General features: G+C 65.3%; 54 protein-coding genes and 1 riboswitch (2 of these 55 only partly in view). Of the genes, 24 read left to right on the forward strand and 30 right to left on the reverse strand.

The window, feature by feature from the left end; all coding sequences use genetic code 11:
• The 5 genes in view from bluB to cbiE are tightly spaced (each overlapping or abutting the next) and all read right to left on the reverse strand, a layout consistent with a single transcriptional unit that may run on beyond the window.
• Positions 1-422: the 5' portion of a 5,6-dimethylbenzimidazole synthase gene (gene bluB, locus AC3WMA_RS22190; protein ID WP_492287499.1), read on the reverse strand. It extends 190 nt beyond the left edge of the window; the window shows 422 of its 612 coding nt (coding positions 1-422); the start codon lies at positions 420-422; the stop codon falls past the left edge of the window.
• On the reverse strand, positions 419-1,744 hold the full coding sequence (locus tag AC3WMA_RS22195) for a cobyrinic acid a,c-diamide synthase CobB (protein WP_492287500.1): 1,326 nt from the start codon (positions 1,742-1,744) through the stop codon (positions 419-421). Before AC3WMA_RS22195 ends, bluB begins: the two co-directional genes overlap by 4 nt.
• On the reverse strand, positions 1,741-2,505 hold the full coding sequence (gene cobM / locus AC3WMA_RS22200; RefSeq protein WP_492287501.1) for a precorrin-4 C(11)-methyltransferase: 765 nt from the start codon (positions 2,503-2,505) through the stop codon (positions 1,741-1,743). Before cobM ends, AC3WMA_RS22195 begins: the two co-directional genes overlap by 4 nt.
• Complete coding sequence (locus tag AC3WMA_RS22205; RefSeq protein ID WP_492287502.1) at positions 2,502-2,894, reverse strand: cobalamin biosynthesis protein; 393 nt, start codon at positions 2,892-2,894, stop codon at positions 2,502-2,504. Before AC3WMA_RS22205 ends, cobM begins: the two co-directional genes overlap by 4 nt.
• Positions 2,891-4,141 carry a precorrin-6y C5,15-methyltransferase (decarboxylating) subunit CbiE gene (cbiE, locus tag AC3WMA_RS22210; RefSeq protein ID WP_492287503.1) on the reverse strand — a complete coding sequence of 417 codons (1,251 nt, stop codon included), beginning with the start codon at positions 4,139-4,141 and terminating at the stop codon, positions 2,891-2,893. Before cbiE ends, AC3WMA_RS22205 begins: the two co-directional genes overlap by 4 nt.
• Here cbiE and AC3WMA_RS22215 point away from each other — a divergent pair.
• Positions 4,140-4,904 carry a cobalt-precorrin-6A reductase gene (locus tag AC3WMA_RS22215; RefSeq protein WP_492287504.1) on the forward strand — a complete coding sequence of 255 codons (765 nt, stop codon included), beginning with the start codon at positions 4,140-4,142 and terminating at the stop codon, positions 4,902-4,904. The two genes, cbiE and AC3WMA_RS22215, sit on opposite strands and share 2 nt — an antisense overlap.
• Here the strand turns inward: AC3WMA_RS22215 and cobJ are convergent.
• From cobJ to AC3WMA_RS22260, 9 genes are read right to left on the reverse strand one after another with little or no spacing between them, the layout of a single operon-like run.
• Positions 4,847-5,638 (reverse strand): precorrin-3B C(17)-methyltransferase, encoded by a 792-nt coding sequence (cobJ, locus tag AC3WMA_RS22220; RefSeq protein ID WP_492287505.1) that lies wholly within the window; start codon positions 5,636-5,638, stop codon positions 4,847-4,849. The genes AC3WMA_RS22215 and cobJ overlap by 58 nt on opposite strands.
• Positions 5,635-6,375 (reverse strand): precorrin-2 C(20)-methyltransferase, encoded by a 741-nt coding sequence (locus AC3WMA_RS22225; protein WP_492287506.1) that lies wholly within the window; start codon positions 6,373-6,375, stop codon positions 5,635-5,637. Before AC3WMA_RS22225 ends, cobJ begins: the two co-directional genes overlap by 4 nt.
• 3 nt (positions 6,376-6,378) lie before the next feature.
• A complete protein-coding gene (locus AC3WMA_RS22230; protein WP_492287507.1) occupies positions 6,379-7,011 on the reverse strand; it encodes a precorrin-8X methylmutase in 633 nt (210 codons plus the stop codon).
• Positions 7,008-8,399 (reverse strand): ferredoxin-like domain-containing protein, encoded by a 1,392-nt coding sequence (locus AC3WMA_RS22235; protein ID WP_492287508.1) that lies wholly within the window; start codon positions 8,397-8,399, stop codon positions 7,008-7,010. The genes AC3WMA_RS22230 and AC3WMA_RS22235 overlap by 4 nt, the downstream gene beginning before the upstream one ends.
• Complete coding sequence (cobN, locus tag AC3WMA_RS22240) at positions 8,396-11,875, reverse strand: cobaltochelatase subunit CobN (protein WP_492287509.1); 3,480 nt, start codon at positions 11,873-11,875, stop codon at positions 8,396-8,398. Before cobN ends, AC3WMA_RS22235 begins: the two co-directional genes overlap by 4 nt.
• A gap of 9 nt (positions 11,876-11,884) precedes the next feature.
• Positions 11,885-12,940: a cobalamin biosynthesis protein CobW gene (cobW, locus tag AC3WMA_RS22245; protein WP_492287510.1), complete on the reverse strand. Its 1,056-nt coding sequence runs from the start codon at positions 12,938-12,940 to the stop codon at positions 11,885-11,887.
• Between the two features lie 4 nt (positions 12,941-12,944).
• Positions 12,945-13,334 carry a DUF1636 family protein gene (locus AC3WMA_RS22250; RefSeq protein WP_441509437.1) on the reverse strand — a complete coding sequence of 130 codons (390 nt, stop codon included), beginning with the start codon at positions 13,332-13,334 and terminating at the stop codon, positions 12,945-12,947.
• Positions 13,335-13,344: 10 nt separating this feature from the next.
• Positions 13,345-14,085 carry a CbtA family protein gene (locus AC3WMA_RS22255; protein WP_492287511.1) on the reverse strand — a complete coding sequence of 247 codons (741 nt, stop codon included), beginning with the start codon at positions 14,083-14,085 and terminating at the stop codon, positions 13,345-13,347.
• Between the two features lie 12 nt (positions 14,086-14,097).
• Positions 14,098-14,274: a CbtB domain-containing protein gene (locus AC3WMA_RS22260; protein WP_454031384.1), complete on the reverse strand. Its 177-nt coding sequence runs from the start codon at positions 14,272-14,274 to the stop codon at positions 14,098-14,100.
• A 37-nt stretch (positions 14,275-14,311) separates the two neighbouring features.
• Positions 14,312-14,497: riboswitch (cobalamin riboswitch) on the reverse strand.
• A 152-nt stretch (positions 14,498-14,649) separates the two neighbouring features.
• Between AC3WMA_RS22260 and cobU the strand changes: the two genes are divergently transcribed.
• The 5 genes from cobU to AC3WMA_RS22285 all read left to right on the forward strand — a co-directional run bounded on the left by cobU (position 14,650) and on the right by AC3WMA_RS22285 (position 18,776).
• On the forward strand, positions 14,650-15,162 hold the full coding sequence (gene cobU, locus AC3WMA_RS22265; protein WP_492287512.1) for a bifunctional adenosylcobinamide kinase/adenosylcobinamide-phosphate guanylyltransferase: 513 nt from the start codon (positions 14,650-14,652) through the stop codon (positions 15,160-15,162).
• Entirely contained in the window at positions 15,162-15,770 is a 609-nt protein-coding gene (gene cobO / locus AC3WMA_RS22270) for a cob(I)yrinic acid a,c-diamide adenosyltransferase (protein WP_492287513.1), read from the forward strand. Before cobU ends, cobO begins: the two co-directional genes overlap by 1 nt.
• A gap of 97 nt (positions 15,771-15,867) precedes the next feature.
• Complete coding sequence (locus AC3WMA_RS22275) at positions 15,868-16,332, forward strand: MgtC/SapB family protein (RefSeq protein ID WP_492287514.1); 465 nt, start codon at positions 15,868-15,870, stop codon at positions 16,330-16,332.
• Between the two features lie 171 nt (positions 16,333-16,503).
• Entirely contained in the window at positions 16,504-17,124 is a 621-nt protein-coding gene (locus AC3WMA_RS22280; RefSeq protein ID WP_492287515.1) for a TetR/AcrR family transcriptional regulator, read from the forward strand.
• Positions 17,121-18,776 (forward strand): acyl-CoA dehydrogenase family protein, encoded by a 1,656-nt coding sequence (locus AC3WMA_RS22285; protein ID WP_492287516.1) that lies wholly within the window; start codon positions 17,121-17,123, stop codon positions 18,774-18,776. Before AC3WMA_RS22280 ends, AC3WMA_RS22285 begins: the two co-directional genes overlap by 4 nt.
• A gap of 3 nt (positions 18,777-18,779) precedes the next feature.
• Here AC3WMA_RS22285 and cbiB read toward each other — a convergent pair whose 3' ends face one another.
• Positions 18,780-19,757 (reverse strand): adenosylcobinamide-phosphate synthase CbiB, encoded by a 978-nt coding sequence (gene cbiB, locus AC3WMA_RS22290; protein WP_492287517.1) that lies wholly within the window; start codon positions 19,755-19,757, stop codon positions 18,780-18,782.
• On the opposite strand from cbiB, the gene cobD reads away from it, so the two are divergent.
• The 3 genes from cobD (at position 19,756) to AC3WMA_RS22305 (ending at position 23,083) form a co-directional block, all read left to right on the forward strand.
• Positions 19,756-20,787 (forward strand): threonine-phosphate decarboxylase CobD, encoded by a 1,032-nt coding sequence (gene cobD, locus AC3WMA_RS22295; protein ID WP_492287518.1) that lies wholly within the window; start codon positions 19,756-19,758, stop codon positions 20,785-20,787. The genes cbiB and cobD overlap by 2 nt on opposite strands.
• Positions 20,788-20,869: 82 nt before the next feature.
• Positions 20,870-21,841 carry a D-2-hydroxyacid dehydrogenase gene (locus tag AC3WMA_RS22300; RefSeq protein WP_492287519.1) on the forward strand — a complete coding sequence of 324 codons (972 nt, stop codon included), beginning with the start codon at positions 20,870-20,872 and terminating at the stop codon, positions 21,839-21,841.
• Between the two features lie 21 nt (positions 21,842-21,862).
• Positions 21,863-23,083 (forward strand): MFS transporter, encoded by a 1,221-nt coding sequence (locus AC3WMA_RS22305; protein ID WP_492287520.1) that lies wholly within the window; start codon positions 21,863-21,865, stop codon positions 23,081-23,083.
• Positions 23,084-23,086: 3 nt separating this feature from the next.
• On the opposite strand, the gene AC3WMA_RS22310 is transcribed toward AC3WMA_RS22305, so the two are convergent.
• Positions 23,087-23,614: a hypothetical protein gene (locus tag AC3WMA_RS22310; protein ID WP_492287521.1), complete on the reverse strand. Its 528-nt coding sequence runs from the start codon at positions 23,612-23,614 to the stop codon at positions 23,087-23,089.
• Between the two features lie 59 nt (positions 23,615-23,673).
• Entirely contained in the window at positions 23,674-25,338 is a 1,665-nt protein-coding gene (locus tag AC3WMA_RS22315) for a GMC family oxidoreductase (protein WP_492287522.1), read from the reverse strand.
• Between the two features lie 666 nt (positions 25,339-26,004).
• On the opposite strand from AC3WMA_RS22315, the gene AC3WMA_RS22320 reads away from it, so the two are divergent.
• Genes AC3WMA_RS22320 through terL form a run of 4 tightly spaced genes read left to right on the forward strand, consistent with a single transcriptional unit; the run spans position 26,005 to position 29,274 of the window.
• Positions 26,005-27,447, forward strand: coding sequence for a site-specific DNA-methyltransferase (locus AC3WMA_RS22320; protein WP_492287523.1), 1,443 nt, complete (start codon positions 26,005-26,007; stop codon positions 27,445-27,447).
• Positions 27,437-27,847 carry a DUF5681 domain-containing protein gene (locus AC3WMA_RS22325; protein WP_492287524.1) on the forward strand — a complete coding sequence of 137 codons (411 nt, stop codon included), beginning with the start codon at positions 27,437-27,439 and terminating at the stop codon, positions 27,845-27,847. The genes AC3WMA_RS22320 and AC3WMA_RS22325 overlap by 11 nt, the downstream gene beginning before the upstream one ends.
• On the forward strand, positions 27,840-28,082 hold the full coding sequence (locus AC3WMA_RS22330; RefSeq protein WP_492287525.1) for a hypothetical protein: 243 nt from the start codon (positions 27,840-27,842) through the stop codon (positions 28,080-28,082). Before AC3WMA_RS22325 ends, AC3WMA_RS22330 begins: the two co-directional genes overlap by 8 nt.
• The gene (terL, locus tag AC3WMA_RS22335; RefSeq protein WP_492287526.1) at positions 28,015-29,274 is read left to right on the forward strand and encodes a phage terminase large subunit; all 1,260 of its coding nucleotides are present in this window, start codon (positions 28,015-28,017) and stop codon (positions 29,272-29,274) included. The genes AC3WMA_RS22330 and terL overlap by 68 nt, the downstream gene beginning before the upstream one ends.
• A gap of 16 nt (positions 29,275-29,290) precedes the next feature.
• Here the strand turns inward: terL and AC3WMA_RS22340 are convergent, their stop codons facing one another.
• From AC3WMA_RS22340 to AC3WMA_RS22360, 5 genes are all read right to left on the reverse strand, one after another.
• The gene (locus AC3WMA_RS22340) at positions 29,291-29,689 is read right to left on the reverse strand and encodes a hypothetical protein (RefSeq protein WP_492287527.1); all 399 of its coding nucleotides are present in this window, start codon (positions 29,687-29,689) and stop codon (positions 29,291-29,293) included.
• Positions 29,679-30,017 (reverse strand): hypothetical protein, encoded by a 339-nt coding sequence (locus tag AC3WMA_RS22345; protein WP_492287528.1) that lies wholly within the window; start codon positions 30,015-30,017, stop codon positions 29,679-29,681. The genes AC3WMA_RS22340 and AC3WMA_RS22345 overlap by 11 nt, the downstream gene beginning before the upstream one ends.
• Positions 30,018-30,073: 56 nt before the next feature.
• Positions 30,074-30,697, reverse strand: a complete 624-nt coding sequence (locus AC3WMA_RS22350; RefSeq protein ID WP_492287529.1) for a lambda exonuclease family protein — start codon at positions 30,695-30,697, stop codon at positions 30,074-30,076.
• Positions 30,698-30,699: 2 nt separating this feature from the next.
• Positions 30,700-31,440 carry an ERF family protein gene (locus tag AC3WMA_RS22355; protein ID WP_492287530.1) on the reverse strand — a complete coding sequence of 247 codons (741 nt, stop codon included), beginning with the start codon at positions 31,438-31,440 and terminating at the stop codon, positions 30,700-30,702.
• Positions 31,441-31,635: 195 nt separating this feature from the next.
• Positions 31,636-31,947, reverse strand: a complete 312-nt coding sequence (locus AC3WMA_RS22360) for a hypothetical protein (protein ID WP_492287531.1) — start codon at positions 31,945-31,947, stop codon at positions 31,636-31,638.
• A 117-nt stretch (positions 31,948-32,064) separates the two neighbouring features.
• On the opposite strand from AC3WMA_RS22360, the gene AC3WMA_RS22365 reads away from it, so the two are divergent.
• Positions 32,065-32,289, forward strand: coding sequence for a helix-turn-helix domain-containing protein (locus tag AC3WMA_RS22365; protein WP_492287532.1), 225 nt, complete (start codon positions 32,065-32,067; stop codon positions 32,287-32,289).
• A 379-nt stretch (positions 32,290-32,668) separates the two neighbouring features.
• Here AC3WMA_RS22365 and AC3WMA_RS22370 read toward each other — a convergent pair whose 3' ends face one another.
• From AC3WMA_RS22370 to asnB (AC3WMA_RS22405), 8 genes are all read right to left on the reverse strand, one after another.
• A complete protein-coding gene (locus AC3WMA_RS22370; RefSeq protein WP_492287533.1) occupies positions 32,669-33,628 on the reverse strand; it encodes a class I SAM-dependent methyltransferase in 960 nt (319 codons plus the stop codon).
• A gap of 44 nt (positions 33,629-33,672) precedes the next feature.
• The gene (locus tag AC3WMA_RS22375; RefSeq protein ID WP_492287534.1) at positions 33,673-34,953 is read right to left on the reverse strand and encodes a glycosyltransferase family 4 protein; all 1,281 of its coding nucleotides are present in this window, start codon (positions 34,951-34,953) and stop codon (positions 33,673-33,675) included.
• Entirely contained in the window at positions 34,913-36,109 is a 1,197-nt protein-coding gene (locus AC3WMA_RS22380) for a glycosyltransferase family protein (RefSeq protein ID WP_492287535.1), read from the reverse strand. Before AC3WMA_RS22380 ends, AC3WMA_RS22375 begins: the two co-directional genes overlap by 41 nt.
• 33 nt (positions 36,110-36,142) lie before the next feature.
• Positions 36,143-37,678: a glycosyltransferase gene (locus tag AC3WMA_RS22385; RefSeq protein WP_492287536.1), complete on the reverse strand. Its 1,536-nt coding sequence runs from the start codon at positions 37,676-37,678 to the stop codon at positions 36,143-36,145.
• A complete protein-coding gene (gene asnB, locus AC3WMA_RS22390) occupies positions 37,630-39,579 on the reverse strand; it encodes an asparagine synthase (glutamine-hydrolyzing) (RefSeq protein WP_492287537.1) in 1,950 nt (649 codons plus the stop codon). The genes AC3WMA_RS22385 and asnB (AC3WMA_RS22390) overlap by 49 nt, the downstream gene beginning before the upstream one ends.
• Before the next feature lie 141 nt (positions 39,580-39,720).
• A complete protein-coding gene (wecB, locus tag AC3WMA_RS22395) occupies positions 39,721-40,767 on the reverse strand; it encodes a non-hydrolyzing UDP-N-acetylglucosamine 2-epimerase (protein ID WP_492287538.1) in 1,047 nt (348 codons plus the stop codon).
• A 27-nt stretch (positions 40,768-40,794) separates the two neighbouring features.
• Complete coding sequence (locus AC3WMA_RS22400) at positions 40,795-42,201, reverse strand: glycosyltransferase family 4 protein (RefSeq protein ID WP_492287539.1); 1,407 nt, start codon at positions 42,199-42,201, stop codon at positions 40,795-40,797.
• Positions 42,202-42,271: 70 nt separating this feature from the next.
• Positions 42,272-44,149 carry an asparagine synthase (glutamine-hydrolyzing) gene (gene asnB / locus AC3WMA_RS22405; RefSeq protein ID WP_492287540.1) on the reverse strand — a complete coding sequence of 626 codons (1,878 nt, stop codon included), beginning with the start codon at positions 44,147-44,149 and terminating at the stop codon, positions 42,272-42,274.
• On the opposite strand from asnB (AC3WMA_RS22405), the gene AC3WMA_RS22410 reads away from it, so the two are divergent.
• The 10 genes from AC3WMA_RS22410 to AC3WMA_RS22455 form a co-directional block, all read left to right on the forward strand.
• Entirely contained in the window at positions 44,042-45,367 is a 1,326-nt protein-coding gene (locus AC3WMA_RS22410; protein WP_492287541.1) for an NAD-dependent epimerase/dehydratase family protein, read from the forward strand. The genes asnB (AC3WMA_RS22405) and AC3WMA_RS22410 overlap by 108 nt on opposite strands.
• A gap of 28 nt (positions 45,368-45,395) precedes the next feature.
• Entirely contained in the window at positions 45,396-47,222 is a 1,827-nt protein-coding gene (locus tag AC3WMA_RS22415; protein WP_492287542.1) for a glycosyltransferase, read from the forward strand.
• Entirely contained in the window at positions 47,188-48,168 is a 981-nt protein-coding gene (locus AC3WMA_RS22420; protein ID WP_492287641.1) for an NAD-dependent epimerase/dehydratase family protein, read from the forward strand. Before AC3WMA_RS22415 ends, AC3WMA_RS22420 begins: the two co-directional genes overlap by 35 nt.
• A gap of 1 nt (position 48,169) precedes the next feature.
• Entirely contained in the window at positions 48,170-49,030 is an 861-nt protein-coding gene (locus AC3WMA_RS22425; protein WP_492287543.1) for a methyltransferase domain-containing protein, read from the forward strand.
• Entirely contained in the window at positions 49,027-49,806 is a 780-nt protein-coding gene (locus tag AC3WMA_RS22430) for a polysaccharide deacetylase WbmS family protein (RefSeq protein WP_492287544.1), read from the forward strand. Before AC3WMA_RS22425 ends, AC3WMA_RS22430 begins: the two co-directional genes overlap by 4 nt.
• The gene (locus tag AC3WMA_RS22435; RefSeq protein WP_492287545.1) at positions 49,806-50,747 is read left to right on the forward strand and encodes a methionyl-tRNA formyltransferase; all 942 of its coding nucleotides are present in this window, start codon (positions 49,806-49,808) and stop codon (positions 50,745-50,747) included. The genes AC3WMA_RS22430 and AC3WMA_RS22435 overlap by 1 nt, the downstream gene beginning before the upstream one ends.
• 6 nt (positions 50,748-50,753) lie before the next feature.
• Positions 50,754-51,509: a hypothetical protein gene (locus AC3WMA_RS22440; RefSeq protein WP_492287546.1), complete on the forward strand. Its 756-nt coding sequence runs from the start codon at positions 50,754-50,756 to the stop codon at positions 51,507-51,509.
• A gap of 9 nt (positions 51,510-51,518) precedes the next feature.
• Entirely contained in the window at positions 51,519-53,420 is a 1,902-nt protein-coding gene (asnB, locus tag AC3WMA_RS22445) for an asparagine synthase (glutamine-hydrolyzing) (protein ID WP_492287547.1), read from the forward strand.
• Positions 53,421-53,589: 169 nt separating this feature from the next.
• Positions 53,590-54,756, forward strand: a complete 1,167-nt coding sequence (locus AC3WMA_RS22450; RefSeq protein WP_492287548.1) for an ABC transporter ATP-binding protein — start codon at positions 53,590-53,592, stop codon at positions 54,754-54,756.
• On the forward strand, positions 54,753-55,232 hold the 5' portion of the coding sequence (locus AC3WMA_RS22455) for an ABC transporter ATP-binding protein (RefSeq protein WP_492287549.1). 738 nt of this gene lie beyond the right edge of the window; 480 of the gene's 1,218 nt are visible here — the first part of the coding sequence; its start codon is at positions 54,753-54,755; its stop codon lies beyond the right edge, outside the window. The genes AC3WMA_RS22450 and AC3WMA_RS22455 overlap by 4 nt, the downstream gene beginning before the upstream one ends.

Raw genomic sequence — 55,232 nt, forward strand, 5'->3', positions numbered from 1 at the left:
GTGATCGCCGCGACCACCGAGTAGTCCAGCATTTCCGGCATGGTTCGTCGGCCGAGCCCGTGGCCGCGCCCGGTGCCGTGGTCGCAGAACACGGCGAACTGTACGGGCGCTTCCCGCAGACCCTCCAGCTTCAGCCGGGCATAGAGCGCAGCACGCTCGCCCTCGTAGGATGCGAGCGCATCAGCATTGCAGCGGCTGAAGCTCTTCTGCACGGCTGCGCGTTGCGCCGGCTCCGCGACGGGCATCCAGCGCCAGGGCTGCGCATGTCCGACGGAGGGAGAAAGCCTGACTTGCGCCAATAGCGCCTCGATCAGCTCTGCCGGGACCGGGTCACGCTTGAACCGCCGGACATCGCGCCGCCAGCGCAGCAATTCCTCGAACTGCCGGCCAAAACCTTCGTCGAAGACCGGCGGTTGGCTCACGCGGTGTCCGCCATGGCGATGGCGTGGAAGAACGAGCCGGTGACCAGCCCGCGGCGGCTGCCAGCGGGAGCGGGAGCCGAGCCATGCGGATCGGTGACGACGGCGAAGGGCGGGTCCTCGCCCTGTGCGGCGATGCTCGCATAGTGGAATTCGTGGCCGGTCAGAGCCGAGCCCGCTGGCCCGAGCGGGCCGTCCGCCTCCAGGACGGCCCGGCGATAGCCGAGATTCATCTTCCGCTTGGCGAAGGAGGTCTCGACCGAAAGCAGGCCTGCCATCTTATGCGCGACGCCGTCGGCATCGATCAGGCTGCGGCCGAGCACCATGTAGCCACCGCATTCGCCATGCACCGGCCGGGTTTCGGCAAAGCTGCGCAAACCATCCAGGAAAAGACCCGCCGCGGCGATCGTGCCGGCATGCAATTCGGGGTAGCCGCCAGGCAGCCAGCAGCTGTCGCAGCTTTCCGGCGGTGCCTCGTTCTTGAGGGGCGAGAACGGCACCAGTTCCGAGTCCGCCGCGCGCCAGCCCGCTTCGACATGCGGATAGACGAAGGAGAAGGCGGCATCGCGTGCGATGGCGATCCGCCTTCCGGGCGCGGGCAGGGGTGAAATGCCGCTAGCCGCGTCAGGAAGTGACGTGGCGCCGGCCGCAGCCATCACGGCATCGAGATCGATGGCCTTCGAGACCGCTTCCGCCAGCGCATCGAGCCGTGCGTGCAGATCGGCGGTCTCGCCGGCCTGGACAAGCCCGAGATGGCGCTCGGGCAGGATCAGGCTCGCCTCGCGCGGCAGCGCCCCGAGAACGGGCAGGCCGATGCGCTCCATCCCTTGCCGCACCAATCGCTCGTGCCGCGCGCTGGCGACCTTGTTCAGGATAACGCCGGTGACCCGGATACGCGGATCATAGAGCTTGCAGCCGAGCGCGACCGCCGCCACCGATTGCGCCGCGCCGGATACGTCGACGACGAGCACGACGGGCCAACCCGTCAGCGCGGCGATATCGGCGCTGGCGCCGGTATGCCCTTCCAATCCCGGCACGGCATCGAACAACCCCATCGAGCCTTCGGCGATGACGATATCGGCGGCATGAGCCGCTTCGCCCGCGATCCGCCCGAGCAGGCCGTCGGTCATCGCGTAGCTGTCGAGATTGGCGCTCGGCGCGCCGGTCGCGGAGGCATGGAAGGCCGGGTCAATATAGTCCGGCCCGCATTTCAGCCCGCGCACGACGAGGCCACGCTGCACCAGAGCGCGTTGCAGCCCTAGCGTGATCGTGGTCTTGCCGGAACCGGAGCGCGGTGCGGCGATGAGGAGCCCGCGCGCCGTCATTGCCCGCCTCGCGGCCGGAAGCGCCGGTCGTAATCGACCGAATAGAGCGCGCTCTCTCCGAAATCATCGGCCGCCAGTGCGGGCCCGACCAGGATCAGCGCTGTGCGTTCGAGCGCGCTGGCGCGAACTTTCTTAGTGATATCCGCGAGCCTGCCTTGCAGCACGGTCTCATCCGGCCATGTCGCACGGAACACCACCGCGACCGGGCAATCGGCGCCATAGAACGGCGTCAGCTCGGAAACGACCTGCTCGACGACATGGATCGAGAGATGTATCGCGAGCGTCGTGCCGGAAGCGGCGAAGGTCGCGAGCTTCTCCCTCTCCGGCATGGCCGAGGCGCGGCCCGAGGTGCGCGTCAGCACCAGCGATTGCGCGACGCCCGGCAAGGTGAGTTCGCGTTTCAGCACGGCAGCGGCGGCGGCGAAGGCCGGCACGCCCGGCGTCACCGTATAGGGGATCCCTGATCGGTCGAGCCGTCGCATCTGTTCGCCGCAGGCGCTCCAGATCGAGAGATCGCCGGAATGCAATCGCGCCACGTCTTGCCCGTTGCAATGAGCGGCCTCCATCTCGGCGATGATCGCATCGAGATCGAGCGGAGCGGTGTCGACGATGCGCGCGCCCGGCGGGCACCAGTCGAGCATCGCCCTCGGGATCAGCGACCCCGCATAGAGGCAGATGGGCGAAGCCGCGATCAGGTCGCGTCCGCGCAAGGTGATGAGATCGGGCGCGCCGGGGCCGGCGCCGATGAAATGGATGGTCATGCGAGGCTTCTGGCGAGCGCGCAGGTGACGCGCGCGGTTGCGATGCGCGGCTGCACCAGTTCGCCGCCGGGCCCGGCGGCAGCCAGTGCCGCGGCCTCCGCCACCGAGCCGACGCCGTAGAGCGAGGCGATCCGGGTCGAGCGCGTCGCGCAGGCGGCCTCGAAACCTTTCAAGGCTTCGTCGGGAATGGCGACGAGCTCGGCTGCGCGTTCATGGGCGGCAGCGACCATGCCGGCCTCCGCGACGCGGCTTGCGAGCGTGGCGAAGCGCGGCGTCGGCGCACCCGCAAGCCCTGCGCTCGCCAACGCCTGGTCGAGGCAGGCGAGGATGTCGGCGGCCTCCGTGCCGGGCCTGATGCCGATGCCGGCGACGAGGCGGCCCGTGCTCAAGGCTTCTCGACCCGCCACTGCGTCACCGGCATGGCCGGGCGCCAGCCATGCTTGCCGCCGACGGGCGCCAGCCGGTCGATCGAGATGCGGCGTAAGGAACCGCCATGCTCGGCATGGAGCGCGGCGAGCCTGGCCTCGCCCTCGATCGTCACGACATTGGCGACGAGCCGCCCGCCCGGCTTTAGTGCCGCCCAGGCGGCGTCGAACAGCCCCTCTTCGGTCAGGCCGCCGCCGATGAACACTGCATCGGGTGCCTCGCGTCCGACGAAGCCTGCGGGTGCCTCGCCGACAACCTCGACGGAGAGCCCGCCCAGTTCGAGCGTGTTGCGCCTGATCCGCTCGGCCCGTTCCGGCTTGGCCTCGAAGGCGACGGCCCGGTTGCGCAGATGGCGCTGGCACCATTCGACGGCCACCGAGCCGGAGCCCGCCCCGACATCCCAGAGCAATTCGCCGCCGCGCGGGGCGAGTGCCGAGATCGTGATCGCACGGATTTCCGACTTGGTGATCTGCCCGTCATGGGCGAACCACTCTTCGTCGAGTCCCGGCGCCAGCGGCAGGATGCGGGAATCGCGCGTAGAGGCGACCTCGACCGCGATTAGGTTGAGCGGCACGATATCGTCGAGAGCGAAGGCATCGGCGCGGCATTCGCGGATGCGCTCCTGCGGGCCGCCGAGCGATTCCATCACCACGATGCGGCTCGCGCCCATGCCACGCGCGGTCATGAGTTCGGCCACGGCGCGCGGCGTCGTCTCGTCCCAGGACAGGGCGAGGATGCGCGCCTGCGGCTGGAGATGCGGCACGATCCGGTAGAGCGTGCGGCCATGCAGCGAGACCAGCGCGCATTCCTCCTGCGGCCAGCGCATCCGCGTGCAGGCCATCGAGAAGGAGGAGAGCTGCGGGATGATCCGCATTTCCGCAGCCGGAATCGCGCGGCTGATGCTGTTGCCGATGCCGTAGTGGAACGGGTCGCTGGTCGCGAGCACGCAGACCTTGCGGCCGCGCTCCCTGAGGATCTGCGGCAAGGCGTTGCGGAAGGGCTGCGGCCAGGGGCGCAACTCGCCCGGAACGGAGCCGACCAGCGCGATATGCCGCTCGCCGCCGAAGACGATCTCCGCCTCGTTCAGCGCGGCAAGCGCCTCCCGGCAGAGCCCCGTGGCCCCATCTTCGCCGAGCCCGATCAGCACGAGCCAAGGCGCGGACGTCTCATGGCTCGACAGAGCCTCCGATTCACGCAAAACTGGCGACATGACCGTCCTCATCCTCGGCGGAACGACTGAAGCTGCTGCGCTTGACCAGCACCTGGCTGATCAGGCCCCCGATATTCGCGCCATTATCTCGCTTGCCGGCCACACCGTCGATCCCCGTCCGAGCAATCTGCCGGTCCGCACCGGCGGCTTCGGCGGCGTCGAGGGTCTCAGGCGCTATCTGGTCGAGGAAGGCATCGTCGCCGTCGTCGATGCGACCCATCCCTTCGCCGCCATCATGCCCTTCCATGCCGAGCATGCCTGCAAGGCCGAAGGCGTGCCGCTGCTGGCGATCCGCCGCGATTCCTGGAAGCCGCGGGCCGGCGATCGCTGGAAATCCGTGCCCGATATCGAGGCCGCCGCGCAGGCGCTGGGCGACGAGCCGCGGCGCGTCTTCCTGACGGTCGGACGCCTGGAACTGCCCGCTTTCGCGGATGCGCCCCAGCATCGCTATCTCGTGCGCGCCATCGAGCCGATCGGCGACCGCCTGCCGGTGCCGCATGTCGACGTCATCCAGCAGCGCGGCCCCTTCGACGCCGATGACGAGGAGGATCTGATGCGCCGTGAAGGCGTCGAGATCCTCGTCAGCAAGAACTCTGGGGGCCCGGCGACGGTCGGCAAGCTCGTGGCGGCGCGCCGGCTCTCCCTGCCGGTGGTGATGGTGGAACGCCCGCCCAAGCCCGCTGTCGAGACCGTCGACCATATCGATCAGGTCCTGCCCTGGCTGGTGGCGCAGGGCATCTTCGCCACCGAGCGCGGTGTGTAGACGTAAGGCGCCGCGCCCTCGCGCGCGATCAGGCGCGTGCTTGAAGCCCCGATCATCACCAGTGTCGCCATGTCCGCCGTGCTCGCGGCTGTGACGGCCTCCGCGAGCGTCAGGATGCGCAGGTGCTCGTCCGGTCGCCCGACGGCACGAGCGAAGAGCACCGGCGTTTCGGATGCACGCTGCTGCGCCGCCAGCTCCAGCGCCTTGCCGAGCTGCCACGGCCTGGCCTTTGAGATCGGATTGTACAGGCAGATCACCAGATCGGCGGCGAGCACCGCTTCGAGCCGCGCCGTCACCACGTCCCAGGGCTTCAAATTGTCCGAAAGCGAGATCGCGCAGAAATCCCCGCCGAGAGGGGCGCCGGCCCGTGCCGCAGCCGCCAGCATCGCGGTAATGCCGGGCTCGACCGTGATCGGGATGGCCAGCCATGCCGTCGGCCCGGCCTCCAGCGCCTCGAACACCGCCGCCGCCATGGCGAAGACGCCGGGATCGCCGCCCGAGACCACCGCGACCTTGCGGCCTTCTGCTGCCAGTTGCAGGGCATGCGCGGCGCGCTCCACCTCGACGCGGTTGTCGGAAGCGTGCTTGGTCAGTCCCGTCCGCTCGGGCACCCGATCGACATAGGGGCCGTAGCCGACGATATCGGTCGCCGCGTCCAGCGCGTCCTGCGCGGCCGGCGTAATCCAGCCCGCTGTACCCGGCCCAAGCCCGACGATCGTGAGCGAGCCCGTCACAGGCGCCGCCCTTCGCCGGGCACCAGCACCATCGCGAAATAAGGTGCCTCGTCATCGACCTTGTCGGTAAGCCGCGCCACGACCTGCCGCGCCATCGTCGCGCGCTCGACATAGATCGCGCGCCCTTCGAGCCCGGCAGCCACGAGCGCGCGGCGCACCTTCGGCAGGTTGCGGCCGAGCTTCATGATCACGGCGGCATCGGTGTCGGCAAGCCGTCGGGTCAGCTCAGCCTCCGGCAGCGTGCCGGGCAGCACGGTCATGACGTCGTCCCCCCAGGTGATCGGCGCGCCGGCTTCGCCCCAGGCGCCGGTCATGCCGGTGACGCCGGGCACCACCTCGGTCGGGAAGCGCTGCGACAGCCGCCGCCACAGATGCATGAAGGAGCCGTAGAAGAACGGGTCGCCGTCGCAGAGCACGGCGAGCGTCCGCCCGGCCTGCATCTCCGTGGCCAGTCGCTCGGCCGCCTCCTCGTAGAAGGCTGCGATCGGCCCGTCATAGTCGGGCTCGCCGACGCTGGCCTCCACAGTCACTGGGAAGGCGAGCTCGATCTCGCGGGCCGGATCGGGCGCGATGATCGCATCCGCCGTGCTGCGGGCATTGCCGCGCCGGCCACGCTTGCAGAAATGCACCAGCCGGTCGGCCGTGGTGATGATCTCGCGTGCCCTGACCGTCATCAGGTCCGGCGCGCCCGGCCCGAGGCCGACGCCGTAGAGCAGGGTCCTGTTCGTCCCGCTCATCGCTTATTCCTTGTCCTGCGCCAGCGCATTGACAGCCGCAGCCGCCATGGCCGAGCCGCCGCGGCGCCCATGCACCACGACGAAGGGCACGCGCCCATCCTTTGCCAACGCCTCCTTCGATTCCGCCGCGCCAACGAAGCCGACGGGGATGCCGATCACGGCCGCCGGTTGCGGCGCCCCGGCATCGAGCATTTCAAGCAGGCGAAACAGCGAGGTCGGCGCATTGCCGATCACGACGATCGCGCCGGCGAGCCGGGGTTTCCAGAGTTCCATCGCAGCGGCGGAACGGGTCGTGCCCACCTGCGCTGCCAGCCCAGGCACCTGCGGATCGTCCAGCGTACAGAGAACCTCGTTGTTCGCCGGCAGGCGGGGGCGCGTCACGCCATTGGCGACCATTTTTGCATCGCAGAGGATCGGCGCGCCGTTCCTAAGGGCGGCCTGCGCGGCCTCCGCGAAACCGGCTGACATCTCGACGTCATCAGGCAGGTCGGTCATGCCGCAGGCATGGATCATGCGCACCACGACACGCTCGGCCGCGCCGCTGAAGCGGGAAAGGTCGGCCTCGGCGCGAATGATGGCGAACGAGCGCTCATAGATCGCCGCGCCGTCCTGGATATAGTCGTATGCCTTGCTCAACCCTGCGATCCCGTCGAACGCGCGGCCTTCAGCCGGGCGTGAATATCTTCTCCGGGCTGCAATCGCGTGAGCAGCGTCGAAAGGTCAAGGGTCGCGACCGGCTTGTCCCGCGTCGTCCCGCCCAGCACGACGTCATAGAGTCCGCCCCGCCCGACCAGCGTGAGATCTGCAACCGCCGGATGGGCGCAGGCCTTGACGCAGCCGGAGACGTGGAGCGTCACGCCCTGCGCGAGCAGGTCGGCGGCAGCGTCGGCGAGCACGGCCGCATCAGCCATGGTCGGCGCCTCGGCGCGCGAGCAGGCCGGGCTGCCGGCGCAGGCCTGCATCGAAAGGCGCGGATCGTCGTCGCGCGTGATCAGCCCGAGATCGTCGGCCAGCGCCATCAGTTCATCGGCTTCGGCATGGCCCAGCTCGCGGAAGGCGAGCCCGCGCCAGGGCGAAAGCCGGATATCTGCCGCGCTCGTCTCGACCGTCGCACCGAGCCTGTAGAGCACGGTGGCGTCGCAGCGCCCGAAAGGCAGGCCGATGAGCGCGGCAACTCGGTCTCCTTTCAGAGTGAGAACCCCGACGCGTTGGGGGCGCCGGCGTGGTGCGGGAGCGGCCGTTTCAGGCAGATCGGTCAGGTCGCCGAGGGCATCGGCGGGCAGATCGCGCAGGCGGCGGAGATGGTCAGGCGCGGCGCTCCGCAGTGCCGCGAAACGGCGTAGTGCGGTTTCGACCGAAGCAATGGCATCCGCTTCGGCAACCGGCCCGCGCCAGAGGCGATCGGCGAGGCAAAGGGCGACGTGGCCGGTGCTGATGCCGACGAGCCGTATGTCGCAAGGAAACTCATCCAGCGACTGCGCGCCGCCATCGTCCACGACAACGCTGAGCTTGGCCGGCAGGCCGGGGATGGCGCGGGCCTTAGCTTCTATGCGGTCGGACAGGGCAATAGCATCGATCAGGCCACCCCTGCCGTCATTCTTGGGCGGCGCGTGGCGTCGACCCGAGAATCTCTTGCCGAAAGAGGCGCCTTCTCGTCCTGAGATGCTCGGGTCGAGCCCGAGCATGACGCCTTGGTCGAGGGCAGATAACGGCGAGACCAGCGTGACGCGTTGCGGTCCGTCGCCCTCATGCTCATCGACGAGCCGCTCCGCCAGCAGGCGTTCGACCAGCTTCGGATGGCTGTCCGCCGTCACGCCGCGAATCTGCAGGTTGGCGCGGGCTGAAATCTCGACCAGCCCGTTGCCATGCTCGGCGGCCAGCGCCGCGATCCGCCTTAGCTGCGCGGGCGTCAGCTTCGCATCGGGGGGATGCAGCCGCACCAGCCAGCCGTCGCCGGTCTCCATCGGCCTGAGCGTGCTCGGGCACCAACCGCGTCGCAGCGCTTCCTTGGAAAGGGCGCTCATTCGGCCGCCTCCTGCGCGAGGAAGGCGCCGACGGAGTTGCGCCGGCTGGTCCAGAGCCCGCGACGGGCCGCGTCCGTCAGCCGCGAGCGGATCGAGGCCGCCGCGGGCGCATTGTTGGCTTCCAGCGCTGCCCAGACCTGCGGGTCGGCGCAATAGGCCTGGAACACCGCGTCGAACAGCCCGTCGGCGACGGAATCGGTGCTCGCCGCGAAGACGAAGAGCGTATCGACCGCCTCGGCCAGTTCCGCCGCGCCGCGCCAGCCATGGGCGAGCTGGGCGGCGATCCAGCGCGGATGCGTCAGGCGGCCATGGACGATGCGGGCGATATCCTCGGCCAGCGTGCGCGCCTTTGGCGCTTCCGGCTTAGAGCTGTCGAGGCTGTAGAGCACGGGATCGGCGCCGAGCGCCTTGGCCGCTGCCGCGAGCCCACCGATCACGTCGGCGGCGCTGCTCGCTTCGAGGATGTCGCGCCCGGCCGTGTCGCTGACATGGATGAAGGCGTCGGAGGTTTTGATGCGGTCGGCGAAGCCGGCATCGGCCGAGGCTGCACCTTCCGACCCACCATAGGCATGGTCCGAAGCGGCGAGATAGGCGGCGCCCAGTTCCGCGCGCTCGGTCCAGTCGCCGTCCAACGCGCGATCCGCCATCGCCGCGCCATAGCGGCCGGGCGCGGCGCCGAAGATACGCGCGCCATGCTCGCCGCGACGGCGGGCCGCGGCGGGCTCGTTCCAGTCGTCCGGCTCGTCCAGCACCGCGACGGCGCGCGCGGCCTGGTCGAGAAGCGCGATCTGCCCCGGAAACGTGTCGCGGAAGGTGCCGGAGATGCGCAGGGTGACGTCGAGGCGGGGATAGGCCAATTTCGGCTGAGGGATGATGCTGAAGCCGGTAACGCGGGTCGAGGCATTGTCCCAGATGGGCTCGACGCCCATCAGCGCCAGCGCGTGCGCGATATCCTCGCCGCCCGAGCGCAGCGTCGGCGAGGCCCAGAGGTCCATCACGATCCGGCGCGGATAGTCGCCGTGATCCTGCAGATGGCGCGACACCACCGCGTGCGCCGCGAGCTGTCCGAGCCGGGTGGCAGCGCGTGTCGGGATCGCGCGCGGGTCGAGGGTCGAAAGGTTGCGCCCGGTCGGCAGGACATCGGGCCGGCCGCGATGCGGCGCGCCTGCCGGGCCGGGCGGGACGAAGCGGCCATCGAGGGCGGCAAGCAGGTTCTCGCGTTCGTTGCGGGCGGAAGCCGGGTCGATCTCGGATTGTCCGAAGATATGCAGACCGTCGCGGAAGGGTAGCTCGGCGATATCGCAGAGATGGGCGTCGAGAAGCGTCAGCGCCTCGTTCATCTCGGTATCATCGGCGACGCCGCAGGAGGCGGCGAGCCCGCTCGCCTTGGCCCGCGTCCGGATCTCGCTCGCGACGATGTCGGCACGGCGCGGGTCGAGCACCTGCGCCTGCGAGAACTCCTCGACGAGATCGCGCAGCAACGCGGTTTCGCCGGCGGCTTCCGCCTCGGCGAGCGGCGGCGGCAGATGGCCGAGCGTGACGGCCGAGAGCCGCCGTTTGGCCGGAGCGGCCTCGCCGGGATCGTCGACCACATAGGGATAGATCACCGGCAGCCTGCCGACGGCGAGCCGCGGCCAGCAACCGGCCGAGAGCGCTATGGCCTTGCCGGGCAGCCATTCCATCGTGCCGTGCGTGCCGAGATGGATCAGCGCATCGACGGCCTCGGATTGGCGCAACGCGAGATAGAAGGCGAGATAGCCATGGCCCGGCGGCGCGTCGGGGTCGTGATAGCGCGCCTTGCGATCGGGCGTGGCATCGCGCGGTGGCTGCAGGGCGACGGTGAGATGGCCATAGCGCACGGCGCGGAAATGGAAGGCTCCGTCGCGGCAGGCGGGGTCGGCTTCAGGGGCGCCATGGCTGGCAAGGAGGGTTTCGCGAGCGGCGGCGGGGATGGTGTCGAGCCAGTTGCGATAGGTGGCGAGCGATATGCTCAGATTGGTCGGGCCGGCGGTGAGCGAGGCCATCAGCAAGGCCCCCTCTGTCATGCCCTCATCGTCATCCCGGACAAGCCGCGTCAGCGGCGCCGATCCGGGATCCATGCCGGAACCTTTATTAGGGGCGCTCCGGAATGGATCCCGGGTCAAGCCCGGGATGACGGCGGAGGTTGCAGAGCCGATCTCGTATCCCGCCCCTGCCAGCAAGTCGCGGATCGCCGCCACGCTCGCGGGCGTGTCGAGGCCAACGGCGAAGCCGGCCCGTCCGCCGCGCGCGGGATAATCCGACATCACCAGCGCCAGCTGGCGTTCGGCGACAGGTTTCCGGGCCAGCGCGATCCAGCCGGCCGCCAGATCGGCCAGCGCGGTGATGCCCTCCGCATCGGGCACGAGCCGACGGATGGACAGGCCAGTTGCCCCGTCGCTCTCCTCTGCCTTGAAGGCCACCGGAATCGCGCCGATACGCCCGTCGAATTCCGGCAGTGCCACCTGCATGGCGAGGTCGGCCGCGGACAGGCCGCGTGGCGATGCCTCCCAGGCCTCGCGCGGGCTTCCGACCGGCACGGCCTGCAGGATCGGGCAACCGGCGCCGTCGAGCACGAAATCGGCGCTTTCGCGGGCGGAGAAAGCGGTGGTGGTGACGATCAGGGCCGGCTTGCGCGTTGCGATCAAGGCAGCGAGCTCGGCCGTGACGGCAGGGTCCTTCAGGCTGGTCAGCGCGAGCGGGAGGGGGGCGAGGCCGCGCGATGCGAGCGTGGTCGCGATGGCTTCGCCCATGGCGGTGTCGCCAGCCGCGACGCCGGAGCGGTAAAGCAGGATCGGGACGAGCGGCCGGTCTGCGGGCAGTGCGGCGAGCGCCTCGCGCCAGGGCAGGGGCGTGCCGCTGGGGCCGAGCGCGAAGAATGATGGGAGTGGGAGGGGAGCAAAGCCACCCGCTTCGTCCTTCTCCCCTCGGGGGAGAAGGTGGCCCGGCGAAGCCGGGTCGGATGAGGGTTGAAGCTCCGTCAGATAGAGCCTCATCCGTCCCAGCAGGCGCCGCATGTTCTCGGCGCCGCCACCGGCCTGAAAATAGGCCAGTAGCTCGCCTGCGAATTCCGCCGGAACCGTTGCGTGCTCACCCAACCTCGGATCGTCGCGCTCGTCGCCGGGCAGGATCGCGAGGGGGATGCCGCGTTCGCGGCAGGCGATGCCGAGCTGCTCGATGCCATAGCGCCAATAGTCGAGCCCGCCGAGGCAGCGCAGCAGCACGAAGCGGCACTGCGCCGCGGTTTTCTCGATCAGGAAATCGACCGAGAGCGGGTGCTTCAGGCGCCGGAGCGGCGCGAGCCGCAGCGACAGGCTGCTGTCACCTGCCGCCACCGCCAGCGCCGAAAGGTCGCTGTCGGTGAAGGACAGGACGAGCACATCTCCCGGCGGCAGGGCGAGGTCGACGGCATCCTCGCCGTCGTCGAGCCTGATCTCGCTGGTCGGGAGAAGGTGCATCGCGCCAGTTTACGCTCCCGCGAGCGCGGCTTCCACGGCCTTGAGATCGAAGCCCTTGAGGCCGATCACGGTGAGGCGTCCGTCACGAGCCTCGTCGGCGCCCCAGGCCCGGTCGAAATGATGCCCGACGCGGCGGCCGACGCCCTGAACCACGAGCCGCATCGGCTTGCCCCGCACGGCGGTAAAGCCCTTCAGGCGCAGCACGCCCTCGGCCTCGGCCGCCTTGGCGACGCGCGCCGTGAGCTCCTCGGGGGAGAGACCGGCCGGCAACGGCACGGCGACAGAGTCGAAATCGTCATGGTCGTGATCATGCTCGCCCTCGCCATGATGCGAGGGGCGGGCGGCGAGGTCGCTCTCGGCAGCCGCGCCGAGGCCGACGATCAGCGCCGGCTCGACCTTGCCATGGGATGTCTCGACGATCTTGATCGCCTTCGGCAGATGCTCGGCGATCTCGGCCTTGACCCGCGCACGGCCGGCTTCGTCGACGAGGTCGCTCTTGTTGAGCAGGATGAGGTCGGCGCAGAGGATCTGGTCCTCGAACACCTCTTCCAACGGATTGTCGTGATCGACGGAGGCGTCGGCCGCCTTCTGCGCCGCGAGCGCCTCGGGATCATCGGCGAACTGGCCCTCGGCTACGGCCGGGCCGTCGACCACGGCGATGACGCCGTCGACAGTGACGCGCGAGCGGATCGCCGGCCAGTTGAAGGCGGTGACGAGCGGCTTCGGCAGGGCGAGGCCGGAGGTCTCGATCAGGATGTGCTCGGGCGGGTTCGGCCGGTTCAGCAGCTTTTCCAGCGCCGGCACGAAATCATCGGCGACGGTGCAGCAGATACAGCCATTCGGCAGCTCGACGACATCCTCGTCGCTGCAGCCCTCGATGCCGCAACCCTTCAGGAATTCGCCGTCGAAGCCGAGATCGCCGAATTCGTTGACGAGCACGGCGAGCTTCTTGCCCTGCGCATTCTCGAGGAGATGGCGCACCAGCGTCGTCTTACCGGCGCCGAGGAAGCCGGTGATGATGGTGCAAGGCACCTTGCCGAGAGAGGCGGTCTGCGGAGCGTTCATGATGTCATCCTTGCTGGCGCGCCGGCAAAGGCGGCACGCGCGCGACCACGCCCTTGCGGAAGGACTGCGGCCGCTCTTTCCAGGGAACGATGCCGTTGGCGCTGGCGGCATAGGCCTCCGCCGCGCCGACGATCTCGTCGAGATGGGTGTCGGTGTCGAGATCGCCGATCAGATAGGTCCATTTGCCATCGGCGCTGAGCGCGATGGTGCAGGGCCGCTTGCAGACGGCGAGGCATTCGACGGGCAGCACGGGGATCGTGCTGCCCTTGGCTGCGAGCTGCGCGGTGAGCCGCTCGGCCAGCGCCAGTCCCGGCTGGTCATAGCCTTCCGGGAGATCGGCGCGGGCACGGCGGCAGGCCGTACAGACATGGATGGTGAGGTCACCCTCGGACATTGCTTTGCCTTCAGGCTTCCGCGGCCCGGCGGCTCGCCCAAGGCCAGAGCACGCCGACCATGAAGGCGGTGACGAGCCAGAGCGCGGCCTGGATGCCGAGCGAGAGCGACGCGAAATGGGCGGCGACCTCGGCCGGCACCTTGCTCTCCGGCGCGGCCGGATGCGGGGCGCCGACGACATGCGGGAGCAGGATCAGCACGATCGCCACAAGCTTGAGCCAGGGCTGCTCGAAGCGCAGGAACACAAAGAGCCCGGCCGCGGTGGCGACCGCGGTCCAGAGCCACCAGAGCTGGCGCTGCTCCAATGCGGCGGAGGCGGCGCCCGGCAGTTCCGGCGCGAGCCCCATGGCAGGCGCAAGCCCGAGCGCGAGGAATCCGCAGGCACCCCAAACGAGTGCGCTGCGCTGGTCGATCCTGTCGCCGGCCGCGATCATGCCCGCCAGCAGCAGCGCCGCGAAGCCGATCGCGGTCGCGATCGTCACTGCGCTGGTGAAGAGCGTGCGCTGGAGGCCGTCCTGCGGCTTCCATTCGGCGTGGTCGTGGCCGGGCGCATCGCCGGCCGGGCCATGCGCGAGGATGATTTTTGCTTCCCCGTCGAAGGCGGCCAGCGTCGGCGCTTTCAGCGCGAGCGCCGCCTCATAGGTCTCGGCCTTGAGGATGAGCGGGGTGGTGGTGACATGCTGGAGGGCGGCGACGATCAAGCCGGCCAGAAGCCCGGCCAGGATGCTGACCGTGAGAACACGCGTGACCATGATGACTTTCCCTCAGTGGCAGGGAAAGGCGAGGCCGTGACGGGTGTCGTGCGCGGCGTTGTGCACGTTCGACGAGGCGGCGAAACCGGTCGTGTAGATCAGCGCGACGCCGATCACGAGCGCGGCGGCAACCGCCTTGACGCGTTCCGAAACGCTGAGCGTGGGGGTGGAAACCGAGGCGGTGTTCATAAGCGTTCTCCGTGGCCGCCCCGCCGGCAGCCGGTTGGATCTCTGCGGGTCGACGGCAGGTCTCCTGGCTCGCGGATTTGGCGCCCTGTGCCGCCTTCCCGGAACTCGCGCTCCAGTGGCCGATGGCGAAGGACATCCGCTTACAGTTGCGGGGGCAGCCGCGGTCTCGCACCGCGTTCCCTTTTCACCTCCTCGCGGAGGCACCGTCGGGGATCATCATTAGCCATCGCCGTGTTGCTGTGCAATGCAATGCGCGTCGCAAGGGCGTCATTCTCGGGCTTGACCCAGGAATCTCTTGCAGGAAGGGGCTCCGGTGCCTCGTTCGGATGGAGATGCTCGGGTCAAGCCCGAGCATGACGGCAGAGGATTTTTTGAATGGAGTTGCCCCATCTCACCCTCGTCCTCGGCGGAGCCCGCTCCGGCAAGAGCCGTCATGCCGAAGCGCTGATCGAGGTCCTGCCGGCACCCTGGACCTATATCGCTACCGCCCAGGCCTATGACGACGAGATGCGCGAGCGCATCGCCGAGCACCGCGCGCGCCGGCCAGCCGGCTGGCAGACGGTGGATGCCCCGCTCGATCTGGCCGGCGCGATCGCTGCCCAGCCGGCGGGCCGGCCGATCCTGGTCGATTGTCTGACGCTCTGGCTCACCAATCTGATCCTCGCAGAGCACGACACGGCGGCGGCACGCGAGGGCCTGATCGCCGCCTGCGAGCGTGTCTCCGCCCCGCTCGTACTGGTCGGCAACGAGGTCGGTCTCGGCATCGTGCCGGAGAATGCGCTGGCCCGCCGCTTCCGCGACGAGGCCGGGCGCCTCCATCAGGCGCTTGCGGCGCGTGCGGCCAGCGTGGTCTTCATGGTCGCCGGATTGCCGATGCGAGTGAAATGATGACGGATACTGATGACGCCGCCCGCCACAAGGCGAAGATGGAGAAGCGCAAGGCGGTGCAGGATGCCGAGGTCGCCTCCAAGACGGTCGAGAAAGGGCTTCTGATCGTCAATACCGGCCCCGGCAAGGGCAAGTCGACGGCGGCCTTCGGCCTGATCCTTCGGGCGCTCGGCCATGGCTGGCGCATCGGCGTGGTGCAGTTCATCAAGGGCGCCTGGTCGACCGGCGAGCGCAAGGCGCTCGAAGCCTTCGGCGATCAGGTCTCGTGGCACAGCATGGGCGAGGGCTTCACCTGGGAGACGCAGGACAAGGCCCGCGACATCGCCGCTGCCGAGCGCGCCTTTGCCAAAGCTAGGGAGCTGATGGCCGATCCGGAGATTCGCCTGCTGGTGCTGGACGAGCTCAACATCGCCCTGCGCTACGACTATCTGCCGCTCGCCGAGGTGGTCGAGGTTCTACATGCCCGCCGTCCGGACCTGCACGTCGTCGTCACCGGCCGCAATGCCAAGCCGGAATTGATCGAGGCGGCCGACCTCGTCACCGAGATGACGCTGGTGAAGCACCATTTCGCGGCGGGTGTGAAAGCACAGCAGGGGATCGAGTTCTAATAGCTTTCCTCACCGGCTGCCGGTGCTTTGCCGCAGAACGAACGCGAACGGCCCTCGCGCGTTCATGCCCTCGATCATCGTTTGCGAGGGTGGGGCCATGAGTGGTTTTCTGTGGGGAGAGCTGGATCTGCTGCTCAGGCTGCTGGCCGGGATGGCGGCCGGCATCGTCGTGGGCTGGGAGCGGACCAACAAGCAGCGCGCCGCCGGGATTCGCACCTTCGGGCTGGTCGGATTGGGCACGGCCGCCGCCGCGACGATCTTCAGCGAGCCGCATGAGGCCGACGCTGCCAGCCGCGTCGTTCAGGGCTTGCTGACCGGGATCGGCTTCCTGGGCGCCGGCGTCATTGTCCTGCGCCGGGGGGCTTCGACGCCGACAGGGCTGACCACGGCCGCAGCGATATGGGTCACTGCTGCGCTTGGCTGTGCCGCCGGCCTCGGCGATCATGCGATCGTGGCATCGGCCACGGTGCTTGGGCTCGTCCTGCTCGCCATCGATCATTCGGTCGAGCGCTGGGCCGGCCGCGATCGGGCCGCGGATTCCGGCAACGCGCCGCCTTCCTGAGTGCTCGCGGCGCCGCGGGGGAGGGGCGCAGGGGCGCGCCTGAACGGTCTGTAGGCGATCTCGCTCACGGCTTGCTGGGCTCGAACCCGGTCATTCTCGTTCCAGCTCTTGACGGCGGCCAGCCATCTCTTCAATTTGAATCCGAATTCAAATTCAATTTTGAGATTACCTATGGCCGGTCTGCAGTCGAGGCAACCCCGCAAGGCTGGCAAGCGCGAGGCGATCCTCGCCGCCGCGCGCGGCATCGTCTCGGAGGTCGGCTTCCACGAGACCTCGATCGCCGCGGTTGCCGCCGCCAGCGGTGTCTCGACCGGCAGTGTCTATTCCTATTTCGCCTCCAAGGCCGAGCTGATGGCGGAGATCGTCGCAGCCGTGTCGTCGCGCGAACTCGCCGTGCTGCGCGAGATCGCGGCGAGCGATGCGCCCGTCACTGAGCGCCTGACCGCCGCGGTCGAGGCCTTCGCTCGTCGCGCCTTCGCCAATCGCCGCCTTGCCTGGTCGATGATCGCCGAGCCCGCCGACCCGGCCGTCGACGCGACGCGGCTCGACTATCGCCGCGAGATCGCCGGCATTTTTCGCGCGCTCGTCGTCGAAGGCGAACGGCAGGGGGCTTTCCGTGCGGTCGATCCCGATGCCGCCGCCGCGATGATCGTCGGCGGCTTCATGGAGGCGCTGATCGGGCCGCTCTCGCCGGAACGCCCGATCACGCCGGAGCGCGGCCGCGAGATCGCGACGGCGCTCGCCGATCTCTCCCTCGCCGCGTTGATTTTCCGAGAAGGACAGGCCGCATGACCACGCTCGACGCCTACGGCTACGACACCCACGAAGTGCTGAATCAGGCGCCGGCGCTGGCGGATTACGACGCCTTCGCCGCCGATCCGGCGCTTGGGCGCATCCTCGATACCTTCGGCGCCGGCTGGTTCCGCGAGCAGGCGAGCGTGGTCGGCGGCCATGTCGGCTCTCAACGCGTGCAAGACCTCGCGCGGCAGGCCAACCGCAGCCTGCCGGAACTGCGCACGCATGACCGCTGGGGCCGGCGCGTCGACCAGATCGAATTCCACCCCGCCTGGCACGAATTGATGGGGCTCGCCATGCGCGACGAGTTCCATTCGCTGTGCTGGACCAAGCCGCGCGAAGGCGCGCAGGTGGCGCGCGCGGCGGTCTCCTATCTCTGGAACCAGGGCGAGAACGGCATCTGCTGCCCGCTCGGCATGACCTATTCGGCGATTCCCGTGCTTCAACGCGATCCCGCGCGCTGGGCCGAGTTCGGCCGGCTGATCACCTCGTCCGACTATGATGGACGCCCGCTGCCGGCGGCGCAGAAGCGCGGCGGCACGGTTGGCATGGCGATGACCGAGAAGCAGGGCGGCTCGGACCTGCGCCAAACCCAGACGGTGGCGACCCGCAATGCCGACGGCACCTATGCGCTCACCGGCCATAAATGGTTCTTCTCCGTCCCGCATTCCGACGTCTTCCTGACGCTGGCGCGCACGGAGGAGGGCGTCTCCTGCTTCGTCGTGCCGGGCTGGCTGCCGGACGGCTCGCGCAACCGCCTGCAGATCCAGCGGCTCAAGGACAAGTGCGGCAACAAGTCGAACGCCTCCTCCGAGGTCGAATTCCGCGGCGTGATCGCCCATCTCATCGGCGAACCCGGCCACGGCATCCGCGCGGGGCTGGAGATGAACCACTACACGCGGCTCGATTTCGCCGTCGGCTCGGCCGGTTTGATGCGTCACGCGCTGGCGCAAGCCGCGCATCACACCGCCCATCGCCGCGCCTTCCAGAAGGCGCTGATCGATCAGCCGATCATGGCGAATGTGATCGCCGACCTCGCGCTCGAAGTCGAAGCCTCCGCCTGGCTCGCCTTTCGCTTCGTTCATGCGCTCGACCGAGAGGGTGGGAGCGAAGCCGAGAAGCTGATCGGCCGCATCGGGGCGCCGATCGCGAAATACTGGAACTGCAAGCGCGCCACGCCGGTCGTGGTCGAGGCGCTCGAATGCCATGGCGGCAACGGCTTCATCGAGGACCACCTGATGGCGCGGCTCTATCGCGAGGCGCCGCTCAACGGCATCTGGGAGGGCACGGGCAATGTCGTCTGCCTCGACGTGCTGCGTTCGATCCGCCGCTATCCCGATTGCGTGCCGGCCCTGCTCGACGAATTGCGCGCTGCCCGCGGCAGCGATCCGCGCTACGACGCCTTCCTCGCCGGGCTGGAGACCGATCTCGTCGATGTGCTCCGTCACGAGCATCTGGCGCGCCGCTTTGTCGAACGCATGGCGCTCGCCCTCTCGGCCTCGCTGCTGATCCGCCACGCGCCGCACGCGGTCGCCGATGCCTATGTCGCCTCGCGATTGGCCGGCGGCTGGTCCGGCCATTTCGGCTCGCTGCCGCAGGGTGCCGATCTGCAGGCGATCGCCCGGCGGGCCGTGCCGGTGCCGAACTGAGGGTTAGAGCAGCGTCACGGCGGCCAATAGCGCGGCCAGCGCCCAGAGCAGCCCGCAGGCGCGCTTGTAGAGCGTGAGTGCCCGGCGGATATCGGCCGCGTTCGCCTCCGCCCGGCCATCGCCCATCCAGTGATCCTCGACGCGGGTCTCGCCATAGACGCGCGGCCCGGCGAGCCTGAGACCCAGCGCTCCGGCCATGGCGGCTTCCGGCCAGCCGGCATTGGGCGAGCGGTGCTTGCCGGCATCGCGCCGTATGGCCCGCCAGGCGCTGCCGGCATCTGCCGATCCGTCGAGCGCTGCCGAGACGACCAGCAGCAGCGCCGTCAGTCGCGAGGCCGGCAGATTGACGAGATCGTCGAGCCGCGCCGAAGCCCAGCCGAAGGCGAGATGGCGCGGCGTGCGATGGCCGATCATCGAATCGGCGGTGTTGATCGCCTTGTAGGCGGCGATGCCCGGCAAACCACCGACGCCGAGCCAGAAGGCTGGCGCGACGATGCCGTCGGAGAAATTCTCGGCAAGGCTCTCGATCGCCGCGCGCGACACGCCAGCCTCGTCAAGCGTCTGGGGATTGCGCCCCACGATCATCGAGACGGCCCGCCGCCCGCCTTCGAGTCCATCCCGTTCCAGCCCCTCGGCAACACGGGCGACGTGCTCGTAGAGGCTGCGCTGCGCAATCAGCGTCGAGGCGATTAGCGCGAGCGGTATCAGTCCGAGCGGGCCGAAGGAGAGGCATAGCCGCTGGATGAATGCACCTACGACCAGCGCGGCGACCACGATGAGCGTGGTCACGAGCACGCCCATGATCTCGCGGGTGATGAAGGAAGCGCTCTCGCGGTTGAACCACCGATCGAGCGCAGTGATGAGTTTCCCGATCCAGGTGACGGGATGGCCTATCGCGGCATAGAAGCGCTGAGGATAGCCGATGCCGGCCTCGATCGCGAGGGCGAGAAGCAGCAGGGCAAGGCTGACGGTGAGGTTCATGAGAGGGGCGGGCGCGATCTTGGCTGGGGACGGTATCTGGCATGGCGGCGATCTCGCCACGGCCCGCGCGCTCTTTCCGGAAGCGCCGCAGCCCTGGGTCGATCTCTCCACCGGGATCAACCCGATCCCCTATCCGCTTCCGGCGCTGCCGTTAAGCCTGTGGACGCGCCTGCCCGGCGCGGATGACGAGGCGGCGCTGATCGCGGCTGCCCGCGAGGCCTATCGCGTCCCGGCTCGCGCAGACATCGTCGCCGCGCCCGGCACGCAGATCCTGATCGAGTTGCTGCCGCGCCTCGCGCCGGCCGGTCCCGTCGCGATCCTGGGTCCCACCTATGCCGAGCACGGCCATGCCTGGCGCAAGGCGGGCTATGCCGTCAGCGAAACCGCCGCGCCCACCGAGGCGGCTGCGACCATGATCGTGGTCAATCCCAACAACCCCGACGGGCGCGTGCAGTCGCCGGCCGAACTGGCAAGCCTCGCCGCGCATTGCGCCGCCAACGGAGGGCTGCTCGTCGTCGACGAGGCCTTCGCCGATTTCACGCCCGAGGACAGCGTCGTGCCGGACCTGCCTGATGGCACGATCGTGCTGCGTTCCTTCGGCAAGACCTATGGCCTTGCCGGCCTGAGGCTCGGCTTCGCCATCGGCGCGCCCGAGTCGATGGCGCGGCTCAAGGCGGCGCTCGGTCCGTGGTCGGTGGCCGGTCCCGCGCTCCATGTCGGTGCGATGGCGCTGTCCGATGCCGGTTGGCTCGCAGAAGCCGGCGCGGAGCGTGCCCGCGATGCCGCCCGCCTCGACGCCTTGCTGGCGTCGCATGGTCGGATCGTCGGCGGCACGACCCTGTTCCGCCTCCTCGAAACGCCGCGGGCGGCCGCGCTCTTCGCCCGCCTCGGCCGGCACGGCATCTATGTCCGTCGTTTCCAGAATGCGCCGGATCGCCTGCGCTTCGGGTTGCCCGGCGCCGAAGCCGAATGGCAGCGCCTGCGCGCTGCGCTCACCTTCGATGCCCCGGAAGCATCGCCGTCAGCGTGAAGCTTGCATGCGGCGGATGCGGGGACAGGAGCCGGCATGGCGGCTAACGTCCCTCGGATAAGGATTCGGGGAGAGACGACGCATGGCATTCCTGCCGCCGGAAGGCGACCTGACGATCGGCTTCGCTCACGCCGCCTATCAGCTCCGCGACGAGTTCCTGACACGCGGCCGTGCCGCCAGGAGCTTCGAGGTCCGCAGCCTGGACGAGCTCCGCGAGCGCGCCCCGGAAGCCGATGTGCTCGTCGTGTCCGGCCTCTGGCGCAACGATCTGCTGCCGCGCCTGCCGAAGCTGCGCTTCATCCAGTCGATCAGCGCTGGCACCGACCAGTTCGACAAGCCGACGATCGGCGCGGCCGGCATCCGCCTCGCCAGTGCCCAGGGCGGCAATGAGCGGGCGGTCGCCGAGCATGCGATGTCGCTGATCCTGGCGCTGACCCGTCAGATCCATTTCGCGCGGGACAATCAGGCGAAGCAGGTCTGGCGGCCGATGATCGGGGATCGCGCGTTGCGCGAGGACGAGCTTGACGGCAAGACGCTGGTCATCGTCGGGCTCGGCCGCATCGGCCTGAGGCTCGCGAAGCTGGCGGCCGCCTTCGACATGCGCGTCATCGGCGTGCGCCGCAGTCTCGAGCCGCAGCCTCATGTCGAGGCTGTCATCCACCCGAGCAAGCTCGCGGAGGCCGTAGCCGGGGCCGATTTCGTCGCCTTGACCTGCCCGCTGACGCCCGAGACGGAAGGGCTGATCGATGCCCGCATTCTCGGCGCGATGAAGCCTTCCGCCTTCCTGATCAATGTCGCGCGCGGCCGCGTCGTCGATGAGATGGCGCTGCTCGATGCGCTCGGCAACAGTGGCATCGCCGGTGCCGGGCTCGACTGCTTCCATGAGGAGCCATTGCCGCCGATCTCACCCTTCTGGCGCATGCCGCAGGTCATCGTCACCCCGCATAGCGCCGGCGAGACCCGTGCCTATGAAGGCAATGTCGTCGATATCCTCCTCGACAATCTGGATCGGCTGGCACGCGGCGAGGCGAGCCTGCGCAACCAGATCGTCTGATTCGGAGCAGGGATAGCGGCCATGGCTTCGCTGAGATTCGCCCGGCCGGGAGGGCCGTCGCTGATCCCGGCGCTCGGCATCACGCAGGTCTTCGGCTACGGCGCGCTGTTCTACGCCTTCACGGTGCTGGCGCCGCGCATCACCGCCGATTTCGGCTGGGCGCCGGAATGGACCTTCGGCGGTTTCGCTGTCGGCCTTCTGCTGGGTGGCGCGGTCGCTCCCGTCACAGGCAGTCTGATCGATCGCTACGGCACGCGGCTGGTGATGACGACCGGCTCCGGGCTGGCAGGCCTCTCGCTTTTCGCGCTGGCCGAGGCGCGCGGCATCGTCAGCTATACGCTCGCGATGGCCGCCCTCCAGGCAGTGACAACCGCTGTGTTCTACGACGCCGCCTTCGCCGCGCTGACGCAGGCGCGCGGCAGCCAGGCGCGCCGCGCCATCAGCCAGCTCACCCTGATCGGCGGCTTCGCCTCGACTCTGTTCTGGCCGCTGACGTCGAGCCTGCTCGCGTTCCTGGATTGGCGCGGCGTCTACCGGCTCTACGGCCTGTCGCACATCCTGGTCTGCCTGCCCCTGCATCTTTTCTTCCTGCCCGGCCGCGTGAAGCGGCCGGTCGCCGCCGAGGCCGGTGCTGTGGCTCCTTCCGTCGCGCAGGAGCCGGAGACGGCCTATCTCGCGGGTGATACCCGCCGCCGCGCCTTCCTGCTGCTGGCGCTGGGCTTGTCGCTGCAGGGCTTCGTCGTCTCGGCCATGGCCGTGCATATGCTGGCGCTGCTGCAAGGTTTTGGACTTAGCGCCGCAATCGCGGTGGGCATCGGCGCGATGCTCGGGCCGTCGCAGGTCGCCGGGCGCCTGACCGAGATGCTGTTCGGCCGCGGTGTCTTGCCGGTCACGACCGCCTGGGTCTCGGCCTGGCTGATGCCGCTCGGCCTCGTCCTGCTGTTGATCGGCGGCTCGCTCCCGGTCGTCGCCGGACTTTTCGCGATCGCCTTCGGCATCAGCATGGGCCTGAGCTCGATCGTGCGCGGCACCGTCCCGCTCCAGCTCTTCGGGCCGGTCGGCTTCGGCGCGACCATGGGCAAGCTCGCTGCGCCCGGCCTCGTCATTAAGGCGGCGGCGCCGCTCGCCTTCGCCATCGCGCTGGAGCGCGGCGGCGTCATGCTCTCGACGCTGCTGCTGATCGCTTTCTCGGCCCTCGCCGCCGGCGCGCTCATGCTGCTGGCGCGCGGGCGCTCAGCCTGACCATCAGGCCCGCATCGTCCGCCACCAATGGCGTACCGTGTCGCGCGCCCGCATCGCCAGATCATAGGCGGCGGTGGCCCGGACCCAGCCCAGCACGTGGTCGCGCACGCGCACGATCTGGCCCATGACCCAGGCGAACCAGCGGTAGCTCAGAAGCTTCTCACGGCCGGCATGGTAGATGCGTTCGACGAAGACGAAGCTCATCAGATGCGCGAAGGCCGTCACGATAAGCCCCGCCCAGAACTGCCCGCGCGCGAAGAGAAGCAGGCCGAACAGCTTCAACGGCTCGGCGATAGCGAAGGGGATCGCCAGCGCCAGCAGGACGAGCGGTGGCGGCAGCGCGGCGACGCTCTCCTCAAGCCGGCGCATGATGCGCAGCTCCGCGAGCCGGCGCAGCAGCGGCCGGTAGAGCGGGCGCAGGAACTCGTCGAGGATGACGAAGACGGTGATGACGGCGCGCAGGACCGCAAGCAATCCACGCGTCAGCGGACTGCGTTCCGGTGCAGGCGAGGGCTGGAGATCGTCGGGCATCGCGATCCGATTCATAGGTTGCGATTTGCGGCAATTCCATGCCGCTGGCCCAGATGCCTCTAGCGCCGCGCATCTTCCTTCAACATCGCCACGCCCTTCTCGGCGATCATCATCGTCGGGTTGGCGGTGTTGCCGGAGGTGATCGTCGGCATCACCGAGGCATCGATGACGCGCAGGCCCTCGACGCCGCGCACTCGCAACCGCCCGTCGAGAACCGCGCCCGGATCGTCGTCGCTGCCCATCCGGGCCGTGCCGACAGGATGGAAGATCGTGGTGCCCAGCTGCGCTGCAGCTTCCAGCAGCGCTTCGTCCGTCTCTGCGGCGCTGCCGGGCATGTGCTCCTCCGGCCGGAAACGGGCAAGCGGCGCCTGCGCCACGATCCGGCGCGTCAGCTTCATCGCGTCGATCGCGACCTGCCGGTCCTCCTCCGTATCGAAATAGTTCGGTGAGATGACCGGGTTGTCGCGCGGGTCGGCCGAGCGCAGATGGATGCTGCCGCGGCTCGTCGGCCGGAGATTGCAGACGCTCGCGGTGAACGCGTCGAACGGGTGCAGGCCCGAGCCCCAGCTGTCGAGCGAGAGCGGCTGGAAATGGTATTGCAGGTTCGCCGTCGCATAGTGTGGCGAGGACTTGGCGAAGGCGCCCACCTGCGACGGCGCCATGGTCAGCGGTCCCGTGCGCAGCGCCGCCCATTCCAGCGCCATCAGCGGCCGGCGCCAGAGCTTGGCATAGTCGCTGTTCAGCGTCTTCACGCCATGGACCTTGTAGACCGGCCGGATCTGGAGATGGTCCTGCAGGTTCTCGCCGACGCCGGGCGCATCGACCAGCGTCTCGATGCCGAAGCCCTGCAGCCGCGCCCCGCTGCCGATACCGGAGCGTTCGAGCAGGAGCGGCGAGGCGACGGCGCCGGCCGAAAGCACGACTTCGCCGTTGATCTCGGCCTTCAGCCTTTCCTCGCTCGCGGTGCCGAGTCCATGCGTGAACTCGACGGCTTTCGCCCGGCCGTTCTCGAACAGGATGCGCTCGACATGGACGCCCGTCTCCAGCCGGAGATTGTCGCGGTCGTGCCGCTCCAGCATCGGCTTGAGGAAGGCGCGATAGGCGCTGAGGCGCCGGCCGCGACGCTGGTTCACCTGGAAATAGGAGGAGCCCTCGTTGTCGCCGGTGTTGAAATCCGGGATCTTGGCGATGCCCGCGGCTTCCGCAGCGTCCCGGATCGCGTCGAGGATCGCCCAGCGCACGCGCGGATGCTCGACGCGCCATTCCCCGCCCGCCTTGTGCAGGCCACCCGGCGGCGGCGCCATATGGTCCTCGTGCCGGAGGAAATAGGGCAGCACATCGTCCCAGCCCCAGCCGGTGAGGCCGCGCTGGCGCCAGCCGTCATAGTCGGCGGCCTGGCCGCGCATATAGACCATGGCGTTGATGGCGGAGGAGCCGCCAACGACCTTGCCGCGCGGATAGGCGAGAGCCCGCCCGCCGAGCCCGGCCTGTGGCTCGGTCTGGAACAACCAGTCGGCGCGGGGATTGCCGATGGCGAAGAGATAGCCGACCGGGATGTGGAACCAGACCCAGTCATCCATGCCGCCGGCTTCGAGCACCAGGACCTTGTTCCTCGGATTGGCCGCCAGCCGGTTGGCGACGACGCAGCCGGCCGAGCCGGCGCCGATGACGACATAGTCGAAGCTGCCGATCAGGCGACGGTCGGAGGAGGCGGTATCGGGCATGACATATCCGGTAGTGCTATCGAGGCCACCTATCGTCTGCGGCCGATCAGCAATCTGGCATAGCTGGGGGAGGGGCGACAGCGCGTGGAAATGCGCCCTTCGTTGGTGTCCACCACGCTCCAAATTCCCTGCTAGCAGGGAATTTTCAGGGAGTTTAGAGCTGAGAGAGGGCTTGGGGTAGGGTCGGCTTTCGGCTTAAGTGTTTGTTTGTGTGCGATATTTGCTACTGGCTCGGAACTATGAAGCAGGGAATTTCCCGCTATCGAACAGGGAATCTGCCTGCGACGAGCAGGGAATGGGGAAGGCTCAAGCAGGGATGTGGTTCCGATTTTGAAGGCTGGGATTAATGCTGATTTGACGACGAGCTGTCGGTGGCGGTGGCTGAGCTGACGAAGCCACTGTATGCTCGTAAGCCACTGAAGCCATTGGGTAACCCTCTTGCGCGAGAGTTTTGCTCATCGTATATGGCGAACGTCGCATATGTTAGCGACTCTAGCCGAGACCGATCAGATCGTGTTCGGCACTCCTAATTTGAGGCATCATCACCTCTGAGTGAGCAGCCCTCGTTAGGCAAGGTGTAGGCCTTCCGGGTGAGCTGGACGGGTCGCGCTTTGCTGCGAGTGCTCACTTGTTCTGGTCGTCTCCTTGAAAAAGGAAACGATCGCAATGCCCTCTCATCCCCCCAAGTCGCAGGTGCGTGTTCGCCGCCGCGTCCAACCTGCCGCACATGATCCCGCGCTCGCCCGCGCCGCGGCGGCTTTTGCCCCGCAGGTGAGCCAGCGGCTCCTGTCGGATCTGAAGGCGTCGGTGCGTAACGCGCGGACGCATTCGCAGAAGCAGATCCATCTGATCGCTGAGAGCATTGAGGCCTTCAGCTTCACGACGCCGATCCTGATCACGACTGATGGCGAGATCGTCGCGGGCCATGGTCGCTATGAGGCGGCAAAGCTGCTCGGCATGGAGACGGTCCCGGTGATTTGCATCGATCATCTCGGCCCGCAGCAGATCCGGGCGTTGAGGATCGCAGATAATCGTTTGGCCGAGCTCTCGGGCTGGGACGACGAGATCCTGAAGCTGGAGCTGGGCGAGCTGATCGACCTCGATTTCGAGGTTGAGATCACCGGCTTCGAGACGGCGCAGATCGATGTGATCCTCGACGCCGGGACGTCGGTCGCTGCGAAGGCTGATCCGGCGGACGCGTTGCCGGCGCTGCAGGAAGTCGCCGTGACTGTGCGCGGCGATCTCTGGCTGCTGGGTGAGCACCGTATCCTGTGCGGCGATGCGCGCGAGCGGGGCGATTATCAGACGCTGATGGGCGGTGAACTCGCTCAGATGGTGTTCGTGGACCCGCCGTACAACGTCCCGGTCGACGGCCACGTGAGCGGTCTCGGCAAGGTCAAGCACCGCGAGTTCGCGATGGCCTCGGGAGAAATGAGCAAACTCGAGTTCACCGGCTTCCTCCATGCGGTCTTCGCCGAGATCGCGGCAGCATCCCAGGATGGTGCGCTGATCTATAGCTGCATCGACGGCCCGCACCTGCACGAGATGCTGAATGCGGGCTATGGTGTCTTCGACGAGCTGAAGTCGGTGATCACCTGGGCCAAGGCCAATGCCGGGATGGGTTCGCTCTATCGTAGCCAGACCGAGCTCATCACGCTGTGGAAGACGGGCAAGGCGCCGCACATCAACAACATCGAGCTTGGCAAGCACGGCCGCTATCGCACCACCCTGTGGAGCTATGCGGGTGTGAACGGGTTCCGCAAGGGCCGGATGGCGGAGCTGGCGAGCCACCCGACGGTGAAACCCTGCGCCATGGTGATGGGCGCGATCAAGGACTGCTCGAAGCCCAAGGGCATCATACTCGACAGCTTCAGCGGTTCCGGCACGACCTTGATCGCCGCGGCCAAGACCAAGCGCCGCGGCTACGTCATGGAGCTCGATCCGCACTATGTCGATGGTGCGATCCGCCGCTGGGAGGCGCTCTTCAAGGACGAGGCGCGTCACGCTGAGACAGGGCTGACCTTCGCAGAGATGGCGGCGCGGCGGGGGCACGATGCCAGTGCCTGCAAGGTGTCGGACGCCAACGTTGGAGGGGGCCATGTCGCGTGAAAATGCCCCCCCTGCCGTAGGCTATAAGAGGCCGCCGCAGCATTCCCGTTTTCGGAAAGGACAGAGTGGTAATCCGTCCGGGCGCCGCAAGGCAGCACCCGTTCTGGATGATCTGATGACGTTGTTGGAGAATGCGCTCGCGGAGCGTATCCCTGTGACCCGCAAGGGGCGTTCTCAGGCGGTGACCAAGCTCGAGGTGTACGTTCTCCAGACCGTCGATAGCGCTCTGAAGGGTAACGCATCTGCCAGGCGCGATCTCAACAAATATCTGGAGCTGCGTGAGCGACTTCGGGCAGCTTCCCAGCCGCTTGAGATTGACCATGGGGAGCACGAAGAAGAGCTGAAGGAGCGCTTTCGTGCCCGTGAGCTGGCGCTTGCAGAGGGAGGCGGTGATGAGTGAGCCCGCCTCGCTGTCCGATATCCTGCGCCGCGACCTGGCGAGCTTTATCGAGCAGAGCTTCGTGACGCTGGAGCCCGGCACCCTATCAGCACAACTGGCATATCGAAGCGATCGCCTATCAGCTGATGCGGGTCTGGAGCGGCGAGTGCAAGCGGCTGATCATCAACGTGCCGCCGCGCTCGGCCAAGTCGATCTGCGTCACGATCGCCTTCACCGCCTGGCTGATGGGCCATGATCCCCGCAAGCGGATCATGGCGATCAGCTACGCCCAGGAGCTCTCGCTGACCCACGCTGCGGCCTTCCGCAGCGTGGTCACCTCCGATTGGTATCGTCGCGCCTTCTCGGGCTTCGCGATCGCTGCCAATCGCGGTCAGGAGATCCGCACCACGCAACACGGCTATCGTTATGCCTCTTCGATTGGTGGTTCGGTGTTGGGGCGCGGCGCCGATCTGATCGTCATCGACGACCCGATCAACGGGCTTGAAGCCGCCTTGTCGGCGGCGGCCCGACGTCGGGTTCAGGCCTTCTATGATGGTACCCTCTACTCCCGGCTGAACGATCGGAAGAACGGTGCCATCGTTATTGTGATGCAGCGCCTGCATGAGGATGATCTGGTCGGTCATGTCCTGGAGAAGGAGGATTGGGAAGTTCTCGCGATCCCCGCTATCGCGCCGGACGATTGCTTCTACCGCATCGGCCAAGGGCGGGAGGCGCTCTATCGGCGCCGCCAGGGTGAGATCATGCATGTTGGTCGCGATACGTTTGCCGATCTCGAGGCGATCAAGCGCAATCTCGGCGCCTTGAACTTCTCGGCTCAATATCAGCAGAACCCGCTGCCGGCCGAAGGGCAGATCATCAAGCGCGATTGGCTGCATTATTACGACGAGCGGCCGGCTGAGTTCGATCTGAAGGTTGCGTCCTGGGATACGGCTTCGACCCAGGCCGAGCATTCCGACTGGTCGGTCGGGATGGTCTGGGGGGCGGTTGGGCAGAGCTATTACCTGATCGACCTTGTCCGGGGGCGCTGGGAAACGCCGGAGCTGCGCCGCAAGATGATCGAGCTCTCCGGGAAACATGCGGTCGACGCGACGCTGGTCGAGGAGACCGAGCTTGGGCGGGCGCTGTCGCAGGACCTGCGGCGCACCGGTGCGCTGCATCCGCTGCTTCAGCAATCGCGGATTGATAAGCAGGCCAGGCTGATGGCGCAGGCCGCTCGCTTCGAGGCGGGGCAGGTGTTCCTGCCGCGCGAAGCCAGCTGGCTCGCAGATTATCTCGCTGAGCTCCTGGCATTCCCGCTGGCGCGCAACGATGACCAGGTCGATGCAACCAGCCAGGCTCTCAAGTACCTGACGGCCAGGACGCCCACGATCCGCGATCGTCCGCAGCGGATCATGCGCCCGCAGCGTCGTGTTCGGCCGCAAGGCTGATACGACGCATCTGGTACTAGGGCTGCACCGTCACGACGGTCATGCTGTAGCCTCGACCGGCCATGCAGCCGACCATGATCTGGCGCAGCGCCTGGTTGCGCTGGCCTTCCAGCATGCCAGCCTCCATCGCATCGGCGAGACTACGGCCCATAAGGATCGGAGCCGCCATGGCCTGGGCCTTGGCGGCTTCGCCTTTGCAGATGGCATCGTCCTGCTGGAACTGGGCGACGGCTCCGGCATCGCTGCGGCCATCATAGCGGTCGAAGCGCATGGCGGTACGAGGGACGCATGCACTGAGAGTACTTGCCAGCATGATGGCGATTGCAAGGTACGGCCAGTGGTTAGGCTGCGGTAGATAGGACTTTGTCGAAGACACGGATGCGAACTCCATCGAGCAATCAGGATCATTGATCATCGCGGCGCCAACTGGCTGGCTTCGCGAGCGGGCGGGAGGCCCTCATCTGCGGCGATGCTCGCGGGAATCCGCGAGACATGAGCGGCCGGATGCCGAGATGGCGGGCTTCACGCCGTTTGGCTTCGGCGATTGCGGCCAGATCCCGAGCGGTCTTGGTCCCGGGCGCGCGATGACAGCAGTCACGGCCGAGAACGCGCCCGTCCTCGATCGAAAGCTCTGTCGTCTTGTCGAGGATCAGCGCTTCCGGGATGACATGGTCGAACTCGACGACCTTGCCGGAGACATTGAGGCCGCAGCCTTCGCAGCGGATGCAGCCGCGCTCATCCATGGCTCGCTTGAGCATGGCAACCTTCTGGCTGCGGTTGAACTCGCGTCGCCCACTCATCAGGCAGCCTCCAGCCGACCGTAGGCGGCGACCTGCGTGACGATCCGATCGAGCTCCTCGTTGAACTGTGTGACGGCTGTGCTGAGTTCAGTGATGAAGGTCTCGTCGCGATGAGCCCGAGTGATCATGATCGGCAGCCCCGGCCAATAGATTGCCAGGTCGATCCAGTCGCGCTCGGCGACCCAGAGCTGGCCCTGACACTGGGCCTTGTGCTCCGGCGGGAACTCGCCCTTGAGCAGAGCCTCAATGAGGAGATGCGGCAGCTTGGTCTTGATCTCGAGCAGGCCGTCCTGACCGATCAGCGCATCGGGCGAGGCGCCGGCCTGCCCGCGGCGCAAGAACCCGACGGTCTCGCACTCCAGGCTCGTGACGAAGCTGTAGGCGCTGCGGGCTTCCTCCTCCATCAGCTTGCCGCGCTCCATATGCGCAGAGGTGAAGCTCTCCATCACCTCCCCGGTCAGGCGTTCGCCGGCGAGCTTGTAGAGATAGGTCTGCCGGGTCCGGCTCTCAGTGCCGCCGCGTCCCTTGGTCAGGATCGAGGCGAACTCGGACGCGGTCGGGATGCCCAGGCGCGCTTGGGCCCATTCCGGGGAGCCTTGTGTGCAGTTGATGATCTCGAGCATGATCAGCCCCGTCCCTTCCTGGCGTTGAGCATCACCAGCGCCTGCCGGAAGCGGCGCGCTGGCAGTTCGGCAAAAGCCTTGATCTTGAAGAAGCGCAGCAGGGCCTCGCGCTCACCGCCGACCTCGTCGATCAGCGCGAGTAGCTCCCGGGTCTGCTGGCGGGTGATGGTCTCACCGGACCCTGCGGCCTTACCGTCGTCGTCATCGGCTGCGGCAAGACCGAGCGCTGCCTTCAGCGTCATCCGCTGCAGGTAGGTCAGCGTCGATCCGATCGCCTGGATCGCGTTCTTCTCGCCGCTGTGATCGGCGCCGGCGCTGAGGCTGTTCTCTTCGCTGTGGCCGTCACGGTGCGAGATGACGCAGGTGATGGTGACCTTGTCGCCGTCGCTGTTCGAGCGGAAGCGATAGGCCAACCCGTGGCGTGCCAGGATCGGCCCGATCGTGCGGGCGATCTCGGCCAGATCCTCATGGCGGTAATGCTTGGCTCCGATACTGGCGATCTGGGTCTTCGCGATCACGGGGAGCTCGGCCTTGGCGGCTGCGAGGGCAGCTTCGAAAGCGCGGCGCGCATCATCCAGGCGGCTGCGTTCATGCAAGCCGATCAGCTGAGACAACACGTGTTGGTCGGCGCCGCGGTCGAGCGCAGAACTCAACAGGCTCAGCGGGGTGATCGTGAGGGCAGGGCCCCCGTCGGCTAGCCGAATGGTTGCGGCTGAGCGCCGGTAACGCGCTGCGTTGGTCATCGCCTGGCCCTCCTGCCGAGAGGGCTGCAAGACGCAGCGCGACGCGTTCCGAACCGCCAGGCTCGATAGGCCTGGGCGAGCTCGGCCGGGCTGAGCCGGGAGGCCGAAGGCAGGGGCTCCAGAAGCACCTCGTAGGTAAGCGCCTGGGAAGCTACGGTGAGCGGAAGAGGCAAACTGCGGTTCATCACGATCCCCTCAGTGAAGCTGCTGACGGGCGAGGGCAGTCGCGGGAGTCAGGTTCCGCGAGGTCGTCGTCGAGCCAGTGCCAATAGGGTTGCGAAGCAGTCCGGCGTGGCCTTCCGGTACAAGAGTCCGCAGTCGCTTAAGAGCGGCCAGTTCGGCCCTCGCCTCCGCCCATCCGCGCTTAAGGGACTGAGACAGCAACTGGCGCCGTTGAGCCCGGGTTTGCAGCCCTGAAAACCGAGGGCGGGCCTGCCGCATGGCGTAGCGCAGGATGCCCGGCTTGTAGAAAATGAGCTTGTGCTTGAACTCCAGGATCAGGGTCATCATCGTCCTCCAGCGACGAAAATCGTCGGTGACGGACGGTTCCCTTCCTATGGCGCCTCCAGTCAACTGAAATAGTCGACACTCGACGAAAAGCGTTGATCAGGCTATGCCGACTTCATGATCACGCCAGCCCAATGCCGCGCCGCCCGCGCACTCCTTGATTGGAGCCAGCAAGACCTCGCAAAGGCCGCCCATCTCGGCCTCTCCACGATCCGCGACTTCGAAAAGGGCAGACGCGTGCCGACTCACAACAACCTGCGTGGAATCAAACTGACGCTTGAGGAGGGCGGAGTGGTGATTGGAGCAATGCAGTCTAGCGTCGCGATGAGAGATGCAGGCTAACGAAGAGATGCTGCGCACGCGGCTTCTGGATTGGCGAGCAACTCAAAAGAGCCAGCTCTCATGTCGAAGGTTGCTTGTCGTAATGACCATATGACACTTCGCGAAGCCAGGATCGACGACACAAAATTTCGTACAAATTTTTCAGATAGGCGCGCGTGGTACGCCATATTAGCCAGTGTGACAGCTCGCGGGTGTCTCCGTTCCACAATTCAATATGATCGAGGCGTGCAAATATTTAAGTAATTCGTCGCTTTCGCTAGAGCTATTAGCTTACGGATGCATCTAATTATGCAGCGATCTATAGTAGTTAGAGCTTAATTTTGAAATGGCGTAGAAATTCTTGAGTCGGAATATATTGCCGCCCTCGGAAAGAGCGCCATTACTCATGCGGCTTTCTAAGCTGGAAACAGGCGTCGATGCCGGCAAGATGACCGTTATAGATCGGGTAGCCGTGCTCATCCACTTTCAGGGCGAGTAAAAATTCGCGGCATTCGCGCGGCAGCAACTGGTCTTGGATTGCTGAGAAACGCGTCGGCGCGATCAGTAACTCGTGCATCGAGATGCCGGCACCCGTAAACACGCCCTCGAAACCATTGCGCTGGGCGATGCCTAGAAATTCCTCTGGTGTATAGCAATCGGCGATCGGGCAGGTCTCAGTATCAGTCGTGCTGGTGAAAGCGTCTCGCAGGCTGAGCCCTTGATAGGCCTTTTCGATGATCTGCTTATGGTGCGCGACAAACAAATGCATCCACAGGCTGTCGTAGTTATAGACCATGATGTTGAACGTGCCGCCAGGCTTCAGGACGCGTCGCAGCTCAGTCATGACCAGATCGAGATTTGGCATGTGATGCAGCACGCCGGACGAGTGAATGTGGTCGAAGCTGTCCGACGCGAACGGCAAACCCTGCGCAGCCGGATCGAGCTGGACGAACTCGGCGGCCTTGCCATGCAGCGCAAGGCGCTCTTCCGCTTCCTTGAGCGAGCTCGGCGAGATGTCCGCTGCGACAAGGCGGGATGGCTCTGAATAATTGGCAAAGCCGATCACGTCGTGGCCGGGGCCGCAACCATAGTCGAGAACGGCTTTACCATCGAAGCCGGCCACCGGCATGCGTTCGATATAGCCAAAGTACTGGTCGTTCCGCCAATGGAAGAAGTCGAGGGATTCCTGCGCATCCTTGAAGCGGCGGTGCAGGGTCACGTTGAAGCCCGTCCAGTAATCCTGCGTCTCGCTGTCCGCGATTGCCGTCGCCGCTCCGCGGGCGACGCGCTGCTGCGGGCTGGTCGCTGCAGGGCGCATGCCCGCGATTCTACGGATCGCCTTCTTGACGAGATTCTTCATAAAACGAACCTTTCCGACCGCACCGCTTCGAAAGTTGGGCGTGATTACCACCGAAGCCAATAGAGCGCGACATCCTTCAGCATGCTCAGGCGAGGCCTATACGCCGCCTTGCCGGCAGCAGATAACCGCTCATAGGCACGCTCGACCCGATCCGCTTCCTGCGGGAAATTGGCCTCTGTCTCAACAATCGCGCGGCCACGCGTCGCGATGTGCTCGTAAAGTCTCTCATCGCGCAACAGACGAACCACGGCATCCGCCACAGAGGCCGGGTTTAGTTGTGCCAGCAGCGCGCTCTCCTCGTGCTGAACGATCTCGCCATACCGATCGAGGGGCCCGATGACGCTGGGCACACCGCAGGCCATCGCCTCGAGTAGTGTCTGAGGCAGTCCGTCGGATGCCGGGATGCCAACCGCGACATCGGCCAGACTGTAGAAATCCGGCATCTGAGCGTGCGTGATGTGGCCGACAAATGTCACCGCATGCGAAAGGCCGAGTTCGCCGATCCGTTGTTTGAGCTGCGCACGATAGGCCGGGTCCGCTCCATATTCCGTCAGCACGAGATGCGCCTCGGGAACGCTTGCGGCTATCTTCGCCATCGCCTCGACGAGGATGTGAATGTTGTAGAACGGCGTCAGGATCTTCGGGCTGAGAACGACTTTCGCTTCGGCGGGAATTCCCTTCGCTATACGCAACGCGGTTCCGTCCGCTGGCTTGAAGACCGCTGGGTCGACACCCCAGACCACCCGGATCGCCTTCGCGCCGTAGCCACCGAGATCGTTGAGTACACCGATCAGGAAGTCGGATTTCGAGGTGATCAGGTCAGCCTGGCCGAGCAGCCGCTTGGTCAGCGCGATGCCGCGTGGCGTGGGGCTGCCCTGCTCTTCGAACAGGATGTCGCCGCCCATGATGCTGACCACGAGCGGGCGGGCGCCCAGGGCCGCCGCCATCCAGGCCCAGGTGCTGTAGGCGAAATGGATATGGACGATATCGGCATCCGCCTGCCGCAGCTTGCGGCGGAAATCGAGCATCAGCCGCGCCATATCGGCCGGGCCGCTCAGATCGCGCCTCACTAGCCGGCTGAGCAGGCGCGCGATCGTGGCGATCCACTGATCCTGCCCGGGCGGAGCGGAAGGCGTCAGCTCGGTCACCCCCTGAAGGCCGATGACCTTGTCCGTCAGGAGACTGACATGATGGCCGCGGTCGGCGAAGCAGCGCACCCGGCCGGCGACATGCGTGCTGCCGGACGAGCCGATGGCGAGGATGCGAAGAGGCTTCAAAAGGCCCTCAGAACAGTGTCGACAGCGCGAACTCGACCCGTCGCGCATAGGTATGGTTGGCCATCACGTGCTCATAGGCCTGATCGGCGATCCGCCGGCGATAGCCTTCGTCCTTGAAAGCCCGTACGGCCTCGGTAACGTTCGAAAGGTCGCGCTTGATCGGGATGTAGTGCTCACCGGCGGTCAGCGTCCCGTTATAGTCGCCCTCGAGCAGGAGCTGACAGCATTTGGCCCCGATCGGCTCGAAATGCCGTGACGAGACGCTCTTGCCGGACACGGCAGGTGTCACGCCGGCATAGAACTTCTCGAAGACCTCGGCGAAGCTCGCCTTCTGGTTTTCCTTCAGGTTGTAGTCGCGGGCTCTCGTCAGGAGCTTCCCACGGTCGTTGAGATAATACGTGCCGGACTCGGCACCGATCAGCCCCTTGGTGCGGCGCAGGAAGGTTGCCCACTCTTCGCGGGGCAGACGGACCATCTGGCCGGCCCGGATGTCGCATCTCAGCCCGTAATCGGTGCCATGCGCTTCGAAGTGCCGGATCAGGTGCGTGCGTTCCTCATCACCGACGAAGGGCCAGTAGATGTCGCCGACGAAGCCGATATCGACCTCCCGCTCCTCGTGGGCCGGCGGGCGATAGACGTGCGGGTTCAGCGCATGCGGCATCGACAGGATACGGCTGCCGTCGATCCCCTCATAGAGATAACGGGCGGCGTCGATGGGCAGCTGGCTGCAGATGCGATCGGCTTTCACGCGCTGCATGAATCCGATTTTCTCGTCGAGAAGATCGTATTCATTGCCGATGAAGACCACCATCGGACAGGCCCGCCGGGCCAGCAGCGAAGCGGCCTTGGTCAGAATGGTCATGTCGTCGCCGGCCGCGGCGTGCGAGACGACGATCAGGTCGTAGCTGCGGATCTTCAGCAGGCAGCGCCCGAAATGGATGAGGTCGTTGATATTGCAGACCTCGACATCCAGGCGCGGCGAGCGGACGAAGGCATCTTGCCAGTCGCCGATATAGGACAGGCTGTCATAGAACTGGCGCAGGTGCGCATAGAGATTCACGACATACTTGTTGTTCCGGAACAGCGCCGGGGGCGGCGTGCCGTCCTTCGCGCCGAAGATGCCGCGCAAGACGGTATCGGTCGTCACGACGACCTTCCCGAAACCGTTGGCGGTGAGATAAAGTGTCTTGAGTTTCTTCTGCATGGATTTGTGTCAAGTGGGGCGCGTGTTCGTGCACTAAGCGGCGTGTGGCGGGCCGATCAAGTCCTCGATCAGCTTTTTTAGCACTTCTTCGTCTCGTTCCCAGCTCAAGGTATGGCGGGCCGCTTCGACGCGGGCCGTCTTCGCGGCGCGCAAGGCGCTGTCGGTGGAGAGTCTCAGGACTGCCTGAGCGATGCTGGCCGGATCGAGTGGATCGATCGGCAGGCCGAGATCGAGCGGCTCGGCGATGCGCGCGATTTCCGGAAGCTCCGGATAGAAAATCGGCAGCCCCGCGGCGAGCGGCTGGAAGAAGCCGTTCGGGAGGCAATTCCGGATGCTCGGCGATACCGCGTGATAAAGCAGCAGACCGAAGTCGGCCGAGCGGACGAAGGGCACGACTTGATCGGCCTTGACGGCGGGGTGAAAATGCACCCGGCCTATCAGGCCCAACTCCGCAACCTCGGCTGCATAGGATGGAAAATTGGCGCCGAGAAATGCGAGATGGTGCTGTGCGGGCAGGGTTGCGAAGGCCTGCATGGCTTGAAGAATGGCGGTGTCGCGCTTCCACTGGCCGATGCAAACGGTGAGCAGGACATCGCCGGGAAGACCGAGGCTGCAGCGCAGAGTCGTATCCGGGGTGGATTCGAGGCGAGGATCATGCGCGTTCCGCAGGACGACGACGTCGCGTCCGAAACGCGCCTTCATCAACTCGGCAATGCCTTGGTTCACGGTGACGACGGCGGAGGCATGGCGCACGCACCAGCGTTCGATCATGTTTTCCCAAGGCATGATCCAGCGGGTCCAGAACGACGGCAGCCGTGCATGGTCGTCCATGTGTGAATAAAAGTCATGTGCGTCGTAAATATATTTCGACCGCCCCACGAGGCGCCGAGCCGCTATTGCAGGAAATTGATAGGGTGCGTGCAGGTAGTAAAGCTTCGCAGGCGGCGTGACCTTTCGCGTAGGTCTGGTATGCGCGCGATAGCTCGCCGCGATGTGGTGAAGGAAAGCCGCGAAATTATTGTAGATCAGCTTATTGAGGACGAGGATCGCTTGTCTGGCGCCGAAGCTGACGATTCTGAGCGTGCAGTAATAGACCGATAGGAGCGCAAGGCGGATCGCGATCGGCACCAGGCCGGTGGCCGATCTCGTCGCGATGCCGTCCTCGCTGCGATGGCCGCGAATCCCGTCCCAATGTCGCGACATCAGGGCAAGGATCGTCGTCGCCTTCCGGCGTGCCTTGGCCGAGATATCCTGTGGCAGTGTCGGCGCGTCTCCCGAGAGGGCGTCGTTCGTCTCCGCGCCTGCCGGCGGGGCGGCCGCCGCTTCCGGAGGCGGGACGGCGCTGATCACTTCGAAAGGCAGGCTGTTCGGATCGAGCCCGCTCTCCCGCCCTTCCACGACGACCGATCTATAGCCCAGCCGATGAACCGATGCCGCCTGCTTCAGTGTTCGGCTGTCGGCGCGCAGGGCCAGCGGCGTCAGCGAAACGACCTCGAAGCTCCCGGACGCAATTCGCGGCTTCAGAGCGCAAACTCCTTCATCCAGAGCGAAAGGTTCAGCCAGCGCCAAGGCGCGAAGCTGAAGCTCTGGCCGGCGCGGATGCGTTCGAAATGAGCCGTGGCGGCGGCGCGGTCGAGATAGGGCTCGAGCTTCGGGTCGGCGATGGCCGATTCGACGAGAGCCCGCAGCGGACCGGTCTGCCAGAGCCGTTCCGGCGTCGCGAAGCCCATCTTGCGGGCGCGCATCCGGATTTCCTCCGGCAGCGTGCCTTCCATCGCGTCGCGCAGCACACGCTTGGTGTACCCGTCGCGGATCTTGAACCGGGAGGGCAGGGCGAAGGCGTATTCGACGAGCCGGTGATCGAGGAACGGAACCCGTGCCTCGACCGAGAAGGCCATCGAGTTGCGATCCTCGAAGCGCAGCAGGGCCGGCAGGTTCGTTCTGAAGAAGAAGCGGTGCAGGACGTTGCCGAAATGGCCGTCGGCGCCAAAGGGTTGGGGAGAAAGAGCCTCGACATAAGCCGAATTTCCGGCATGACGGGCAGCAAAAGCCGGATTGATCCAGGGCTGCTCTGCGGCGGATGCCGGCTGGCTGGACGGGGCGAATGCACCCAGGAGGCGCTTGAGTCCGGGATAGGGCACTTGCGAGGCGAAGGACTTGCCCTGCAGTTGCGCCCATTGCCAGCTCTCGCGCAAGGCGAGCAGATGCCGCTGCCGGGCCTTCTGTTCGAGCAGGAAGAACGGCACGGTGCTGGCATAGCCGCCGAGCATCTCGTCCGCCCCTTGGCCGTCCAGCACTACTTTCACGCCCGTCTGCTGGACGAGTCGGAAGACGCTCCATTGCGCGTAGATGCTGGTCGAGCCGAAAGGTTCGTCCTGATGCCAGACCAGCTTGTGCAGGTCGGCGAGCAAATCCTCCTCGCGCGGCTGGACGATATACGAGCGCACTTCCGCGGCCTTGATCGACAGGCGCGTGTAGTAGCGTTCATCCGCTTCCGGCACGTCGAATTCGGCACTGAAGGCATGGCGGTCGATCGCCAGCCCCGCCTCATTGGCGATCTCGCGCATCAGCATGGCGATGGCCGAGCTGTCGAGGCCGCCGGAGAGGCAGGTGCCGACGGGAACATCGGCGCGCAGGTGAATCCGCACGCTCTCCTTGAGAAGCTCCCTGAAGCGCTCGGCAGCCGCCGCAGCGGTCGCGGGAACATCGACCTTCTGTTCAAGCGGATCGTAATAGGCCTTCTGCGTCAACGAGCCGTCGTCGAGATCGACGACCAGATTCTGCCCGGGCGGCAGGCGCATGATCGTTTCGAAGAACGTCTCGTCGCCGCAATCGGACGCTTCGTAATGTAGGAAGTCATGGATGACGCGGTCATTGGCCCGGCGTTCCACGCCGGGCAGCTGGACCAGTTGCTTGATCTCGGAACCGAAGGCGAAGCCATTGGCGGTCTTGGTGTAGTAAAGCGGCTTGATACCGAACCGGTCGCGCGAAAGGATCAGGCGCCGCCTGCGCCGGTCGAGCAGGGCGAAGGCCCACATGCCGACGAAGCGTGAGAACGCGTCGATCCCCCAGGCCTCGTAGGCCTTGAGGATGACCTCGGTGTCCGAGGACGTGCGGAAACGGGCGCCGCGCGCCTGCAATTCCTGCCGCAGCTCAAGATAGTTGTAGATCTCGCCGTTGAAAGTAAGCCACAGCATGTCCTCGTCGGAGGCCATGGGCTGGAGCGCGTCGGTCGAGAGATCGATGATCGCCAAGCGTCGGTGGGACAGCAGCAGGGTCGGCTCGCGCGCGCCGGTCCATTTTTCATGGGCAAAGGCTGCGCTCCCGGCCGCGCCTGAGCGGGTGTCGAACCACGTCATGCCCTGGCCGTCGGGGCCGCGATGGGCGATCACCGTCGAGCCGTTTCGGAGCTGCTGCTGCTCGGGCGCCGCGATGCCCTGCTGCGCGAAATATCCGAAGATGCCGCACATCGGTTGAAAATGCTTTCCTGCTGCCCGGTATGCTCTCGGGAGCCCGGTCGAGCGGCGCTCTTACACTACAGTCAAGAGCACGTCCAAGGGGCGTCCGCCTGGCTCGCGTCGGAAGCGCGACGCAGCGGTGCCCCGATCCGCTCAGTTCATGAGGTCCTTGACCTTGGCGGCGATGATGTCGCTGGCCTGGCCGCTGCCGTAATCGGCGATGTCACGCCGGGGGGCATAGGTCTCCGCGGTCCAAAGGCGGTTCCATCCTGCCTCGACCGTCTCCACCCATTCGGTCTCGTCGCGCAGGGTCGTGCAGGGGACGCGATGGAAATACGCTTCCTTCTGCAAGCCGCCGGAATCTGTCATGATGCTGGCGGACCGGTTCACCAGCCAGGCCATGTCGAGATAGCCGAGCGGGGCGATCAGCCGGACATTCGCCAGCGAACGGCCGCGTGCCTCCAGAACCTTTCGCGTGCGCGGGTGGATCGGCATGATCACGGGCAAGATCTTCGCCGCCTGCTCCAGCCAGGACAGGACGCGCTCGAACCGTTCGGGATCGTCGGTGTTCTCGGCGCGATGGATCGTCGCGACCTGATACGCTCCCGGAACGAGGCCTTCCCGGTCGAGAATAGTCGATTGGCCGCGCGCGCGCTCCACGGCGGTAAGAGTGATGTCGTACATCACGTCCCCGACATGATGGACGCCCTTGGTGATCCCTTCCAGCTTGAGGTTGTCGACCCCGGTGTGGGTCGGCGAGAGCAGCAAGGCCGACAGGTGATCGGCCATCACGCGGTTGATCTCCTCCGGCATGCGCCGGTTGAACGAGCGCAGCCCGGCTTCGACATGGGCGACGGGAATGTGGAGCTTCGCGGCCGCCAGCGCGCCGGCGACGGTCGAGTTGGTGTCGCCATAGATCATCACCGCATCCGGCTTCTCGGCCAGCATGACGGCCTCGAGCTTCTCCAGCATGCGGCCCGTCATGGCGCCGTGACCCAGGCTGTTGACCTCGAGATTATGCTCGGGCGGCGCGATGTCGAGTTCCTGGAAGAAGATATCCGACATGGCGGCATCGAAATGCTGGCCGGTATGGATCAGGATTTCGCGGACGCCGCCGATGCGTCGCAGCGCGTGGTTGACCGGTGCAGCCTTGATGAACTGCGGCCTGGCGCCGACGACGGTGAGAAGGGTGCGGGTCAAGATGGCCTCTGTTCTGGTCTGCTGTGTCTAGGCGGCTTTGGCGATGGTCCCGTCGGGCGCAAGCTTTGGCGTTTCGCCGCGATACAGGGCATCGAAGATCGGTGAATAGGCCTGCCAGTTGAAGGTGTCGCGCGCGAAATCGGCAGCGGACCGTTTGAGCTGGAGCCGGAGATCCGCGTCGTCGGCGAGGCGATGGACGGCCGTAGCGAGGGAGCCACTATCTGCGGCGCGGTAGATCAGGCCGGCATGGCCCCATTCGATGACCGAGCGCACATAGGCGAGGTCGTTCGACAGCAGGGCCAGCCCGGCATGCATGTATTGGGCGAGCTTGTTCGGGCAGGCGTATTCGTAGATCACGAAATCCGACAGATAGGGAATGATGCCGATATCGGCTTCCGCGGCGGCCGCGACGAGTTCGTCCTCGGTGACCGCCGGCAGGAAATAGACCGAGCGATCGAGCAGGCCGAGCCTGGCGGCGAGCTCCCGGCCGCCGCGGCTGTGCTCGTTCTCGGGACCGCGAAGGAACAGGGCGGCCTTGGCGGAGTCGACATGGCGCCAGCCCTCGATCACCTCTTCCATGCCGCGCTTCGGCGAGTACCGCCCTTGCACCAGGCATTTCAGCCTGCCGGCGGCCAGCTCGGTCATCGCGCTCCGCAGCGGGACGACGGCGGTATCGCTGCGCGGCTCGGCATTCGGCACCGCATAAATCGGGCGATAGCCATAGGCTGCGCTCATCTGGTCGGCCATCGGAGCGTTGATCGTGACGGCGGCGTCGGTCCGGCGCAGCAGGATCCATTCGATGGCCGAGAAGATCCAGATATCGAGCCAGCGCGCATAGGGATCGCAGTGGGGATAGTATTCATGCGCGTCGTAGACGACCCGGCAGCCATGGCGCCGGCCGGCGACGACGCCCACCAGAAGCGTGTCGAGGTCGTTGCAGTGGATCGTCTGCGGCTTGACGGGTAGCGCGTCGATATAGGCATTGAACCAATGTGCGGCCGGGCCGAACTGCATGCGCATGAGATTGGCAACATAGGAGATGCGGGCGCGCAGCGAGCCGAGCATGCGCTCGCGCTGCCGCGTCTCCTCCTCGGCGCTGTCGTGCCCCGCATGTCGGGCGGCTGCGGGACCTGCGGCCGCGCGGCCAGCGCCCAGCGTCTGCCGGATGAGCCGCATCAGCGCGAGCGGTAGCGCGACAAAGGCCAGCAGCAGGGCAAGAAGGGGCGAAAGCGCGAGCAGGATGAGCCACAGGAGCGGCGGGACGGTTTTGGCGAATGCCAACGGATAGGTCAGCAGCGACACGAAGCGATGGGGCAGCCGGACCAGGCGATAGCCGTCCAGGTCCTGGTGCTCGGGCAGGGAGCCGGTGGCATTGTTGAAGCCCAGAACCGTCACCTCGAAGCTGCGCGCGGCGGATGTCGCGGCCCACTTCACTCTGGGATCCATCGTCGGTTCGTGCGCGCACAGCATCAGGACGCGCAGAGGATTGGTCTTGGGCGCCATGTCAGGCCAGTGCCGGCTCGGCCGATGAGATGAACGTGTCGCGCCGGTCGACGAAGGTCTCGTGCCAGAGCTCGAGCATCAGCATGGCGAAGATCTTGTTGGACGCGTCGACGGTGCCGCTCTCGTGCTGCTGCAGGATGGCCTCGACGACATCCGGCTTGAAGATGCCGCGCCGGCGCAGCCGCGCAGGCGTTAGGTGGTCGCGGACGAATTCGCGCAATTCGCCGCGCATCCAGACCTTGAGCGGCACGTTGAAGCCCTGCTTCTTCCGGTAGAGGATGTCGTGCGGCAGATGGCGCTCCAGCGCCGTCTTGACCAGGGCCTTGCCATTCGTGCCGTGGATCTTGTGACGCGCCGGCACGGTGAAGGCCCATTCCACCAGTCGATGGTCCAGGAAGGGCACGCGCCCTTCGAGGCCGTTGGCCATGGTCATCCGGTCCGCCTTGGTCAGCATCTCGCTCACCAGCGTCGTCTTGATGTCGGCATAGAGCTTCGCGGCTAGTTGCTCGCCGCCCGGCGCATTTTCCAGGCAGCGCTGCACGGCATTGTCCTGCCATGCCTCGATGACGTCGGCTGCCAGCGAAGACTCCAGCAATTCATGGAGGTCGCTGTCGTGGAACGAGATGAATGCGTTGAGATAGCGCTGGTCGCGCGAGGCGAGGCTGGCGAGGCGTTCGGACAGCCGCTTCGGGACGAGCGGGCGAAGCGCCGGATAGCGCCTGAGCATGTTCGCGGCCTGCTGCGCGCCCCAGGAGGCGGCCTTCGGCATGTCGGGGAAGTCGAAATGCCGCCAGACATAGCCGCCGAAGACCTCGTCGCCTCCGTCGCCGCTGAGCACGACCTTCACATGGTCGCGCGCCACCTTCGAGATGAAATACAGTGCGAAGGCGGAGGAGATGGCGAAGGGCTCGTCGGCGTGCCAGGCGATCTTCGGGAGGGCCTCGACCAGGTCGGGCGTCAGCCGAAAGGCGTGGTGCTTGGCGCCGCAATGGTCGGCGACCGCCTGCGCATAGGGGCTCTCGTCGAACTCCTCGAGGCCCGGAAAAGTGATCGAAAAGGTCTCGATCGGGTGTTCGGTGACTTTGCCCGCAAGCGCGACGATGGCGCTGGAATCGACGCCGCCGGACAGGAATGCGCCGACCGGCACGTCGGCGACCATATGCGAGGACACCGCGTCGGAGAAGCGCTGTTCGAAGCCGGCGACTGCCGCTTCGTAGCTCATGCCCTCGTCGATCGCGACCGGCAGGGTCCAGTAGGGTCGCTCCTGCACGCCGCTTGCGTCGGCGATGATCAGATGGCCGGGCTGCAGTTTGCGGATGCCTTGGAAGATCGAGCGGGGATCGGGAATGCTGAGCAGGTGCAGATAGTCGCCGAGCGCGACCCGGTCGATCTCCGTCCCGGTCCGCGGATCGGCCAGCAGCGCCTTCATCTCCGAGGCGAAGAGCAGGCGCTCGCGATCATGCGTCACGTAGAGCGGCTTGATCCCGAGCCGGTCGCGCGCCAGCACGAGCCGGCGCCGGCGTCCGTCCCAGATCGCCAGCGCGAACATGCCCTGCAGTTCCGAGAAGCAGGCCTCGCCCTTCTCTTCGTAGAGGCGCAAGATGACTTCGGTATCGGAGGACGAGCGGAAATTGTGCCCCCTGGCGCGCATGCCCTGGGCCAGCTCACGATAATTGTAGCACTCGCCGTTATAGACGATGACGATGCTGCCATCGTCGTTCGCCATCGGCTGGTGCCCGCCATTGCTAACGTCGATGATCGACAGGCGGCGATGGCCGAGCGCCGCAGGGCCGACGATCTCCAGGCCGGCGTCATCCGGGCCGCGATGGGCGATGAGGTCGGTCATGCGCCGGAGAAGCGCCCTGTCGGGCGTGGCCATGGGGTCGAACTGAAGAATCCCGGCGATGCCGCACATGGGAAGTCGGAGACCTTTCGGAACGGACGATCTGCGGTGGGGAGTGCTCAGGCGCGGCTGATATCGCACTTCGAGGCATTTTCCAAACCGCGGCTGGCTGGTCCGCACGCGGCGCTGGCATCCATACGGAGGCTGTTATACAACGCGCGCATGCGCCTGTGCCTGCCGTGCGGGCATTTCGTGGATCTGCAGTTTTCGCGACGGATAAACATGGATCTCAAGAATAAGAAGGTCGTCGTGATCGGCGGCGCAGGCCTGATCGGATCGCATACGGTTGATCAGCTGACACGGACGGATGTCGGCGAGATTCTCGTTTATGACAACTTCGTTCGCGGTACGCGCCCCAACCTGGAGAATGCCCTCAAGGATCCTCGGGTCAAGATTTATGACATCGGCGGCGACATCATGCAGACGGACGTTCTGCAGAGCGCTTTCGATGGCGCTGACGGCGTCTTTCACTTTGCTGCATTATGGCTTCTGCAGTGCCATGATTTTCCGCGCTCGGCTTTCGACGTCAATGTGCGCGGGACTTTCAACGTACTCGAAGCCTGCGTTGCAAAGAACGTCAAGCGACTGGTCTACTCGTCCTCCGCGTCGGTTTATGGCGATGCCGTCGAGGAGCCGATGACCGAGGACCACCCGTTCAACAACAAGAACTTTTACGGTGCGACCAAGATTGCGGGCGAGGCGATGGCGAGGGCATTCCACCATCGCTACGGGCTCAACCTCGTCGGGCTGCGCTACATGAACGTCTACGGTCCGCGGCAGGATTACCGCGGCGCCTATATCGCCGTGATCATGAAGATGCTCGACGCGATCGATCGGGGTGAAGGTCCGACGATTCTTGGCGACGGTTCGGAAGCTTTCGACTTCGTGGCGGTCGAGGATTGCGCGCGGGCCAATCTCTGCGCGATGCGAGCCGAAACCGTCGATCGCTTCTACAATGTAGGGACCGGCACGCGGACGTCTCTCAAGGAACTGGCAGAGCGGATCTGTCATCTGACGGGCAGCAATCAGCCGATCAATTATGCTCCGCGCAGCCAGGCAACGCTGGTACGCAACCGTATCGGCTCGCCCAAGCGCGCGAGCGAGGAGATCGGTTTCGTGTCCGAGATCGCGCTTGACGAGGGGCTGCGCCGCTTGATCGAGTGGCGCAAGGCGGACCAGCATAGGCGGAAGTAAGATCGCAGAATCGCGCCGGGATTGCGAGATGTCCAGCTTCAATCTGTTCCGGCGCGGTCAGCAGTGGAAGTCGTTTGTCGAGAATTCTTTGAAGAATCTTTTTGAGCGGACCGATTCCAATCGGCTTAAGATAGAAGATAACGAGAGACGTATCGGCGAGCTAGAGGGTTTGCTCGAAGGCGCGCGCAGGCAGATCAGGAAGCTGGACGATTCGCAGCGTGCGCTCGACGAATACCTAGGCGATCAGTTCGAGAGATTGGTCAGGAAACACGTCGACCTCGCCGACGATTACGCCGTTTTTGTCGCGTTGCGCGACAATGAAGTCGTCATTCTGCTCGACGAGGCTCGATCTGTTGGCCGCTACGGGAGCGTCGATCTCGTCGACCTGGTCCACTTCCTGAAGAAGAAACACGCTCGGCCCATCCTTCTGAAGCGGGACGCCACCGGGGTCCTGACGCGCATCGAGGCCGTGACATTTCTCGCCGACATCGCTGAAAACATGATGTCGGCGATCGCGTGGCTCAACAAGCGGGTGCCGCCTCCGGCTGAGCGACCTGCCGGTGATATCGTCGATGTCATCGGCGACAAGGCCTGCGTCGATTTCTGGGCCGACGCAGAAGCGCGCAAAAATGTTATAAAGTATTATGGGGGTTATGTGTTTGCCGAGCCGAGGCGTCGCTCGGTTCTGTTCACGCGGCCGTGCTACTATAATTTCTACTATCTTGCCAAGGCGTTGCGTGCGCGGGGATGGGACGCGGTGTCCTTGCTTACCGAATCGCCGGCTGGTGAGAACGGCTGGCTGTATCATGGGCAGGATGAGGTCGTATACGATCCGGATCCGGCGAAACATCGCGATTTGCTTCGACAATTCATCGGAAACAACGCCGATCGTTTCGGTATCATCCATCACTATGGGCTTGGTGTCTTCAGCCTGTTTCCGGAACTATATGATACGGATAGCCGATTTTCCGCGATCCCTTGGGATATGGTCGAGGCGAAGCGACGTGGAATCCTGCTCGGTTACTCGCATAGCGGCTGCCTTGACGGTGTTTCCCAGACGCAGTTCCGCGACTGGTCTCCTTCGACCTGCGGAAATTGCGTTTGGAACAGCCGACCGGACGTGTGTTCGGACGAGAGGAATTTGGCCTGGGGCCGGAAGATGACGGCCATGGTAGATCTGTTCTGCACAGAGACCGATCCGACATTCGATTTCAAGGGGCACCCCACCGCGTTCCGGGGGCCTTTGACCTTTGCCCTCGATCCGGAGACCTGGAGGCCTGACCTCTCGGTTCCCGACCGTTACAACATGCCGCGATCCGAAAAGACGGTCCGCGTCTATCACGGCGTCGGCAATTACAAGGCGAGGACGGTCGACGGCCGCAATGTGAAGGGAACCGGAGCCGTCATCAGCGCGATCGAGCAATTGCGTGCCGAGGGAATCGACATTGAGTTGGCATTTGTCGACGCGGTCCCCAGCCGGGACAATCGTTTCGTCCAGGTCCAGGCCGACATCGTCGTCGACCAGCTGAATTATGGCCGCTATGGCGCTCTTGCCCGCGAGGGCATGATGCTCGGAAAGCCGGTCATCGGCCGCGTTAACAAGTTTGAACAGGACGGTTCGCCTGCGACGGCCTGCATCCAGGAGACGCCGATCGTGCATGCCGATGAAAGCACCGTCGTGGACGTACTGCGCGATCTCGCCTTGAATCCGGCGAAACGTGCGGAGATCGGCCTGGCCAGCCGCGAGCATGCGATCAAATGGTGGTCGGCCGATCGGTTGGCCGAGCGTTTCGAGCGCGTCTACGATCATGTTCGTGCGCATGGCCGGCCGCCAGCGGAAGAGGACATCTCATGATGGTGGTGCAGAAGGAAGGTCGAGGGCAAGGCTTGTGACGCGTCGCGGGAATGCGCGCCGCGTGGTCGTAACCGGAGCGGCGGGCCTGATTGGGCTCGCTGTGGTGCGTCAACTGCTGGCCGCGGAGAATTCGGTCGTGGCTGTGGTGAGGCCGGGTAGTTTGGAGCGGGTTCCGGCAGGCGCAGATGCGGTCGAGATCGACCTGGGCGATCGTCCCGAAGAGCGCTTGGCGGCACTTGGTGCTTTCGACGGTCTCATCCACTTGGCACAGGCGCCTGGCTGGCATGAGTTTCCGAAGCGGGCTGGGGCAATGGCTCGTGTCAATGTCGCCGCGAGCGTGGCGCTCGCGGAAGCCGCTGTCTCCGCCGGTGCCGGTTGCATGGTCATGGCCTCTTCCGGTGGCGTCTACGGCCCCTCGTCGACGCCGATCCGAGAAGCGTCGCCGTTGCGTCCCGGGTCCGAGCTCGGCTTTTATCTCGCGGCGAAGGCCGTGACCGAGAACCTGCTGAGCTATTTCCGCCCGCATCTCACGGTTCATGTTCTCCGGCCGTTTTTCGTCTACGGAACCGGGCAGGCCGCCAGCTTCCTGATACCCCGATTGATCAAGTCGATCCGTGAGGGCGCGCACGTGCGGGTGGATGGCGGCACGGGGCCAGCGATGAATCCGATCTGGGTCGATGATGCGGCGGCTGCTTTCGTCGCTGCCTTGGATCGGCGCGAGCCGCTCGTCGCGAACATTGCAGGCCCCGATGTGGTGACGGTTCGCGATATCGCGACAATGGCCGCCGAGCGACTGGGGATGCCGGTGGCTTTTACGGAGGGCGCTGAGCTTCCAGGGAACTATGTGGCGGATATCGCCGTGATGAATCGAGAACTGGGGCCGGCGATGACCTCGTTCGAGCGGGGTCTGTCGGCCCTGATCGCCAATGTTTCGTTGGAGATTTGAGATGGCCGCTTCCGGCTCCTGGGCCGCTTTGCCGATCGCCGATGACATGACGCGACTCGCTGTCGAGAGCCTTGATCCCGCGGCATGTGCCGCCAATCAAAGGATCGAGAATCTGATCGACATCCTGGCGGAGCCCGGCGGCGGCAGGCGCCTTGCCCTTGAGGCTGGCGCGACTTCCGATCGGTTACCCCTACGATTCCACGAAGGTCGGCCTCTTCTGCTGCCGGATTTCGTATGTGATCGTCTCGACGGCGATAGGCTGCGGATCGATCTCGCGGATGCGGCCGATCCGGCATTGCAGTATATCTATTTGAATTTGGTCAAGAATTCCGGCGGCGATCACAATACGCCATTATCCGACGACTGGTACCGCCGCCATCTGCACCGCTCACGCGAGCTTCTCCGGGATGCGGAAGGGCTCGTTCTCGATGTCGGATGCGATAATCCCGCGCTGAGCCGCCTCCTGTTTCCCTCGGCCGTGCGCTACTTCGGGATTGAGCCCGGCCTTGGTCCCCGGCCTGAGCCTTGCATTGTCGGCATGGCCGAGTTCTTGCCCATTTCATCCGAGGTACTGGACGGCGTTGCCTTCCTGACGAGCCTGGATCATGTCTTCGATTATCATGCGGCCCTCGACGAGGCCTTTCGAGTGCTCAAACCGGGCGGCAAGCTTTTCCTGGCGAGCTTGATATGGACCCATCGCGCCGAGTTGATTCGCGACAACATTCATTTTCATCACTTCAGGCAACATGAGATCGAGGGGGCGCTGTCGGCGTTCCAGATCGAGCGGTTGACCCGGTATAACTGGAAGGGCGATGAGCATCGCTTCGGCGTCTACCTCGTCGCGACCAAGCCGCAGTCATGACGGTCATTGCTAGCGAAAAACCGGCAGGCGGAGCTTCTCCCGTTCTCGTCACGCTCGACATCGACTGGGCGCCGGATTGGATGGTCGAGGATGTCGTCGACCGTTTGGCGCGGGCGGGCGTGCGAGCGACGTTATTCGCGACGCATGAAAGTCCCTTCCTGCGTTCGCTCGGCGATAATTCCCATATCGAGATCGGGTTGCATCCCAATTTCCTGCCGGGGAGCAGTCATGGCTCGACCCCCGAGGAGATCTTCGCCACGCTCCGGAACTGGTATCCTCGCGCGACGGCTTGTCGGACGCACTCCCTGGTGCAGTCCGAGCCGTTGCTGGCGCGCATGGCCTGCGAGTTCGGCATCGAGGTCGACTGCTCGATCCACCTTCCGCGCGCGCAGCATGTCGTGCCGCATGAACTACATATCTCCCAGCAAGGGGATACCATCGTCCGCCTGCCGCATGTGTTTCAGGACAATATGCACGCGATGGCCGGCCGAGCCTGGGATGCGGCGGGGGCGGAACTGGATACGCCCGGCTGGAAGGTGCTCAATTTCCATCCGGTCCATGTCGCTCTGAATACCTCCCGGCTCGCAACCTACGAGGCCCTGAAGCGCCGCGGACCGCTGGCGGCGTTGAAGAGAGCCGATCTGCCTCCGCTCGATCCGCAGGCGCCGGGCACGGGATCCTTTTTCGATGCCGTGCTGGCTCGGCTGAAAGGGACGCGGTCATGGACGGTGAGCGAGTGTGTCGCCCGCTGGAGGGGTGAGAGGAAGCGCGTCTGATGAAGAAGCTTCGGTTGGGCGTGATCGGCCGAACAGAGATGCTCCTTGAGGCCGCGCGGCGCGCCTTGGGGCGCAACCACGAGATCGCCTTCGTTGCGACCTGCAAGCCCTCCGGCCACGAGCTGGCAACGGAGCGGGATTTCGAAGAACTCGCGCAGGCTGCTGGAGCGCCCTTCCTGCGTCACAGGGAGCTCGTCTCCGAGAGCGGCATCGCGATGGCCCGGAGCGCCGGGTGTGACCTTGCGATCTCGATGAACTGGCTCACTCTCATACCGGCCGATGTGCGGGCCCTGTTCGGCCATGGTATCTTCAATGCGCATCCCGGAGACTTGCCGCGCTACAGGGGCAATGCCTGTCCCAACTGGGCAATTCTGAACGGAGAAAGCCAGGTTGGGCTCTGCATTCATCGAATGGAGGATGATTTGGATGCCGGCGCTGTCGCCGCCAGACGGCTTTTTCCCCTGACGTCGACCAGCGCGGTCGCTGACGTCTATGAATGGTTGCGCTCGGCTATTCCCGACGCGTTTCTGGATGTGGTCGAAGCTGCCGCGAATGCTCGCTTGATTCTGACCCCGCAATCCACTCGGCCGGAGGATGCGCTGCGCTGCTATCCGCGGCGCCCAGAGGACGGCCTGATCGACTGGGCACAACCGGTGGAAGCGGTCGATCGCATGATCAGGGCCTCTGGCCGCCCCTTTGCTGGGGCCTTCTCGTTCCTTGAAGGGCACAGGAAAGTCACGATCTGGTCGGCTGCCAGGATCGTGTCGCCGGAACCGTTCCTTGCCATTCCCGGGCAGGTTGCTTATGCGATCGACGGTGATCCGGTCATCGCCGGCAACGGCGGCTATGTCAGATTGACGGATGTTTGCGTTGACGGATGCGCGGGAGGAACCGCCTCCAAGCAGGCGATCCTGTCTTCGCTTCGCAATCGGTTGAAATGAAGCATCATGCGCGACGCGAAGCACCATCTCGAAGAATTTTCTGACTTCACCGAAGAGAGCTATCGGAGCCTTCTTCGCCAAGCGAAAGAGACGTATAAATTTATAGGATACAAGGAAAGCAGCGGCGTGCCACATGTCCTGTGGCGGCATGATCTCGATGCTTCGATGAATAGGGCGCTACGATTAGCTCAGATCGAGCACGAAGAAGGGGTAATCGCAACTTATTTTCTTTTTCCTCGCTGCTTGTATTATAATCTGCTCAATCCGTTGACGCATGCGCTTGTCATGCAGATTATCGCACTTGGTCATCAGATCGCGCTGCATTTCGATCCCACGCATTTTGGCAAGGGGTTGACGCGGAGCCAGCTGATTGAGGCGATCGCAGCTGAACGCGACTTGCTGAAACGCGAATTCGGCGTGGAGCCGACGGCTGTCAGTTTCCATCTCTACGGAGTTCTTGAAGAGCCGATGCCGGACGATGACGAGCTCGCCGGGCTGGTCAATGCCTATTCCCGGCGCTTGCGCGAGACCTATGGCTATGTTTCTGACTCCAACGGTGTCTGGCTCTATCGGCGCCTTCGGGATGTGCTAAGCGAAGCCCGCGAGGACAAGTTGCAGGTGTTGACGCACCCGGAATGGTGGACGGCCGAGGTCCTGCCGCCGCGCCAGCGTCTCCAGCGCGCGATCGATGGCTATGCTGCCGCGATGGGACGTTGGTACGATGACACGGTCGCGAAATTCGGCCGCCCGAATATCAGGTGAGTTGGCTGAATGTGCGGAATCGCCGGCTACTTCAATCGCGACGGCTCGCCAGCCGATGAGCGCATCGTTGTTGCGATGCGCGATGCGCTCGCGCATCGCGGCCCGGACGGAAAGGGTCTTCATGTCGATGGGCCTCTCGGGCTCGGCCATCGACGGTTGTCGATCATCGATCTCAGGGCTGTTGCCAACCAGCCCATGCATTCGCCGGACAACCGTTGGACGATCGTCTTTAACGGGGAGATCTACAATTTCAGGGAGCTGAAAAAGGAGCTTTCGGAGCAGGGCTGGGTATTTCGCACCCGCTCCGACACGGAAGTTCTGCTGGCTGGCTGCGTCATCTGGGGTGTTGCGTCGTTGGCGCGGCGCATCGACGGCATGGCAGCTTTCGCGCTCTGGGACGCGCGTGAGGGTCGCCTATGGCTCGTACGGGATCGCTACGGCGTCAAGCCGCTCTATCTCTGGCGCTCGGCGGGCCGCATCGCCTTCGCCTCCGAAGTCAAGGCGTTCCTCTCCCACCCCGATTTCAAGGTCCAGGTGAATCGCGCCGCGTTGCGCGAATATTTCACATTCCAGAATCTTTTTCGCCCGCACACCCTGTTCGAGGGCGTCGAGCACCTGCCGCCGGCCACGATCCTGATGGTCGACCAGCATGGGGAGCGTCGGGAAACCTATTGGGATTACGATTACTCGAAACCGCAGCCACTCGATGAGCAGGAAGCCGTCGAGACCCTCGAAAGCCTGATGGCCGCGGCCGTCGAACGGCAACTCGTCTCGGATGTTCCTGTCGGGGCCTATCTGTCCGGGGGCATGGATTCAGGTACGCTCGTCGCTCTCGCTCATCCTCATGTTCCGCGGATGCAAACCTTCACCGCCGGTTTCGAGATGAGCAACGTGGAGGGCGTAGAGGCACAGTTTGACGAGCGCCGCGCTGCCGAGTTGATGGCTTACACCTTCAAGACCGAGCATTACGAGCAGGTCATGAATGCCGGCGACATCCGTTGGTCTTTGCCGCGCGTCGTCTGGCATCTCGAGGATCTGCGCCTCGGCATGAGCTATCCGAATTACTATATCGCTCGCTTGGCTTCGAAATTTGTCAAGGTGTGTTTTTCCGGAGCTGGCGGGGACGAATTGTTCGGGGGGTATCCGTGGCGGTATTACCGGGTATTTCGTTCGATCGGGCGAGAGGATTATCTGTCGAATTACTATGGTTTCTGGCAGAGATTGACGACGGTTGAAGATAGGAAGCGCATATTCGGAGCTGATGCCGATGATGAGGCCGAGATGTTCGACGTCTTCAAGTCCGTCTATTCCGGCGCCCCGAATTTGTCATTCGACTCTCCTGAAGATCATATTTCCGCAGCGCTTTACTTTGAGAGCCGTACTTTTCTCTCCAGCCTGCTGCTTGTCGGCGACAAGCTGGCGATGGCAAGTGGGCTTGAGGAGCGCTTCCCGTTCCTCGACAACGCATTGGTCGACTTCGCCGTGAGCTTGCCTGCAAGGCATAAGCTGTCGGATCTGGAGCACATGCTTCAGGTCGATGAGGATGCCCTGCGCAAGAAGCTGCTCGCAGAGGACTCGTTTGCAGGCGGCAAGAGCTGCCTGAGGCAAGCGATGGCGCATGTTCTCCCGCAGGAGATCATGAACCGCCGGAAGCAGGGTTTCTCGTCGCCGGAAGCTTCGTGGTACCGCGGCGCGAACGCCGACTATGTGCGGGAAATGCTGCTGGGAGGAGAACTTGCTGCGGCGGATTATCTCGATGCCGATTTTATCCGCTCGACGGTCGAGGCGCATATGTCAGGCCGCAAGAACAACCGGCTGCTGATCTGGTCGCTACTGTCCTTCGAACAATGGTGTCGGGTGTTTTTGGGGGGGGAGCGTCCGGTCGAGGATCGCTGGCGCGTGGGGAACTGAACTCGGCCCCCTGGGATCGAGGGTTGAGTGCCGACGCGGCTCATGCGACATGGTCAGCCGATGGCGCCGGTGGGTTGCGCTTACGTGTCGGCGGGCGTGATCGGCATTCGCAAAGGCCGTTCTCCGGGTGCATTTTGTTCGCGTCGGCAGAGGGATTTGAACGTTTCCGATGAAACCCGCCGCGATTTCAGTGACGTGCTCTGGCGTGTCCAAGAGCTTTGCCCTGATCAATGCCGGAAACGTATGGAAGGTCATCTTTTCTGACCCTGCCCGGCTCAGCCGGTTCCACGCGCTCAAGGATGTGACTTTCGAGGTGCCCAAGGGCGAGTTTGTTGGAATCCTCGGACGGAACGGCGCTGGCAAGTCGACGCTTCTGCGCATCATCGGTGGCGTTTATCCGTCGGATACGGGCTCCGTCAGCGTACAGGGAACCCTTTCCGGCCTCTACGAACTCGGTCTCGTCGGGAATGCTCTGCTCACCGGCCGGCAATATGCGGAAAGGCTTCTGACGACGCATGGCTTTTCGCGACGCGAGCGGGCGCAGATGATCGCCGATATCCACGATTTCTCGGAATTGGGTGATCGTTTTGAGGATCCCGTGCAGACTTACTCGGCCGGCATGGGAGCACGCCTGTTCTTCGCGACAGCGACGGCTGGTCAATATGAAGTCTATCTTCTCGACGAAATTCTCTCCGTCGGAGACCAGCATTTCCAGGCAAAATGCTGGCGCAGGCTTCAAGAACGTGTCGCCAACGGCGCGTCCGGGATTCTGGTGACCCATGACTGGTCCGCGGTGCTGAAGCTATGCAGGTCGGCGCATGTTCTCGATAAGGGACAGATCATATTCTCGGGGCCGGCCGAACGCGCCGCGCGCATATATCTTTACGGCGAGGACGCCTCGCCGAGCTATCGGCAGGAGATTGCACGGTTTGGAACCGCGCCTGCCTCTTCCATTGAGCGCAGGGTCGGCGAGCGCTTAAGTCTGTCTGTTCCGGTGGAGGTCTCCGAAGACCGGGAAATTCGTGCTGCTTTCGTCATTGAAAGGATGCAGCCCGGCCGTGGCTGGGAAATCGCGATGATGACGCGATATCCGGTTGTGATTGCCAGGGAGGCGGGACGGCACCGGCTGGACGTGGAGGTAGACGAGCTGCCTTTGGAGCCTGGATCGTATCAGTTGAGTTTCCAGCTGGTCATGGAGGATGAGGACGCGCCGGGCGCCTTCACATTGCTCGACAGCATCGGCTGGCTGAGCAGCAACGGCGTGGCCTTGGAGATTCTCGGCGAGGATACGAGCGGCGTTGCGCTGCCGACACGGTGGAGTGTTGCGAGGCCATGACCGCTTCGATCTCCGTGAAGGGCGTGGGCAAGTCCTTTGCCTTGGCCGAATATGGGGGAGGCCCCGTTTCCCTGTCCGAGGCACTGCGTCTTGGCCGCAAGGAGCTGGTGACCCGCCATGTCGACGCGCTGAAGGACGTTTCCTTCACGATCTCGCCGGGCGAGCGTGTCGGCATCATCGGGCGAAACGGTGCGGGCAAGACGACGCTGCTTTCACTGATCGCGGGGATCACAGAGCCCTCCTCGGGTACGATCGAGGTGCAAGGCGATCTCCATGCGATGCTCTCGATCGGGGCGGTGCTGCGGGACGAAGCGACCGGACGCGAGAATATTTATCTCGACGGTGCCGTTCATGGGCGCACCAAAGGGCAGATCGACACGTTGGTCGAGGAGATCATCGCCTTTGCGGAGCTCGGCGATTTCATCGACCGTCCGGTCCGAACTTATTCTTCGGGAATGAAGGCGCGTCTGGCGTTC

Source organism: Allobosea sp. FW305-C-101 (genome assembly GCF_058783685.1).

Excerpts from the sequence above, each read along its gene's own strand:
- AC3WMA_RS22195 (WP_492287500.1), bottom strand. The coding sequence starts at position 1,744 with ATGACGGCGCGCGGGCTCCTCATCGCCGCACCGCGCTCCGGTTCCGGC.
- cobM (WP_492287501.1), bottom strand. The coding sequence starts at position 2,505 with ATGACCATCCATTTCATCGGCGCCGGCCCCGGCGCGCCCGATCTCATC.
- AC3WMA_RS22215 (WP_492287504.1), top strand. The coding sequence starts at position 4,140 with ATGACCGTCCTCATCCTCGGCGGAACGACTGAAGCTGCTGCGCTTGAC.
- cbiE (WP_492287503.1), bottom strand. The coding sequence starts at position 4,141 with ATGTCGCCAGTTTTGCGTGAATCGGAGGCTCTGTCGAGCCATGAGACG.
- AC3WMA_RS22225 (WP_492287506.1), bottom strand. The coding sequence starts at position 6,375 with ATGAGCGGGACGAACAGGACCCTGCTCTACGGCGTCGGCCTCGGGCCG.
- AC3WMA_RS22235 (WP_492287508.1), bottom strand. The coding sequence starts at position 8,399 with ATGAGCGCCCTTTCCAAGGAAGCGCTGCGACGCGGTTGGTGCCCGAGC.
- cobN (WP_492287509.1), bottom strand. The coding sequence starts at position 11,875 with ATGCACCTTCTCCCGACCAGCGAGATCAGGCTCGACGACGGCGAGGAT.
- cobW (WP_492287510.1), bottom strand. The coding sequence starts at position 12,940 with ATGAACGCTCCGCAGACCGCCTCTCTCGGCAAGGTGCCTTGCACCATC.
- AC3WMA_RS22250 (WP_441509437.1), bottom strand. The coding sequence starts at position 13,334 with ATGTCCGAGGGTGACCTCACCATCCATGTCTGTACGGCCTGCCGCCGT.
- AC3WMA_RS22255 (WP_492287511.1), bottom strand. The coding sequence starts at position 14,085 with ATGGTCACGCGTGTTCTCACGGTCAGCATCCTGGCCGGGCTTCTGGCC.
- AC3WMA_RS22260 (WP_454031384.1), bottom strand. The coding sequence starts at position 14,274 with ATGAACACCGCCTCGGTTTCCACCCCCACGCTCAGCGTTTCGGAACGC.
- cobU (WP_492287512.1), top strand. The coding sequence starts at position 14,650 with ATGGAGTTGCCCCATCTCACCCTCGTCCTCGGCGGAGCCCGCTCCGGC.
- cobO (WP_492287513.1), top strand. The coding sequence starts at position 15,162 with ATGACGGATACTGATGACGCCGCCCGCCACAAGGCGAAGATGGAGAAG.
- AC3WMA_RS22275 (WP_492287514.1), top strand. The coding sequence starts at position 15,868 with ATGAGTGGTTTTCTGTGGGGAGAGCTGGATCTGCTGCTCAGGCTGCTG.
- AC3WMA_RS22280 (WP_492287515.1), top strand. The coding sequence starts at position 16,504 with ATGGCCGGTCTGCAGTCGAGGCAACCCCGCAAGGCTGGCAAGCGCGAG.
- AC3WMA_RS22285 (WP_492287516.1), top strand. The coding sequence starts at position 17,121 with ATGACCACGCTCGACGCCTACGGCTACGACACCCACGAAGTGCTGAAT.
- cobD (WP_492287518.1), top strand. The coding sequence starts at position 19,756 with ATGAGAGGGGCGGGCGCGATCTTGGCTGGGGACGGTATCTGGCATGGC.
- cbiB (WP_492287517.1), bottom strand. The coding sequence starts at position 19,757 with ATGAACCTCACCGTCAGCCTTGCCCTGCTGCTTCTCGCCCTCGCGATC.
- AC3WMA_RS22300 (WP_492287519.1), top strand. The coding sequence starts at position 20,870 with ATGGCATTCCTGCCGCCGGAAGGCGACCTGACGATCGGCTTCGCTCAC.
- AC3WMA_RS22305 (WP_492287520.1), top strand. The coding sequence starts at position 21,863 with ATGGCTTCGCTGAGATTCGCCCGGCCGGGAGGGCCGTCGCTGATCCCG.
- AC3WMA_RS22310 (WP_492287521.1), bottom strand. The coding sequence starts at position 23,614 with ATGCCCGACGATCTCCAGCCCTCGCCTGCACCGGAACGCAGTCCGCTG.
- AC3WMA_RS22315 (WP_492287522.1), bottom strand. The coding sequence starts at position 25,338 with ATGCCCGATACCGCCTCCTCCGACCGTCGCCTGATCGGCAGCTTCGAC.
- AC3WMA_RS22320 (WP_492287523.1), top strand. The coding sequence starts at position 26,005 with ATGCCCTCTCATCCCCCCAAGTCGCAGGTGCGTGTTCGCCGCCGCGTC.
- AC3WMA_RS22325 (WP_492287524.1), top strand. The coding sequence starts at position 27,437 with ATGTCGCGTGAAAATGCCCCCCCTGCCGTAGGCTATAAGAGGCCGCCG.
- AC3WMA_RS22330 (WP_492287525.1), top strand. The coding sequence starts at position 27,840 with ATGAGTGAGCCCGCCTCGCTGTCCGATATCCTGCGCCGCGACCTGGCG.
- AC3WMA_RS22340 (WP_492287527.1), bottom strand. The coding sequence starts at position 29,689 with ATGATCAATGATCCTGATTGCTCGATGGAGTTCGCATCCGTGTCTTCG.
- AC3WMA_RS22345 (WP_492287528.1), bottom strand. The coding sequence starts at position 30,017 with ATGGATGAGCGCGGCTGCATCCGCTGCGAAGGCTGCGGCCTCAATGTC.
- AC3WMA_RS22350 (WP_492287529.1), bottom strand. The coding sequence starts at position 30,697 with ATGCTCGAGATCATCAACTGCACACAAGGCTCCCCGGAATGGGCCCAA.
- AC3WMA_RS22355 (WP_492287530.1), bottom strand. The coding sequence starts at position 31,440 with ATGACCAACGCAGCGCGTTACCGGCGCTCAGCCGCAACCATTCGGCTA.
- AC3WMA_RS22360 (WP_492287531.1), bottom strand. The coding sequence starts at position 31,947 with ATGACCCTGATCCTGGAGTTCAAGCACAAGCTCATTTTCTACAAGCCG.
- AC3WMA_RS22365 (WP_492287532.1), top strand. The coding sequence starts at position 32,065 with ATGATCACGCCAGCCCAATGCCGCGCCGCCCGCGCACTCCTTGATTGG.
- AC3WMA_RS22370 (WP_492287533.1), bottom strand. The coding sequence starts at position 33,628 with ATGAAGAATCTCGTCAAGAAGGCGATCCGTAGAATCGCGGGCATGCGC.
- AC3WMA_RS22375 (WP_492287534.1), bottom strand. The coding sequence starts at position 34,953 with ATGCGCGACGGGTCGAGTTCGCGCTGTCGACACTGTTCTGAGGGCCTT.
- AC3WMA_RS22380 (WP_492287535.1), bottom strand. The coding sequence starts at position 36,109 with ATGCAGAAGAAACTCAAGACACTTTATCTCACCGCCAACGGTTTCGGG.
- asnB (WP_492287537.1), bottom strand. The coding sequence starts at position 39,579 with ATGTGCGGCATCTTCGGATATTTCGCGCAGCAGGGCATCGCGGCGCCC.
- AC3WMA_RS22410 (WP_492287541.1), top strand. The coding sequence starts at position 44,042 with ATGGCCGAGCGCCGCAGGGCCGACGATCTCCAGGCCGGCGTCATCCGG.
- asnB (WP_492287540.1), bottom strand. The coding sequence starts at position 44,149 with ATGGCCACGCCCGACAGGGCGCTTCTCCGGCGCATGACCGACCTCATC.
- AC3WMA_RS22415 (WP_492287542.1), top strand. The coding sequence starts at position 45,396 with ATGTCCAGCTTCAATCTGTTCCGGCGCGGTCAGCAGTGGAAGTCGTTT.
- AC3WMA_RS22420 (WP_492287641.1), top strand. The coding sequence starts at position 47,188 with ATGGCCGGCCGCCAGCGGAAGAGGACATCTCATGATGGTGGTGCAGAA.
- AC3WMA_RS22425 (WP_492287543.1), top strand. The coding sequence starts at position 48,170 with ATGGCCGCTTCCGGCTCCTGGGCCGCTTTGCCGATCGCCGATGACATG.
- AC3WMA_RS22430 (WP_492287544.1), top strand. The coding sequence starts at position 49,027 with ATGACGGTCATTGCTAGCGAAAAACCGGCAGGCGGAGCTTCTCCCGTT.
- AC3WMA_RS22435 (WP_492287545.1), top strand. The coding sequence starts at position 49,806 with ATGAAGAAGCTTCGGTTGGGCGTGATCGGCCGAACAGAGATGCTCCTT.
- AC3WMA_RS22440 (WP_492287546.1), top strand. The coding sequence starts at position 50,754 with ATGCGCGACGCGAAGCACCATCTCGAAGAATTTTCTGACTTCACCGAA.
- asnB (WP_492287547.1), top strand. The coding sequence starts at position 51,519 with ATGTGCGGAATCGCCGGCTACTTCAATCGCGACGGCTCGCCAGCCGAT.
- AC3WMA_RS22450 (WP_492287548.1), top strand. The coding sequence starts at position 53,590 with ATGAAACCCGCCGCGATTTCAGTGACGTGCTCTGGCGTGTCCAAGAGC.